The sequence below is a fragment of the Agrobacterium bohemicum genome (assembly GCF_002896715.1).
Classification (GTDB): Bacteria; Pseudomonadota; Alphaproteobacteria; order Rhizobiales; family Rhizobiaceae; genus Agrobacterium; species Agrobacterium bohemicum.
Window position 1 is genome coordinate 1 of sequence record NZ_PGEL01000027.1, and the last position, 57671, is coordinate 57671.

The following is a 57671-nucleotide window of genomic DNA, read 5'->3' on the forward strand; positions in this document are numbered from 1 at the left end:
TTATAAGCAACCCGACCCTACCGGAAAACACCGATGGCTATGAAACCCAGCTACACCACGTCCTGGGACACGATCGTAAGCGCTGAAATTGGGATAGGAAATCTGACCTCCCTCGGATGAAACCTGAATGAATCGGCCTCCCCCTTGACGGCGCAGGTGTGGCAGCGCTGCGCGGATGAGGTGGATGGAGCCGGTGAGATTGGTGGCGATCTGGTGCTCGATCTGCGTGTCCGTCAACTCTTCCGCCGCACCGAAAAGACCGTAACCCGCATTGCTGACGATCACGTCTATCGTTCCAAGCGTCGCGAAGGCTTCGTCCATCGTTGTCTTGATAGCAACGGCATCCGTCAGTTCCAGCTTTTTAACGATAAGTGCGTCGCTGTATTTCCGTTGAAGATCTGCTAGCGCAGCCGTGTTTCGGGCCGTGCCGAGAACACGGTCGCCCCGTGCCAGTAGCCGCGTTGTCATATCCAGACCGAGGCCGGATGATGCGCCAGTGATGAACCAGGTTTTCGTCATGGAAGTGCTCCTTCTGTTGCACGTCCTATCTATTCAGAATTCATAGGTGTTATAAGCTATCCAATGTTGCATACGTCAGTGAAAGTTTTGCACCAATGTACCGGCCAAGCCTGAATGACCTTGCGGCGTTTGCCGCCGTTGCTGAACACCGCAGCTTTCGTAAAGCGGCAGAAAACCTTGGGCTTTCGCGCTCGGCAGTCAGCCACACGCTGATCGCACTCGAACAAAATCTCGGCATTCGTTTGCTGAACAGAACGACACGTAGTGTCTCGCTCACCAGTGCTGGAGCAGATTTGCTCGCCCGGATGAGCCCCGTTCTGGAAAATTTCGATAAGATGCTGGAGTCACTGGCCGAAGCACGCGGCGTACCCAGCGGCGTTTTGAGAATCAACGCCAACAAGGCCGCGGTGAGACTTTTGCTTACCGCCATCATTCCGAAATTTCTGGCTGCCTACCCGGAAATAGAGGTCGATCTCGTGTCCGAAGGGCGGCTTGTGGATATTGTCGAGCAGGGCTTCGATGCAGGTATCCGGCTAGGCGAGGCCGTGCCGCAGGATATGGTCGCCATCAGAATTGGTGGGGACATCCGTTTCGTGGCGGTTGCTTCGCCACACTATCTAAAGGGCCGCCCATCGCTCACCACTCCAGACGATCTTCGTCAGCACATGTGCGTTCGCCAGAGATTGCCCAGCGGAAAACGTTACCGCTGGGAGTTTGCACGCCATGGACAGGAAATTGCGGTCGATGTGCCCGGCATGTTGACGCTGGATGATAGTGATCTCATCGTCGAGGCCGCACTGGATGGTATGGGCATCGCCTATGTCCCGGAAAGTTTCGCNAAAACGTTTCTGGCATCAGGTCGACTTGTCATGGTCCTTGAAGATTGGTGTCCGCCAATCCCAGGATTGATGCTGTACTATCCGCGCAACCGCCATGTTCCAGCCCCCTTGCGCGCATTCATCGATATGCTCAAGACCTTCAATAGACGTCCTTACACGGCATGAGGTTATTCAGGACCGGTCGCGGGTGATGGTGATGAAATCTGTCCCGTCTCCGGTTTCCTGCCCGTGGCTGAGATCAGAAACAGTAATGGAGCTGCCGGTTGTCAGCGCCGCCTCCAATTGCCGTCGCACGTCCGCCGGAATCTCGATACGGTCCAGAACTGCGCTCAATTGGTCGTAGGCACCAGTTGTGTCTTCTGTCTCAATGCCAAGGCGCNTTTTTGCAGACGCCGGCAGATAGTTGTCCAGCGTCAATCCGTTCCACTGCGCCTTGCCATGCTCGCGGTCCATGTCGATAACTTCGAAGAAATGGGTGCCGAGCGCGATTTGCGGCTCCTTGATATGAATCGGCGCTTCAAGCAGCGGTTTGAAGTCCTGCCGCACCATGATCTGCCCGTTCGGTGCGGCGTCTGCGCCTGCTGACGCATAGAGAGCATCGACAAAACTGTCCGTTAGAAGCGGTCCGGTTGTCTTGAGCGATTTCCAGCGCTTGAAACCATTGATGGCGCTGACGGTCATCTCACCGGCATGACCATCCGGCACACCGGCATCGAATCCGATTGCCGTCAACAGACGCTGCACGTCCATGATCNTTTCGCGGTCGCCGCGACGGGTGATAAGGATACGCAGAGGCGATCCCTCCGCTTCGCGCACAACCTTCGGCTTGATGGCACTGGTGGTCTGGTTGACGGCGACTTCCACCAACTTCAACGACGAATCGAAATTGGCGGGGCGGAGCTCGACGTCAGACAGCATCAGGACGTCCTTGGGCTTACCGCTGGGCTGCAGGAGGTTCGGGTGGTTGATGGTCTGTAGGGTCACATCGTCATTGGAAACAATGACATGCACGCCACGCGCCGTCATGCCGTAAAGCGATGTCGCAAATTTCGCGGGCAGGCGAATACAGCCGTGCGACGCTGGATAATTCGGGACGCGCCCCTCGTGCAGTGCGATGCCGGACCATGTCAGCCGCTGCATGAACGGCATGGGCGCGGCGGAATAGATGTTGGATTCGTGATATTTCTTCTTGTCCAGAATGGAGAAAATGCCGCTCGGCGTCTCGTGTCCCGGCTTACCGGTTGAGACTTTGGACGTCGCAATCAATGCGCCATCCTCATAGAGGCTAAGCGTTTGTTCGCTCTTGGAAACGATGATCTGCATGCTGCGCGCATCGCCAGCAAGGGCCGACTGCACCAGAACGGAAGTCGAAAGGAGGCAAGCTCCCACAAACGCGCGCAACATCATGTTCACTCCAACGCAATACAAAACATGCCTCCAGAAGCGGCAGGCACGGGAGCCTTAAGGGCAAGTTTCATGACAATAGCTGGTGGGATTTAAGGAAACTTTTAAATATCGGTCACAACGCTGGTAAGGCGCTTANTTTTTTGTGCCGAATGTGTAGCCGGTTTCCACCGCTCCCTTGCCGAACTTGTCGCGCAGCTTGTCCATCGCGGCTTCCGCGGCGGCGCGGCGGCCTGCGTTTTTGTCGACAAGGTCAGGTGGGTCGGCGAGACCGGGGTCGCACAGATCCGTGACGCCGATACCGATCAGCCGGAACTTCGTGCCATCGGTTTCTTTCTCCAGAAGCGAGATGCCACTTCTGAATATTCTGTCGGCCAACTGGGTCGGGTCTTCCAGACGCTTGTTGCGGGTTCGGGATTTGAAATCGGCAGTTTTTAGCTTCAAAACCACGGTATGACCGGCAACCATGTTCTTCTTCAGCCGCCAGGCTACCTTTTCCGAAAGCGAACGCAGGATCGGCACCAGGTCTTCGTAACGAGATATATCGTTGAAGAAAGTCGTTTCGGAAGACACGCTTTTGGCGGGATCATTTGTGTGGACGTCGCGGTCGTCTATGCCCCGCGACAGCCGAAACAGGCGCTGGCCCATGGAGCCGTAGCGGCGCATCAGGTCGTTTTCCTGCATCTCCTGCAACTGTGAAATCGTGCGAATGCCATCCGCTTCCAGCGTCGCTGCAAAGGCTTTTCCCACGCCCCATATGGTCGTGACAGGGCGGGAGCCGAGAAAGGACATCGCCTCCTTCTCGCCGATGACGGAAAACCCGCGTGGCTTTTGCAGGTCGGAAGCGACCTTTGCCAGAAACTTGCAATAGGAAAGCCCGACCGAAACGGTAATGCCTATTTCCTTTTCTACGCGCCGGGCGAAGCTGGCAAGAACGCGGGCAGGTGGGTCGTGGTGCAGCCGTTCCGTCCCGGACAGGTCGAGAAATGCCTCATCGATCGAAATGGGCTGAACCAGCGGTGTCAAATCCTGCATCATGGTGCGAATTTCACGCCCCACACGAACGTATTTCTCCATGTCCGGCTTTACGACCACCGCCTGCGGACATGCCTCCAAGGCCTTGAACATCGGCATAGCGGAGCGAACGCCATGAATACGGGCGATATAACATGCGGTCGAAACAACACCTCGCTTGCCGCCCCCAATGATCACCGGCTTGTCGGCAAGCGCGGGATTGTCTCGTTTTTCGACTGAAGCATAAAACGCATCGCAATCGATATGGGCAATCGGAAGATCATAGAGTTCGTCATGGTAGACGAGGCGAGGGCTGCCACACTTGCGGCAACGCCTTAAGCCAACCGGCTGGCCAGCCAGACAGTCACGGCAGAAACCGGGATCATAGGTCGAAAGTGAAGGGGCCATGGCTCGGAAACAAAAAGCGAACGTTTCCGACCATAATATGTTATTGAATTACTCTCAATAGATCGAAGGGCAGATCTGGGGTCAATACTCGCCCGAACCTAGCCCTGGTCCGGAGAAGTGGTGCCATGCCGCGGCGACGTCTTCCGGTTTTGTGCCGGTGGCTTCGCAAAATGCCATAAGGTCCGGTTCGTGGCTCATGATGAAATCGGTGAGGCCGGCTAGAAAACCGGGGTCGTTGACGGACTGTCGCAACATGTTGGGCTGAAGACCTGTCAGGGCCAGAAAACGGCTAAGCATATCTGGCTCGCTTGCCAGCCAGCCAAGTATGGCAATTGCCGTTTCATGGCTATCTTTCGGGGTAATCCTGTTGTTTTTCGTATCGTGCAACATTTGTTTACTGAAGTTACCTATTTCTCAACCAAATCTCACTAGCGTACTGTTCTAGGGGATAATGGAATCGGTTCCCGGACACCCTATATGTCCATGAATAGGTTTCAAAGCGAAACGAGGACTGGTCCATGCCCAAACAGGTCATGATAGTTGAAGACAATGAGCTGAATATGAAGCTCTTTCGCGACCTGATCGAGGCGTCTGGCTATACCACTATCCAGACTCGTAATGGCATGGAAGCGCTGGAACTTGCGCGCAAACACCGTCCCGATCTTATCCTCATGGACATCCAGCTCCCGGAAGTGTCCGGCCTTGAAGTGACCAAGTGGCTCAAGGAAGATGACGAGCTTCATGTTATTCCCGTTATCGCGGTCACGGCGTTTGCTATGAAGGGCGATGAGGAGCGGATCCGTCAAGGCGGTTGCGAAGCCTATGTTTCCAAGCCTATTTCGGTCCCGAAATTCATTGAGACGATCAAAACTTATCTTGGCGACATGTGAAGCAGGGTTAGGCGAATGACTGCGAGAATTCTGGTCGTTGATGATATCCCGACGAATGTGAAACTGCTCGAGGCGCGGTTGTCGGCGGAATACTTCGACGTTCTTTGCGCAGACAATGGTGCCAATGCTCTGGCCATTTGCAATAGCGAGCAGGTCGATATCGTCCTGCTAGATATCATGATGCCTGATATGGATGGCTTTGAGGTGTGTGAACGCCTGAAAGCCAATCCCGCGACAGAACACATTCCCGTTGTAATGGTCACGGCGCTCGATCAGCCCGCAGACCGCGTGCGCGGATTGAAGGCTGGCGCTGACGATTTTCTGACCAAGCCCGTCAACGACCTTCAACTCATCTCCCGCGTCAAAAGTCTTGTGCGGCTGAAAACCATGAGCGACGAGTTGCGGACGCGCGCGCAGACCGCGAAAACCATCGGTGTCGGCGATCCCATCTCCGAGGACGTCCAGATCGAGCAGCCGGGTCGTGTGCTGCTGATCGATGGTCGTGCAAGTTCGCAGGAGCGAATCATTAAGGCACTGAAGCCGGTTGCCGAGGTCTTTGCGTTGACGGAGCCTAGTGAGGCCTTGTTCGAAGCCGCTGAAAACGACTATGAGATGGTCATCGTCAACTCCAACTTCGATAATTTCGACCCCCTGCGGCTCTGCTCGCAGCTTCGTTCACTGGAGCGAACGCGTTTTCTGCCTTTGCTGCTGGTCACTGAGCAGGGCGATGAAGCGATGATTGTTCGTGCGTTGGAGCTTGGCGTCAACGATTACATCGTTCGTCCTGTCGACCCGAATGAGCTGGTGGCGCGCACGCTGACGCAGATCAAACGCAAGCGGTTCAACAACAGGCTGCGTGAAAACCTCGATCAGACGATGGAACTGGCCGTCATCGACGCTCTGACCGGCCTCAACAACCGGCGATACCTCGATAATCACCTGAAGATATTGTTCAACCGCGCCGCAACGCGTGAACGGCCCTTGTCCGTCTGCCTCACCGATATAGATCGGTTCAAGCACGTCAACGATACCTACGGCCATGACGCTGGCGATGAGGTCCTGCGCGAGTTTGCGACCCGGCTGCGCTCGACCGTACGTGGTGCAGATCTCGCATGCCGTTACGGTGGTGAAGAGTTCGTCGTCGTCATGCCGGATACCCCGATGGAGATGGCTGCATCCGTCGCAGAGCGCCTGCGCTTTATCATCGAGGACAAGCCGTTCGTTCTGCGCTCCGGCCGGGAACTTCACCTGACGGCGTCTCTCGGCATTGCCACAAACACCAGTTCGATTGAAACGCCGGAGCAGTTGATGCGACAGGCAGACCGGGCGATGTACGAAGCGAAAAGCGCTGGCCGCAACCGCGTCGTCGCTTCAGCGGCATAGGCTTCTGCCGAGACTTATGTTTGCCTGACAGTTATTCACAATAATGGTGTTTATCCATAGCGTTTTGGATGACATGTTTTCGCGTGGATATCGGCAAATGTTATTCCTGAATTTTCATCACTATGTGGCGGCAGTCCTTTCTGAATCATAGAATAAATTTGCATTTTAAATCTTCGTAGGCACCGAAGATGTGCAGAANTTCGNNTTTTTTTTTAGGGTTTATCTGAGTTTTATAAAATGAATTCTTATTCCAATTACTTTTCCCAGTAATTCTACAAGTCTCTATTATGTATCTTTATGATCTGGTTGATGTCTATCTGTGTATCATCGCGGGATATTTAACCATATTTGCAGTTTTGAGACTGATTCGATTAACTGTCTATTGATTTTATTCAGGTGCTGCGCAACACTTCATCAACAAGATAACTTCTGCACTTACAGCGTGCCTTGGCAGTTGCAAGCAAGCGGAAGCGGTGTTCTTCGGGTAATGTCTTTCCGTCTTGGAAAGCAACCTGTTTGAATACCCCATGGTGCTCAGGTCCGCCGCATCTCCTGGGTCTTGGGGCTGGTCGATCGGCGACGCATTGAACGGTTCCTCGTACTGTCAGTGCTGTCCCGGTCGACCCACTTTCTAGTTTCCCGCTCAATTCGTATTGAACATCCCGACCTCGTTCTACAGGAGGCGTTCTTGACGTTGCATTTCCAACGCGCCCCGGCACATGGAATACAAACAAAAAACGCGCCTCGAAGGGCGCGNTTTTTTGCATGCTATGCGAAGGAAATTACTTGATCTTCGTTTCCTTGAATTCAACGTGCTTGCGTACGACTGGATCGTACTTCGTCTTTGTCATCTTGTCCGTGAACGTACGGCTGTTCTTGGTGGTGACGTAGAAAGTGCCGGTGTCGGCTGTCGACAGCAGCTTGATCTTGATTGTTGTAGCTTTCGCCATAGTCGTCCTGCCTTTAACAAATAGTGAGTCCGCGGCCCTGTTGGACCCCGGCTAAATCTGGCGCGAAACTACGGATCGCGCCCGAAAAGTCAAGTCTGTTTTGATCCGAAAACCGAACGGCCTATGGAAAGAACCACGTAAAGAGCGAAAAACGTCGCCAAAGCCCATGCAAAACCATCTGTTCCGGCAACATCCATGGAAATGCCGACAGTTTGCGGGCCCGCTATGGTGCCGATGGCATAGCAGAAGATGAATGCAGCATTGGCCGCCACAAGGTCTGAGCCTGTCAGGCGGGAACCCAGATNGGTCAGGCCCACCGTGTACATTCCAGATACGCAGCCGCCCCACAGCAGCAGCATCGAGGACAGCAGGATCCAGTTATCCACCAGCAAAGGCAGCGCAAGCGTGCCGATGACGCCTGTCAGCGCCATCAGCCCCAAGAGTATGCGCCTGTCCTTGATACGGTCGGAGAGCATGCCGATGGGGATCTGGAACGCCATGTTGCCAATGGCCATCACAGTCAGCAGCAGAGCAGCCTGCGATTCGCTGAAACCTTCCCGTGTTGCATAGACGGGAAACAGTGAAAGCCCGCCAGCCTGAACCGAGCCGTAGACAAAGGCAGCTGCAGACGCCATGGGCACCAGCCAGATGTAGCGAACGAAATGGTGGTTCGGCTTTTCGTCGAGGTCCGGGCTTTCATGGCGCGCCAGATAGATCGGGATTGCGGCCAGCAAGATGATTGCGGAACCGACGAGGAACGGGGTTATTCCATCACTGCCGAGCGCGGAGAACAGCAACGGCCCGCCGGCAAAGCCCACGGCCATGCCGGTGGCATACATGCCCAGCACAAAGCCGCGCCGTTTGGGTGGCGCTGCTGCGTTGATCCAGAACTCCGAGAGGATGAACAGCATCGTCGTTGCGCCATGAAAGACGATTCGCAGCGGAAACCACATCCAGAATGCATCTGCGAAATAAAACCCCAGCGCACTGAAGGCAGATATGACGACAGCCGTCATCATGGTACGGGCCACGCCGAACTCATGCGCGAGCCGACTGGTCACCGGAGCCGCCATCATCGCTGCTACGCCTGCCATGGCGGTGTTGAGACCAATCATCGTGGATGAGATGCCGCGCTTTTCGAGAATGATGCTCAGAAGCGGCAGTCCTAGTCCGATGGCGATGCCAACGGCACTGATGGCGGATATGGCGGCAATAAGCGATGGCCAGTGAATATCGTCGGCGTCGCATTTGGGATGTGACATGGAGACCTTTTATAAAAAGCCACGAATAAATATGCCGCGACGCTCGAAATATTGTCGCACCGGGCTTTCGAATTGTAACGAATGATCACCTATCATGAACTTTGTGACATCTTCGAGAACCATGCGCGTAATCGGCGCCATGTTCAGACTGGTATTGTCATAAATGTCAAGCCATTGCAGGTCCAGCAGCTCTTCCGAATCGCTGATAGCAGAGGGATCGACGCCAACTTCATCGGTAAAGCAACAGAAGAAGCGCGTATCGTAACGTCTTATTCTGCCGGGCGGAGTGATGGCGCGTGCGACGAAACGCAGCCGCGACAGGTCGGGCGACTGCGGCTCGCCTGCTATATTGCCGAAGCGCAGGCCCGTTTCTTCATGCAACTCGCGAATGGAAGCCAGTGCCAGTGCCCGCGCGCCTGACACCGTCAATGGCCGGGAGGCGGCGCGGATCAGCCTTTCGCAGACGGCTGGATGCAGATCGCCGCTATAGGGCAGGGCATAGTCACGGGCATCCCGCCGCCCGCCGGGAAACACGAACACGTCAGGCATGAAGATATGCGCACTACTGCGCTTGCCGACCAGCACGCGTATGCCGTCCTTCGACCTGTCGAGAAGAAGAATGGAGGCTGCATCTTTCGGACGCATATAGGGGCAGGTCTTAGGTAATGGTTCGGGATGCACAGGTGCCGCGCCAGATCAATGTGACGAACCGTCGATCTGCTTTTTCTCCGGCTCATTGCTGAAGCCGTGCANTTTCAAGGCCCATTGAAGGCCGATGACGCCGCCTTTGATCGGCTGGATCGTCAGCAGCGCGACGAGAACCGTGATCGGCACCCAGATGGCGAAGTGGACCCACATCGGCACCAGAAACACCGTATCCGTCATCATGAAGCCGCCGACGGCAACGTGGCCGAGAATCATGATCGAGATATAAGGCGGCAGATCGTCGGATCGCTGATGGTGCATGTCTTCACCGCAGGACGCGCAGTCATCGACAGGCTTCAACCAGGCGCGAAACAGACGACCCTCTCCGCATGCCGGGCAACGGCTCAGCATGCCGCGCATGATGGAGCGGCCCAGCGGACGGTCTTCCGGTGTGCCACCATACTGTACTGTCTGCGTCTCGGTCGTCGTCATGCGCTTGTCCTCTGGACTGGTTATCTGCGTCTGCGTGGTGGCCTCGTGCCGGGTGTCGGGCCGCTGGTGCGGCGCGTCGTCTTGTGGAAGGAACGTGTCGCCGCAGGCAGTTTCTTGCCATCGCTCAACATTTCAAACCGCAAGGCACCGGCAAGCGGCACGGCCTCAGCAAGGCGAACCTGAACCGTATCGCCCAGCTGATAGCCAAGTCCGGTCTTTTCACCCGTCAGAGCCTGATGCGCCTCGTCATAGATGTAATAGTCCGTACCCAGCGTAGATATAGGAACAAAGCCGTCAGCACCAAACTGCGGAAGCGCGACAAATAGTCCCGCCTTGGTGACACCGCCGACCCGACCTTCGAATTCCTCACCCACGCGTTTGGAAAGGTGGTGCGCAATCAGCCGGTTGACCGTGTCGCGCTCGGCCGCCATGGCGCGCCGCTCGAAAGTCGAGATTTCGGCAGCGACATCGGCAAGCGTTGCCTCTTCCTGCGGCGTGATGCCGCCTTCGCCCATGCCTAGCGAACCCACCAGCGCACGGTGCACGATAAGGTCGGCATAACGGCGAATCGGCGAGGTGAAATGCGCATATTTCATCAGGTTCAGGCCGAAATGGCCGATATTGTCGGGGCTGTAGATCGCCTGGCTCTGCGAACGCAGCACCATTTCGTTGACCATGATCTGGTGCGGCGTATCGACTGCACGCGCCAGAATGCCGTTGAAGGAATTGGCGCGAACCTGCCCGCCCTTGACCAGCGAAAAACCGATGGTGGTCAGGAACTCGCGCAGCACTTCCTGCTTGGCAATCGTCGGCGCATCATGAACGCGGTAGACCAGACGCTGCTTTTTCACTTCCAGCGTTTCGGCGGCGCAGACATTGGCCTGGATCATCATCTCTTCGATCAGCTTGTGCGCGTCGAGACGTTCAGGAACATGCACCCGGTCGACGGTGCCATCCGCTTTCAGAATGATCTTGCGCTCCGGCATATCCAGCTCAAGCGGCTGGCGGCGGTCACGACCGATCTTCATCACCTCATAGGCATGCCATAGGGGACGCAGGATGGGCTCCAGCATCGGGCCGGTCTTGTCATCCGGGTTGCCGTCAATCGCGGCCTGGGCCTGCTGGTAGGAGAGCTTGGCCGCGCTCTTCATCATGATGCGGTGGAAGGTGTGGCTGGCCTTGCGGCCTTCCTTGGAAAACACCATGCGCACAGCAAGGGCAGGGCGGTCCACGCCTTCCTTCAGCGAGCAGAGATCGTTCGAGATACGCTCCGGCAGCATCGGTACGACGCGGTCGGGGAAATAGACCGAGTTGCCGCGCTTCAAGGCTTCCCGGTCCAGCGGTGAGCCGGAACGGATGTAATAGGAGACATCGGCAATCGCCACGGTGACGATCACGCCATCCGGGTTGTCGGGCGAGGGGTCCAGCTCCGCATAGACAGCGTCGTCATGGTCCTTAGCATCGGCAGGGTCGATGGTGATGAGCGGCAGTTTGCGCCAGTCTTCACGGTGCGCCATCGTTGCGGGCTTGGCGGCATCAGCAGCAGCCAGTACGTCGGATGGGAAGATATGCGGAATGCCGTGGGCATGAATGGCGATCATCGAGATCGCNTTTTCGGATGCCACGGAACCGACGACGGAGAGAACCTTGGCGCGCGGCAGACCGTAACGGCCGCTGTTGCGCGAGGTTTCCACCTCCACCAGATCGCCGTCCTTGGCATCGCCGACGCCATCGGGATCGATCACCATCTCATCGCCGCGACGCTCGATCGGCATCAGACGGCCACCGCCACCCGGCGTTTCCTTGAACACGCCCAGCGATCCGCCCTGACGTCTGTCGATCAGCTTGATGATCCGCGCGGTATAGGCNGGGCCACCCACTTCCTTGGACGGGAATATCTTTGCCAGAACACGGTCGCCAAGTCCGCCCACCGGGGCTTTGCCCTTCTGGCGGTCGGCAGAAGACTGGCGAATGATGACGGCGGGAGCGGCCCCGTTTTCTTCCGGCCATTCGGCAGGCCGACCAATCAGACCGCCATCCTTGTCACGGGTGGTGATGTCGAGAACCGTCACGGGCGGCAACCCACCTGGCTTCATCAGGGACTTGCGGCTCTTGTGCACCATACCATCGGTCTCAAGCTCCTTCAAAAGAGCTTTGAGCACGATGCGCGTTTCACCCTTCAGCCCGAAGGCCTTGGCGATTTCACGCTTGGAGGCCTGATCTGGATGCTCGGCAATGAATTTCAGCAGCACGTCGCGCGGGGGAACCTCGCCGTGGATGATGCCTGCAGATTCGAGAACTTTTTTCCCGCGACCGGTGCGGCCGAAGCCATCGCCCGCCGAGCCGGATGTCTTACGCGGTGCCTTGCTCAAGATTCTGCCTTCTTCGCTTTTGGTGCTGCCTTTGGTTTGGCCGCTGTTTTGGGCTTTGCAGCCGCTTTTGGTTTCGCTGCCGCCTTGGGCTTGGCCTTGGTCTCGCCATCGGCGCTGGCAGCCTTGGTGGCCTTCTTCGGCGCTGCCGCCTTCTTGGCTTTCACCGGCTTGCCATTGCTGCCCGTGCCGGTCTTGGCAATGCGCTCGGCAATCAGCACCAGCGCTTCGTCCAGCGTCACGGTGTCAGGTGCCTGCGCTTTGGGAATGGTCGCATTGACCTTGCCCCAGTTGACGTAAGGCCCATACTTGCCATCCCGAACGGTAATCGCGCCGCCATCGGGGTGGTCGCCCAGTTCTTTCAGTGCCGCAGGCGTGGACGAACGTCCACGGCCCGGCGACGCCTTCTTTTCGGCGATCACCGTTACGGCGCGGTTGAGGCCGATGGAGAACACGTCCTCGATGCTTTCGAGATTGGCGTAGCCGCCATCATGCAGCAGGAACGGTCCATAACGACCAAGTCCCGCCGAAATCATCTTGCCCGATTCCGGGTGCTTGCCGATATCGCGTGGCAGGTTGATGAGCGCCAGCGCCTTCTCGTGGTCGATGTCGTCAGGTGCCCAGCCCTTCGGCAGCGACGAACGCTTGGCTTCCTTGCCATCGCCACGCTGAATGTAAGGTCCGAAACGACCGGACCGCAGTGTCAGCTCTTCGCCGGTGTGCGGGTCCGCGCCCAGCGCCTTCGGCTCGTTGACGGCGGCAGCATCGGCTTCCGCGCCATCCGAGTTCAACTGGCGGGTGAAATTGCACTCGGGATAGTTCGAGCAGCCGACGAAAGCGCCATATTTGCCGAGCTTCAGCGACAGATTGCCCGTGCCGCAGACCTGGCAAATGCGTGGATCGGAGCCGTCTTCGCGGGTCGGGAACACCAGCGGTGCCAGAACCTCGTTCAGCGCATCCAGCACGTTGGTCACGCGCAGTTCCTTGGTGTCCTCGATCTGGGCGAAGAAGTCCTTCCAGAAATCACGAAGAACCTGCTTCCAATCCAGTTCGCCTGCCGAGATCCGGTCGAGCTTTTCTTCCAGATCGGCAGTGAAGTCGTATTCCACATATTTCGTGNAAAAGCTTTCGAGGAAGGCCGTCACCAGCCGTCCACGCGAATGCGGCACCAGCTTGCGCTTGTCGACGATGATATATTCACGGTCGCTCAGCGTCTTCAGTGTCGCAGCATAGGTGGAGGGGCGGCCGATGCCGAGTTCTTCCATCTTCTTGATCAGCGACGCTTCCGAGTAGCGCGGTGGCGGCTCGGTAAAGTGCTGGCTGGCATTGATCTTCTGCTTGGCGAGGCCTTCGCGCGCATTGATCTGCGGCAGACGACCATCGTCGTCACCGTCGTCGCTTTGCTCGCCGTCTTCCTTCTGGTCGGTATAGGCGGCAATGAAGCCGTCGAACCGGATGACCGAACCCACTGCGCGAAGGCCAGCCGTCTCGCCCTTGTTGTCGGCCAGAATCTCGACCGTGGTCCGCTCTATTTCAGCAGACGCCATCTGGCTGGCGATACCGCGCTTCCAGACCAGTTCGTAAAGACGCAACTGGTCTGCATCGAGGTACTTTTTCACTTGATCGGGCGTGCGGCTGAAGTCGGTCGGGCGAATGGCTTCGTGCGCTTCCTGAGCGTTCTTGGCCTTGGTGGAATAGATACGCGCCTTTTCCGGCACATAACGGGCGCCGAACTGTTCGCCGATTGCGCTGCGTGCGGCATCAATGGCTTCGGGTGCCATCTGCACACCATCGGTACGCATATAGGTGATGAGACCAACGGTTTCGCCGCCGATGTCGATACCTTCATAAAGCCGCTGCGCAACCTGCATGGTGCGCGAGGCGGAAAAGCCCATGCGCGACGATGCGGCCTGCTGGAGCGTCGATGTCGTGAACGGAGGGCCGGGGTTGCGCTTGACGGGTTTGGCCTCGACCGTATCCACGGTGTAGGTCGCACCTTCCAGCAACGTCTTCAGGCGGCTGGCGTCATCGCCTGTCTTGACCGATCTGGCCTGCAGGCGCTTGCCATCGGCAGACACCAGCTTTGCCTCGAAGTCGTCGCCACGCGGCGTCTTCAACAGCGCCGAGATGTTCCAGTATTCCTCGGAAACGAAACGTTCTATTTCCGATTCCCTATCGCAGACAAGGCGTAGCGACACGGACTGAACACGGCCAGCCGAACGCGCACCTGGCAGCTTGCGCCACAGAACCGGAGAGAGATTGAAGCCGACGAGATAATCCAGCGCACGGCGGGCGAGATAGGCATCCACAAGCGGGATATCAATGTCACGCGGATCGGCCATCGCGTCCAGCACGGCCTTCTTGGTGATGGCGTTGAAGACCACGCGCTTGACCGGCTTGTCGCCGATCACCTTCTTCNTTTTCAACAGATCGAGAACGTGCCAGGAAATCGCTTCCCCTTCGCGATCCGGGTCGGTCGCGAGAAACAATCCGTCGGAGGCCTTCACAGCGTCGGCAATTTCCTTCATGCGCTTTTGCGAAGCCGGATCGACCTCCCAGAGCATTTCGAAATCCTGATCGGGAAGCACCGAGCCATCNTTTGCGGGAAGATCGCGAACGTGGCCAAACGATGCGAGCACCTTATAGCCTGGGCCAAGATACTTGTTGATCGTCTTGGCTTTTGCCGGAGATTCTACGACGACGACATTCATATTTTCTTCTTTCGGAACTTGCCCGTTAACATGCCTTGCCGCTTTTGAACCGCAACAACGCTACCTTTATTTCGACATGGACAGGTAATGCGCTTGGGTCAAGAGGCAAGGGGCGTTTTTCTGCCATTACAACACGATGCAACTTTTTGGGGATTTAATTCTCGATTGCAATTAAAGATAAACAAGTTATGGTTGCTCTAGTTGAGTGACGCTCNTTTTCATAACGTCGCTTTCCCCTGGTTTAATCGAGGTCAATATGGTCGTTAGCGCACAAAACAGCAGCCAGAGCAGGCAGGAGCAGACATCGGAAAATCTCGCTTATATAAGGCAGATGCTTGCTGAGCTGCGCGCAGTTGGCGAGCGAGAGGGCGCCGACATGTTATGTTACCTCATAGAAATGGCTTATATTGAGGCGGGAGACATTCAGTCGGGTCGGCGAGAACTTTCAGTCGGCCATGACAAGCGAAACACGACCCGCGGAATGCCGATTTAGCCGCCCGGCGATATCGAGTTCCAGCAACACCAGATAGACGGTGGATGCTGGCAAGCCCGTATGGCGAATAATGTCATCCGTCTCCACGGGTGATGGTCCAAGCGCCGACGCGATGATGCTGCGGTCGTCGTCACCCGGTGGTGATATGTCGATATCCTCGGAGCTTTCATTCGCCACATGCTGAATGGGCAGCATCGGCTCCATCAGAGGCCGCAACGCATCCAGTATGTCGGCAGCTTCCGTCACCAGCATCGCGCCGTCCTTGATCAGCCGGTTCGTGCCATGACAACGAGCATCCAGCGGAGAGCCGGGAACGGCAAAAACCAGACGCCCGAATTCACCCGCAAGCCTTGCGGTAATCAACGAGCCTGATCTGTCAGCGGCTTCCACGATCAGCACACCCATGGAAACGCCCGCAATCAGCCGGTTGCGACGGGGAAAATCCCGCGCACGCGGCTCCCAGCCAAATGGCATTTCACTGATACTGGTGCCGTCATTGCCATAGATTTCATCCAGCAGCCGCAGGTTTTCCGGAGGGTAGGGCTTATCCAACCCCCCTGCCAGCATCGCCACCGTACCCGTGGAAAGGCTCGCGGCGTGAGCGGCGGCGTCGATACCCCGCGCAAGACCGGACGCTATGGTATATCCGGCCTGTCCGCATTGGCGCGCCAGCATGGCCGCAAACTTCGAACCATTGATGGAGGAATTGCGGGAGCCGACGATGCCTATGGATGGCCTAATGGCGGTGCGGCCCGAACCCTTCATGGAAATAATCGGCGGTGCGCCGTCTATTTCACGTAGTGCCGGTGGATAGTCAGGCTCTCCAATACCGACGAAACGGGCGCCGAATTTTTCCGCAGCTTCGATTTCCCGTTCGGCTTCGGATATAGTCGCAATGCGCGGACTGCGTGCCGAACCGCCCCGGCGGGACAGGTCGGGCAGGGCGTCCAGCGCTTTTTCAGCGCTGCCAAAATGATTGATGAGTTCGCGAAAGGTGACGGGGCCGATATTGTCGCTGCGGATCAGCCGCAACCATGCAATGCGTTGCCGGTCGGTCAGCGCAATGCCGCGTTTTGTATCGCCATCGTGCGGCATCTCTCANCCCCATCAGGGCGAGACGTATTGCCTCAGCCCTTTTTACCGATCTTGCTTTCAGTCCCCGCCAGCAACCGCTTGATGTTTTCCCGGTGCATGTACCAGGAGATAACGCTGAGCAGCGTCACCAGCAGAGCCGTCTTCTCCGGTCCTAATATCCACAATGCAACCGGAATGACAAGCATTGCAACCAAGGCGGACAATGAGGAATATTTCGTGATGAAGGCAGTTGCGATCCAGATCACGACAAACGCCAGCATCATGATTGGCGCGACACCCAGCAACACGCCAATGTAGACCGCAACACCCTTGCCACCCTTGAAGCCCAGCCAGACAGGGAAAAGGTGCCCGAGAAACGCAAAGAAACCGGCAACCAACGACGCCTCATAACCCCACAGCGCATTGGCAATCAGCACTGCTGCCGTACCCTTCAGCGCATCCAGCAACAACGTCGCAGCCGCCAGCTTCTTGTTGCCGGTGCGCAAAACATTGGTTGCGCCGATGTTGCCGGAGCCGATATTGCGAACATCCCCCAGCCCAGCTGCCCGGGTCAGGATCAACCCGAACNGGATCGATCCCAGCAAATAGCCAATCACGGCAGCAAGGGCGAGAAGCGCAGGCGCAGTCTGCCAGTCAGTCAATGCGTTCATTCCGATGTCCCCTCGATCTATCCTGTCGTTCTTATTGTATGGAATGAACCAGCTTGCCCGCAACATAGGTCGCAACCGTGCGGCCGGTAAAGCGGGCGTCTTCGAATGGCGTATTCTTGGATCTCGATACCAGATTTTTCTCGGACACCAGCCATGGCTCGTCGAGGTCGATCAGCGTGATATCGGCCTTTGCACCCGGTTTCAGCGTCCCGGCATCCAGTCCGAAGATTTGGGCGGGGCGGGTGGAGAGGGCGTCGATCAGGCGCATCAGCGGCACATGGTCGCTGTGATAAAGACGCAGCGCTGCCGACAGCATGGTCTCAAGCCCGACGGCACCGCTTGCCGCGTCCGAGAACGGCAGACGCTTGGTGTCCACATCCTGCGGGTCATGCGAGGATACGATGATATCGATCGTGCCGTCCTTCAGCGCTTCTACCATNGACATGCGGTCGTCTTCAGATCGCAGCGGGGGCGAAAGCTTGAAGAAGGTGCGGTACTCGCCGATATCGTTTTCGTTCAGCGTCAGATGGTTGATGGAAACGCCGCAGGTTGCTTTCACGCCTCTGTCCTTGGCTGCCTTGATCGCGTCGGCTGATTCCCTAACGGAAATCTTGGCGGCGTGGTAGCTGGCACGGGTCAGGGCAGCGATGCGAAGGTCGCGCTCCAGCGGAATGATTTCGGCTTCTTTTGGAATGCCCGACAGGCCGAGCCAGCTGGCAAGCAGCCCTTCATTCATATCGCCATGGCCGATATACTGGTCGCGGGTTTCCAGCGAAATCACCGCTCCCAGCTCGCGGGCATAGGTCATGGCGCGGCGCAGCACGGCTGTGTCGGACAAGGCTTTGCGACCATTGGTGAAGGCGACGGCGCCTGCTTCTTTCAGCATGCCGAATTCGGTCATCTCGTCGCCGCGCAGACCTTTGGTCAGCGCCGCTGCCGGGTAGACATTGACCAGCGCCTTGTCGCGCGCGGTCTTCTTCACGAATTCTACTAGCGCGATATCATCGATGACNGGGTCGGTATCCGGCATCACGATCATGCTGGTGACCCCGCCGGCGGCAGCCGCGCGTGATGCGGATTCAATTGTTTCGCGGTGTTCGGCACCGGGTTCGCCGACGAAAACGCGGGCGTCGACCAGACCAGGCGTTGCGATCAGCCCCTTGGCATCACGCACGACAGCACCTTCAGGCGCGNCCTGATTCTGCGCATCCTTGCCAGCAGCCAGGATTTTACCATCGGTATCGATGATAACAGTGCCGATCTCATCCAGGTTGCGGGATGGATCGATGATGCGGACATTTTTGAGAACGGTTGCGGTGCTCATACGCGCTCTCCCTGGTTCTGCGAAAGAAGAAGGGTTTCCATAACGGCCATACGCACGGCAACCCCCATTTCCACCTGGCTTTCGATCACGCTCTGCGGACCGTCTGCCACTTCGGAGGCAATTTCGACGCCGCGGTTCATCGGGCCGGGGTGCATGACCATGGCATTTTCCTTGGCGGCCTTCAGCTTTTCAGCGTCGAGACCGTAATAATGGAAATATTCACGCACCGACGGCACGAAGGAGCCGGACATGCGCTCGCGCTGCAAACGCAGCATCATCACCACATCGGCACCTTTCAGACCCTCTTTCATGTCGTGGTACACTTCCACGCTCATATCAGCGATGCCCGCTGGCAGCAGTGTCGGTGGGGCAACGACGCGCACCCGCGCACCCATCTGGTTCAACAGAATGATGTTGGAACGCGCAACACGCGAATGCAGCACGTCACCGCAGATCGCGACGGTAATGCCCGAAAGCCTGCCGATCGTGCGGCGGATCGTCAGTGCGTCGAGCAGCGCCTGTGTCGGGTGCTCGTGTTGTCCATCACCGGCATTGACCACCGAGCAGGCGACCTTTTGTGCCAGAAGGGCAGCGGNCCCTGCCGACGAGTGGCGCACCACCAGCACATCGGGGCGCATGGCGTTCAACGTCATGGCCGTGTCGATCAGCGTCTCGCCNTTTTTGACGGATGAATTGCCGACCGACATATTCATCACGTCGGCACCGAGGCGTTTACCGGCCAGTTCGAACGACGATTGCGTGCGGGTAGAGGCCTCGNAAAAGAGATTGATCTGTGTCAGCCCGCGAAGGGTCGAGGTTTTCTTCTCGCGCTGGCGGCTGATCTGCACCGCCTCATCGGCCTTGTCGAGAAGAGTGGTGATATCCTCGTGGGATAGCCCCTTTATGCCCAGAAGGTGGCGGTGGGGAAAATAGACCATGGGAACTGTCCTCCGGGTCGCAATAGGGCCTGTCGCCGCGCTACGCGCTTTAGTCCACGGGTCTATAAAGACAGGTGGCTTTGTCGGCAAGCATGCGATAAGCCGGGGCCACCTAATACATGCAATAAAATGCGAATCCCGATATAGCCACGCGATGACGAATATGAACCGGACCGAAGAACAGCTTGCCGATTTGAACCAGCCCAACCTCTGGTCCGGCATCAATGCCTATCGCTCAGACCCGTTGATCGTGGATTTGACCTCGGGTCTTTCGCGCACCCTGCGCGACGAATTCGACCAGATCGGACGCTATGTGACCTCTGCGGAAGCGCAGGAACTGGCCCGCATGGCCAATGTCAGCGCGCCGAAGCTGCACACTCACGGCCCTCGCGGCGAGCGGCTGGACCAGGTGGAGTTTCATCCGGCATGGCACGCGCTGATGCGCCGTTCCATGTCTTCGGGCCTGCACAGCAGCGCTTGGGAAAATACACCCGAGACACGCGGCAACGAGCACAAGGCCCGCGCCACGAAATTTTATCTCACCGCGCAGCTCGAGGCAGGCCATCTCTGCCCGCTGACCATGACCCATGCCTCCGTTGCCGCCTTTATGGGCTCGCCGCGTGTGCAGAAGGAGTGGGCGCCGAAAATCCTGTCGCGCAAATATGATTCGTCGCAGAAGCCTGCCATGCAGAAGACGGCCGTCACCATCGGCATGGGCATGACGGAAAAGCAGGGCGGCACGGATGTGCGCGCCAACCGCACGACGGCAGAGCGCGTGGGTGAGGGCATCTATCGCCTGTCCGGCCACAAATGGTTCCTGTCTGCACCCATGAGCGACGGTTTCGTCATGCTGGCGCAGATGGGCGATGGCATGGGCTGCTTCCTCGTGCCGCGTTTTCTGGAAGACGGTTCGGCCAACGGCCTGCATTTCCAGCGACTGAAGGACAAGCTCGGCAATCGCTCCAATGCCTCTGCCGAAGTCGAATTCACCGATGCCTTCGGCTACCTGCTGGGCGAACCCGGTGCCGGTATCCGCACCATTCTCGATATGGTGACATTGACGCGGCTGGATTGCGCGCTTGGCTCTGCGGGCATGATGCGCGCCTCTCTGGCGGAAGCTGTGCATTTCGCCCGTGGCCGCAATGTCTTCGGCAAGCCGCTGGTCAGCCAGCCGGTGATGACGCGGGTGCTTGGCGACATGGCGCTGGATGTGGCGGCGGCAACGGCGCTTTCGTTCAGGTTGGCATCCGCGTTCGACGCAGCGAGAAACAATCCAGCAGAAGCGGCCTATGCCCGCGTCATGACGCCGATTGTCAAATACTGGTGCTGCAAGATCGCGCCTGCCTTGATCTATGAGGCCATGGAAAGCCTTGGTGGTAACGGTTACGTCGAGGACCGCCCCATTGCCCGCCATTACCGTGAAGCCCCGGTCAATGCCATCTGGGAAGGTTCCGGCAACGTCATGGCGCTGGATGTCTTGCGCGTTCTCCAGCGCGGCAGGGATCTGTTCGATCTCGTCTTTGAGACGCTTGAACGCGATCTCGGCCCGTCCGGTAAGAAAACCACCGAGGTCCTGCGTGCCGCGATCGCTCTGTGCGAACGTGACGAAGGTGCTGCCCGCCTGCTGGTAGAACAATTCGCTCTCGCCGCCGCCGCCGCAGAACTCTGCCGCATAGGGGCCGGTCGTATCGCCGATGCCTTCCTCGAGACACGCCTGGCTGGCGGCTGGCGCCACACCTACGGCATGCTGGACAGCCGGTTTGATCCGACGTATATTATTGATCTGTTGTATCCGCCTGCTGCTTAAAAACGATAGCGCTTTACTATGTTCTGCTGACCTTGGCGGAACCGGTCGCCAGAAATGGTGCAAAGGCCAAACGTATTTCCTCGAGAAAGGCTTCGCTAAAACGCCCGATCGTTTCACGTCGCGCATCGAAATGGTAAGACTTTTCGATCACATCGTAATTGCATTCACTGACGGTGATCCAGCCGCGCTTGTAGCGCGTTAGATTTGCCCGACGTAATTCAAGTCCCGGGATCTCAATAGCTTTCTGGTCATGACTGGGTGGCTTGGAAGATATGGGAAGCAGGAGGATGTGCGTTAGGCCTTCCTTATCCTTGATCGCAAGGATCATGCAGACCGGGCGGTCCTTTTCGCCGTGATCGCGATGTGGATGGATGTTATTTTGCCATCGCCACAGATAAGGATAAAGTACAATGTCACCGCGTTGGAACTTGTCACTCATCGCGCGCCGCCTGATACTCTTTCGAGTCACTTTCTAGCTGCTCTCGAAAAAGCGAGACTAAATCTTCAGGCATTTCGTCGGCAGCATATGCCTTGCGTAGATCTTGGTTTCCCGCCAGTTTTTCAAAAAGATCGATGGGGATAACCACCACCGAAGGGCGGCCGTGTTTTGTCAGAGTGATTGGTTCTTTCTGGGCTTCGTCGTGATAACGTCCGAAATGCCGCATGAATTCAGCTGTCGATATCGATTTANGGGACATGATCGCTCTCCTCAGAAANTTTTCTGTATAATACAGNAAATACAGGTTTCTGTAAATTGGCTTTCTTTTGTGTCTCGNCCCCCTTCATCAACAAGAACCTTCACCTCCCCAACCTCCCTCGCATTGTCCTCCAATTAACCCTTAGCTAACTGCGTTGACAAAGTCACCACGCGGAGAGTTGCGGGAATATGCTGACAATTGACGATACTGCTGCTGAGRCTGCCCNNGRAAAGCGCATCAAGGATCGCGCCGCGACGGAGAAGGCTATCTTCAATGCTGCCAAGGCCCTGTTGGCCCAGGAGGGGTTTCAGGGCTTCGGCATCAATGCCGTGGCGCGGCGGGCAGGGTGCGACAAGCAGCTTATCTATCGTTATTTCGGTGGCCTTGAGGGGCTGATCGCGGCGATCGGCGAGGACCTTGGTTCTTGGGTGAAGGATCGTATTCCCGAAGATACAGGCGGCATGTTTATGCTGACCTATGGCGACCTGATGGAGCGGCTTGCGCTATCCTATCTGGATGCGTTGCGCTGCGATCCACTGGTTTGCAAGATCATTGCCTGGGAAGTGTCGGAACACACGCCGCAGGTCAAGCAACTGGCGGACGCGCGGGCAAAAGCGCTGTCCAAATGGCTGGATAAAATGCGTGGTTCCCTTGCAGCACCCAAGGGTGTCGATACCGCTGCCGTCAACGCCGTGCTTTTTGCCGCCATCCAGCATCTGGTCATCAGTGGTGCCACAAACGGCCAGTTCGCCGGTGTCGCGCTCAAAACCGCTCGGGATTGGGACAAGATCGGCACAGCCGTGAAGCGGATCGTTCGCGGCGTTTACGGTTGATAGAGCCAACGACCCGTTCCAAAGCGTCCGGTTGGACCTTAACGCTCGCTCGCGCGTTGTTACTGTGAGGCGGCGACTTTATCCACAGCCCTTCGTCTTCCGTTAACCATAAACAAAACTTTTATTTGCCCGCTCAAGAGGTGAAGATCATTATATTAAGGAATTATTAACCATGCGCCTGTGGGCGTGTGAAAGGAACCGCCGTGCCCCGCTGGATATCCTTGACCGTCATGATGACGTTCTTTGCAATGCTGCCGTTGGACATCGATGCGCCGACTGTCAATCTGTGCCTGATGGCGTGCCTGCGTTGGGCGGTCATCGCGGCCCTACCGGATACCTTTTTTCTGCGAGGGCAAACGGCATGAAGTGGTTTTTGATTCTGTGGGCCGGTCCTGTGGCGTTTCTAGGCGCGTGGTACTTTCTATCCTATTACGACATGAGCTTCGGCTTCTTCATGCTCACGCGGCAAAGCCACGATCTGGTCTTCCAGATTTACGGTAACGTGCTGGGCATTGCGCCGGAAACCATACCGCCGCTTGTCGCACGTGCCATCGCGTTCGATAGCCTAATTGTTTTTAGCATTATCGGTTTTCGCAAGCGCAAGGCCATTGCTGCGTGGTGGCGCAATCGTCAGGCATCGAAAGCCGCAGCGTCCCTGCCAAGAGCCGACAGCCTGTCTAGTGCTCCTTGAAGGATAAAGCTGGCAGCAGCCGAATCGATACGTTGCGCCCGCTTGGCGCGGGATACGTCCATTTCCAGAAGCGCGCGCTCGGCAGCCACAGTGGACAGGCGCTCATCCCAATAGACGAAGGGCAGGTCGGTCTTGTCGCTCATGGCCCGTACGAAGGCGCGCGTTGCCTGAACGCGCGGTCCCGCGGAACCATCCATATTCGTGGGTAGACCGATGATGAAGGCGGCCACTCTTTCCTTGGCGGCAAAATCGAGCAGCACCTGTGCGTCGGCGGTGAANTTTACGCGTTTTAGAACAGGGCGAGGGGTCGCGAACCGGCGTGACAAATCCGACATGGCAAGGCCGATTGTCTTGGTGCCGAGGTCAAGACCTGCAATGGCCTGTCCTGTCTGCAAAAAGCCTGCAAGTTCCTCAATCGTCAGCGTCGCCATGATGATGTCTCAGCGTTTGCGGACGAATTCAGTGCGCAGCACGAGACCCTTGATCGCGTCGTGCCTGCAATCTATTTCTTCAGGATTATCTGTGAGACGGATAGACTTGATGACAGTGCCCTGCTTCAACGTGGTGCCGGCACCCTTGACCTTCAAATCCTTGATCAAAGAAACGGAATCGCCATCAACGAGAATGTTGCCTGCAGCGTCGCGCACTTCGTTGGCCTTCGCCGCCTGTGCTGCGATTTCGGAGGCTGGGCGCCATTCACCGGTCGCCTCGTCATACACATATTCGTCACTATCTGTCGTCATCTTCGCAATCCGNAAAAGGTGGGTCGTCTCATGATATGGNCCGTCCTATGTCACACTCTACCGGCAATACAAAGGAGAACTTCATGAAACTCAACTGGCTCGGCCATTCCGCATTTCGCCTTGAAACCGGCAAAGCAAAAATCCTCATCGACCCGNTTTTCACTGGAAATCCCAGCTTTGCTGATCAGGATGCCAAGGATGTCGCAAGCGGCATTACTCATATTCTGCTGACCCACGGCCACGGTGACCACGTCGGCGATGCCATTCAGCTGGCGAAAGACACCGGCGCGACCGTGCTGGCCAACGCCGACCTTGCCGCATGGTTGAGCTTCCGGGGTGTCCAGAAAATCGAGATGGCCGGTACCGGCGGCACTGTCACCTTCGATGGCTTCTCTGCCACCCTGACCAATGCGTTGCACTCCTCCGCGCAAATCACCGAAGATGGCGTGTCCCATTCCCTCGGTAGCGCCAACGGCCTGATGCTGCATTTCGAGGATGGCCCAACGGTCTATCATATGGGCGATACCGATANTTTCTCGGATATGGCCCTGATCAACGAGTTGCACGAACCCGAGATCGGCCTTGTCCCGATTGGTGATCGCTTCACCATGGGCGGCGCGGTGGCGGCACTTGCCTGCCAGCGCTTCTTCAAGTTCCGCAACGTCATACCCTGCCACTACGGCACCTTCGGCATCATCGATCAGACACCGGAAAAATTCCAGACCGGCATGGACGGCTCACAGACGCGCGTCGATGCGCCAAGCGTTGGTCAGACCCTGACGTTTTAACAAAAAGCCCGACAGGCATCACCTGTCGGGCTTTTTTNNGKTTTGATGGTCTCAAGCGATCTGTGGTTCGGCGCGACCCGTCTGCACCGGCCGGGATGGCGCGGAAGGAATGCCGCTCAGTGCGTTTCTCCACTCGCTCAACGCTGCCACACGCCGCGTGTGGCGCGGGTAGAGCGAGAAGATGTTGAGGAAGAAGCCGGCAATGGACGGAACCATCTTGTCCTGCTCTTCAAAAGCATTCGGGTTCATCTGTGCGTTCAGCTTGGCGCTGCCGCAGGCCAGCATCTGAAGGGCGGTGCGAGAGGACTTCAGGTTGCCGGAAACGACGAGGCCAACACGGTCGCAGGTCAGTTCGCGTGCGCGGGAATAGGCCTGGCCCAGAAACGGAATGATGAGGCCGGGCAGGCGCAGGAAGCTCCATGGCTCGTCCAGATGGCCCGCAACGTGGTGACCCAACTCGTGGCCGATCACGAATCTCACCTGCTCTTCATCGTCGGAATCGATCAGGGCCGATGTCAGCCAGATGTAGCGTGTGCGACCAACCAGCGTCAGCGCCATTGCATTGATCACGCCGCTGGAATTGTAGACGAACGCCCGCGGTGCTTCTCTCAACCCTAGCTTCTGCGCGCCCTCTGCCACCATCTTGTGAAGGTGGGGAAACTGTTGTTCGCTCACCAGAACATAGTGGCCCATCATATAGGCGCGGACCAATGATCTCGCGACGTACGAGNAAAACCAGATGATGAGAATGTAGAACAGGAAAACAAAGAGGATTCCGATGCTCTCCGTTGTCGCAATGTAGAGGATGCCAGCCGCAATCCCCAGCCAAACCAGCGTGCCGATGAGCAGCGTTAGAAAACCGTACGTCTTTTCTTTCGAATGGCGCACTTTGGATATGTCGAAATTCATATTTAACCCCCGTTAAACAGCATGATCGAGAAGCGTTAAGGCTTAAAAAGAAGAGGCCCCACCCGCTTCCTGCTGCAAATGACTTATTCAGNAAAAATGAGGCGATATGCCCCGCGTGNAAACTCGCGTCTAAATAATAAGTTCCCGCATAAAGAGAATATTATTTCCTGCATTGTTTCATGGCCCGATGACGGTTGCGAACTGCGGGCGCGGTCATTATAGCGAATAGGAAAATTCTTGACTGGAGTAGAACCATGTCCGTCGATCTTGCCACCGTGAAGCGCGTTGCGCGCCTAGCCCGTATTGCCGTTAGCGAAGACGAAGCCGAGAAAATGCTTGGCGAGTTGAATGGCATTCTTGGTTTCGTGGAGCAGCTTTCGGAAGTAAATGTCGATGGTGTCGAGCCCATGACGTCAGTGACGCCGGTTGCCATGAAGAAGCGCAGCGACACCGTGACGGATGGCAACAAGGCTGACGATATCGTCGCCAATGCACCCGCCACCGACCGCAATTTCTTCCTCGTTCCGAAGGTGGTTGAATAGGCCGCACCAGCCCGTTCCCATTTGCCCGATCTAAAAGTTTTTGAAAGCCGTTGCCGATATGACCGACCTGACAAGCCTGACCATTGCCGAAGCGCGCGAGAAGCTGAAGGCAAAGGAATTCACCGCCGTCGAACTGACGGATGCCTATCTTTCGGCTGTTAATGCCGCCAATGAAAAGCTGAACACCTACGTTGCCGTTACCCCTGAAAAGGCGCGTGAGATGGCCAAGGCTTCCGACGAGAAGCTTGCCTCTGGCAATGCCGGTGTGCTGGAAGGCATTCCTCTCGGCGTGAAGGACCTGTTCGNCACGCGTGGCATTCACACGCAGGCCTGCTCTCACGTTCTGGATGGTTTCAAGCCGGAATACGAATCCACAGTCACCCAGAACCTGTGGGATGCCGGTGCCGTCATGCTTGGCAAGCTCAACATGGATGAGTTCGCCATGGGCTCGTCCAATGAAAGCTCCTATTACGGCCCGGTCATCAACCCGTGGCGCGCCAATGGTTCCGACAAGAACCTCGTACCCGGCGGCTCCTCGGGTGGTTCCGCTGCCGCCGTCGCCGCGCATCTGTGCGCCGGTGCCACTGCAACAGATACAGGCGGCTCCATCCGCCAGCCCGCAGCCTTCACTGGCACCGTCGGCATCAAGCCAACCTATGGCCGCTGCTCGCGCTGGGGTATCGCTGCTTATGCCTCCTCGCTGGATCAGGCTGGCCCTATCGCCCGCGACGTGCGCGATGCCGCCATTCTCCTGAAGTCCATGGCCAGCGTCGATGCCAAGGACACCACATCCGTCGATCTGCCGGTGCCGGATTATGAAAAGGCCATCGGCCAGTCGCTGAAGGGCCTCAAGATCGGTATTCCCAAGGAATACCGCGTCGAAGGCATGCCGGAAGAGATCGAAAAGCTCTGGGCGCAGGGCATTGCATGGTTGAAGGATGCTGGTGCGGAGATTGTTGATATCTCGCTGCCGCACACCAAATATGCGCTTCCAGCCTATTACATCGTCGCTCCAGCCGAAGCGTCGTCCAACCTTGCCCGTTACGATGGCGTTCGCTACGGCCTGCGCGTTGACGGCAAGGACATTGCCGACATGTACGAGAAGTCCCGCGCAGCCGGTTTCGGCTCGGAAGTCAAACGACGCATCATGGTTGGCACCTACGTGCTATCAGCCGGTTATTACGACGCCTATTACCTGAAGGCCCAGAAGGTCCGCACGCTGATCAAGCGCGATTTTGAGACTGTCTTCCACGACGGCGTTGACGCGGTTCTCGCTCCGATCACGCCATCNTCGGCGTTTGAAATCGGCGACAAGGAACTGGCAGCCGATCCAGTCAAAATGTACCTCCAGGACGTCTTCACCATCACGGTCAACATGGCAGGCCTGCCAGCCATGTCCGTTCCCGCCGGTCTAGACGGCAAAGGCCTGCCTTTGGGCCTCCAGCTTATCGGCAAGCCGTTCGATGAAGAGACGTTGTTCAAGACGGTCTATGCGATTGAACAGGCAGCGGGCAAGTTTACGCCTGCGAAGTGGTGGTAAGCTGTATTCAGCTGCGACGGTTCGGTGTGTTACCTCTCCCACAAGGGGAGAGGTAATCCGTAACGGCACCGCGCTTTATCTCCCCCTCAAANGGGGGAGGTCGTTCGCTGAGAGCTCTCGCCAATTTTGACGGCTGTGGATGGACCAGTGAGCAGGCGTCTAGCCGATCTCCCCACCTGTGGGGGAGATGCCCGGCAGGGCAGAGGGGGGAAACCCCACCCGCAGACCTTCACTCCACCAGAAACAAAACCCNAAAAAAGCAAAAACTTTTTTCTCCACGCTCCCTAAACCCATGCCTAAAATTCACCCGCCTCCTAACCGCACTGTATCGCGAGACAGTGCAGGCAAGGCGCAGGTAGCGTTGGCATCCACCCGGAACGTGCGGGTAGCGGTCAATGCTGCCAAACGGCAGGCCTACGTTGCTGTCCGATTCCCTTCAAGGTTCGGTACAGCAGCGGCAGGACTTGGAGACGAACCATACGGGGCGAAGCCGGGGCCGTTCAAGGCTCGGCTGAACCTCACTTTTCACCAGCGGGTACGCCTGCCTGCCGGTGGAGAGATTTATGATGACACTGAAATGCCAGAGGCCACGCAAATGCGGAGCCAAAGAACGAACCATACCAGAGACATCACCGCATTTGCGTGTGCTCTCCGGATCGAGTGAACATAGCACGGGCGTGAGCGCGCCGCGTGAACGGCAAAGCTTGTCCTTGGTGTCGCCGGGCTATTTGACAATCGAAAGCTTTGCAAAAGCCGGGAATATGATGGTATCCTGATATGAGTTCACCAAAGCGAAGGGAGGCGCAGACGTGAAAGCGACCATATTGTTCAAAGACGACCATTTCGTCCCGCCGGAGACCATTCGAAAGCCGCGCCGGTTGGGTGCAAACGATAATCTCCGCAGCCTTGAATTCGAGATGCAGGATGAGGAGCGCGACTGGCTGGTGCCTTGTCTCTTCGCTGCCGCTTTCTGTGGTTTTGCCGTCTTCATATTCATGCCGCTGTGGTAAGCCGGACATCCGTGCATATTTACCTTGAAAAAGCCGGGCTCGGCCTTTAGCCCGTTACGAAACAACCGGCTGGATGGGTAAGCTGACGTATGGCGATGATTGAGGCGGTCGATACTGTGGCGAGAGCGTTTCTCGGCGTAGATCGGTCTGCAACGGAGCAGAAGTGGATGTCGCGGCTGGATCAGGCCGGGCAGAACCGTGCTCTGGCCATGTCGCAGGTCCATGGCATTCCTGAACTGGTCGCCCGTGTGCTGGCGGGCCGTGGCGTTGGCGTCGATGATGCTCTGGCCTTCCTCGACCCCACCATCCGCTCCCTGATGCCGGACCCGTTGACGCTCACCGATTGCGAAAAGGCAGCAGAGCGCATTGCTGACGCCATCAAGCGCAACGAGAAGGTCGCGATTTTTGGCGACTATGATGTGGATGGCGCGTCGTCTTCGGCGCTGATGTATCGGTTTCTGCACCACTTCGGGCTGGAGCCTGAAATCTATATTCCGGACCGTATCTTTGAAGGCTACGGCCCCAATCCGGCCGCGATGCAACAGCTTGCGGCCAATGGCGCGACGCTGATCATTACCGTCGATTGCGGCTCGACCAGCCACGAATCGCTCGCCGCTGCCCGCGATGCCAAAACGGATGTCGTCGTCATCGACCACCACCAGGTCGGCACAGAACTGCCGCCAACGGTGGCGCTGGTCAATCCCAACCGTGAGGACGATCTGTCGGGGCAGGGGCATCTTTGCGCGGCAGGTGTCGTGTTTCTCGTGCTGGTCGCCACGCTGCGTGTCCTGAAGGACCGGCGTGACAGCCGCGCCTACACGCTCGACCTCCTGTCGCTGCTCGATATCGTCGCCCTTGCGACGGTATGCGATGTCGTACCGCTCAAAGGGCTGAACCGCGCCTACGTGGTAAAGGGTCTCATCGCCGCACGCCATATGAACAATGTCGGGCTTGCCGCGCTGTTCAAGAAGGCCGGTCTTGGCGGCCCTGTGACGCCTTACCANTTCGGATTTTTGGTTGGGCCGCGCATCAATGCAGGCGGTCGCATCGGCGATGCGGCTCTCGGCAGTCGCCTGCTGACGCTTGATGATGCGTCCCAGGCTGAAGTCATTGCCGAGAAACTGGATGAATTGAACCGAGAGCGCCAGGCGATGGAAGCCGCCATGCTGGCGGAAGCCGAAGCCGAGGCGCTGTTTGAATATGGTGACGGCACGGGTGCGGGCGTCATCGTGACGGCGCGGGAAAACTGGCACCCCGGCATTGTCGGTCTTCTCGCCTCGCGCCTGAAGGATCGCTTCCGTCGCCCTGCCTTCGCCATCGCTTTCGACTCGCAAGGCAAGGGAACCGGCTCCGGGCGCTCGATCAATGGNTTCGATATGGGCCGCATGGTGCGAAACGCAGTCGACGCCGGTCTGCTGGTCAAGGGCGGGGGACACGCCATGGCCGCTGGCCTGACGGTGGAGCGCGCCAATCTTGGGCGCTTGCGGACCTTCTTTGAGGAGGCCGCCCATAAAACTGTTTTTCAACTGGTCGAAAACAGCGTGTTGNAAATCGATGGCGCAATTGGTGCATCCGGTGCCACGCTTGCGCTGGTGGAGCAGATGGAACAGGCGGGACCCTATGGCTCTGGCCACTCGCAGCCTATCTTCGCGGTGCCAGCCCACCGCCTGCGCGATGTCCGCGTTGTCGGAACCTCGCATGTGAAGATCACGCTGGAGGCAATGGACGGTTCCCGACTGGATGGCATAGCATTTCGCGCCGCGGACGCGCCTCTGGGCCAGATGCTGATGAATGCGCGGGGCCGCCAGATCCACGTCGCCGGCACGCTNGGGGCTGATCAGTGGCAAGGTCNAAAAAGAGTACAGCTTCGCGTTCTGGACGCTGCCATAGCGCCGTAACGCACTCGTCAGATCACAAAAGTTACGCGCAGGCGTGCTTACAAGCTGGTTTAACCAACGCTCGCATCACCATGATATATTTGGGAGAGTGGTACGCCCTAGGGGAGTCGAACCCCTCTTTACAGAATGAAAATCTGTCGTCCTAACCGATAGACGAAGGGCGCATACCTTGTGTGGCGCCCTTATAGTCAGGCACCGGATTCTCCGCAAGCGCCTATTTCCACNTTTTTTCATTTCCATGACATTTTTATTCAAGCACACATGAGTGCTGTGGAAAAGCGTGACCGCTTAAGCCGAAAGACTAAAAAATTCATGGGGCATAACGGTAGTAGGGAGAGGGGGAAGCGTGGAGTTTAAGACGGGATCAGGGGGCGTCCCGTTGGTCTTAAACCCCACGCTTCATCGGGGGACGCTGAATAAACGGATCACCTTTAAACTGGTTCCCGAGGCTTTTAGAAAAATTACGAAATGCGCTCTCCAAAACAAAACCGCCCGCAGACATGTGTCGCGGGCGGTTTCGAAATCACGATGTCACCGATCGGTGATTACAGGTCGACGTCCAGGATCGCCATGGAGAAATTGTAGGAGCGGTCGCCGTCTTCGTCATCGATGTAAACGACGCCAAGAAATTCTTCGCCAGCGTAGACTTCCGCCGAATCATCCTTGCGGGGGCGAGCCTTGACGGCCAGCGTTTCGTTGAAGGTGCGCTTGAAATAGGCGTCGAGCTTTTTGATTTCCTCGGCTTTCACCAGTCTTCTCCTGTGCGGTTCACGTTGCGCCGCTTTTGGCATGGCTTAAAGGCGAAAGTAAAGTCAAAGAGGTAAATCGTCCGCGTGATCCACACGGACGTCGCCCAAATTAGGTGCCTCAGATATCGGCACCGATGATCTGATCCATGATGCGCGAAGGTTCGTTGCAGCCGCCATCTCCCACCACACGCGCTGGCACACCTGCGACTGTCGCGTTCGGTGGTACAGGCTTCAGAACGACGGAACCTGCGGCTATGCGCGAGCAGCTGCCGATCTCGATATTGCCGAGGATTTTTGCGCCCGCGCCGATCAACACACCGCTGCGAATTTTCGGGTGGCGATCTGCGCCTTCCTTGCCGGTGCCGCCGAGGGTGACGCCGTGCAGAATGGAGACGTTGTCACCGACAACGGCGGTTTCGCCAACGACGAGACCGGTTGCATGGTCGAGGAACAGGCCCTTGCCGAGGCTTGCGGCCGGATTGATGTCCGTCTGGAAAATACTCGATGCGCGGCTTTGCAGGTAGAGCGCGAAATCGCGACGACCCTTGTGCCACAGCCAGTGGGCGAGACGGTGGGTCTGAATGGCCTGGAAACCCTTGAAATACAGCACGGGCTCCATGAAACGAGTGCAGGCCGGATCACGGTCGTAGACGGCCTGAATATCGACGCGCAGAATGGAGCCCCATTCCGGCCAGTCCTCAAGCATTTCCTCGAAGGTCTGGCGCAGCAGAACGGCCTGCATATCCGGGTGGTCGAGAAGTTCGCAGATTCGATAGGCGACGCACGCTTCCAGCGAATGGTGGTTTAAAATCGTGGTGTAGAAAAAGGCCGAAAGCAGCGGGTCCTTCGCCGCCGCTGCGCGTGCCTCGTTCTGAAGACTTCCCCAGATAGGATCAACAACGGAAAGCTGATCCTGCTGGCGAGCATCTGTGCGTGCGACCATGACTGGTCTCCCTCAAATTGGTGCCGTTCATTTATACAGAAAAAAGTCTCGCCTAGAAATGGTGATTTACCAACGCGGTTAAAGACGCGAAAGGATCAGTTTTTCTGACAGCTTTTTGGNAAATAGTTCTTCCAGGTCAGGCGCTGGCGTCTATCTCTCGATNAAACTCCAGCACCGCGGCTTTGAAGACGCGGTCGCCGACGGCCAGCATGTGGTCGCGGCCGGGAATATCGATGGCTTTGGCATGGGGCATGAGCTGCGCCAACTCCTTGCCGGAACCGGCAATATCATCCTTTGTGCCGACAGCGATCAGCGTCGGAATATCGATTTTCGCTGCTTCTTCACGGGTCACGAGAACGCGGGAGGTTTCGATACAGGCGGCAAGAGCGATGCGGTCGCTTTTCGTCTGGTCGGCGAAGGCACGGAACATGCGGCCACGCTCATGGGTGACGACATCGAGCGACGGGGCGCGCAGGGCGTCTGCAATCGGGTCCCAATCACCCACTCCATCCACCATGCCGATGCCAAGGNCGCCGAACACCAGCGAGCGCACCCGCTCGGGGTGGGCCATGGCGACAAAGGCGGAAATGCGCGCGCCCATGGAGTAACCCATGACGTGGGCTTCAGCGATTCCTAGATGGTTCAGCAGTCCAACTGAATCTTCTGCCATGGTTGCGGGGTAATAGGCGTCCGCATCGTGCGGCTTGTCACTTGCGCCATGGCCGCGATTGTCCAGCGCAATCACGCGGTAGCCGGCATCGCCCAGCGTCTTTACCCAGCCGGGATGGACCCAGTTGACCGAGGCACTGGAGGCGAAGCCGTGAATCAGAAGAACCGGAAAGCCAGACGGGTCACCCTCGTCGAAATAAGCCAGTTGCAGGCCATCGCGGGAGTAAGACAGAAACTGCGGGACATTGAGATTCATCACGGACATCCNTTTTGGCGCACCATATGTCAGGAAATCGAAGCGTTGAACATATTGCGCGATGTTTTCTGTGGAGGTGACACGCATTTGAGGTTACATATCCGCAAAAGCTGAGCGCGCGCTCATCCACGAAATTGCATTTGGAGACGATTATGGCCGGGCATACAATTCCCCACTTCCAGAACGATGGCGGACACGCCGTGATCGAAATCGGCGTCAAGGAATTCATGTGCACGGGTGCATCCGTGCCGTTCGACCACCCGCATATCTTCATCGATATGGGTGACGACAACGAGAAGGTCTGCTCCTACTGCTCGACGCTGTATCGCTACAATCCGTCGATAAAGGCCACGCAGACCAACCCTCCCGGCTGCGTCTTCCATGTGAAGGCCGCCTGACCTTATCTCAAGACCGGGGCTTTCCATGCCCGTAAAATCCGTAGCCATTATCGGTGCCGGCATTGCCGGTCTGACCGCCGCTCTTTCNTTTTCCAGACATGGCATCCGCAGCGACATCATCGAGCAGGCGCAACAGTTGGAAGAGGTCGGCGCAGGCCTGCAAATCTCGCCCAATGCCGCGCGTATCCTTGGTGCGCTGGATGTGCTTAAGCAGATCGAAGCGCAATGGCTGGAGCCTGCGACCGTGGATCTGGCATCCGGCCTTTCGTTGAAGAGGCTGGTTTCGCTACCCATGCGGGATGTTGCAAGGCAGCGCTGGGGTGCGCCTTATGGCGTTCTGCATCGCGCAACGCTGCAGGGTGCGCTCATGGCGGCGGTGAAGCAAAACCCGCTTTGCCATCTGTATCTTGGTAAAAGGCTGGATGTTGTCGATAAGGCTACCATCACAGCCATGACGTCGCAGGACCATGATCTGATTGTCGGTGCCGATGGGGTCTGGTCGAGTGCGCGTTACGCGGTACCCGGAAGCCCATCCGCAACGTTTTCAGGCAATATTGCCTGGCGTTTCACCATTCCCCAGAGCACTGTTCCCGACTTTCTGAAACAGCAAAGTGTCACTGCTTTTCTCGGGCCGTCAGCGCATCTGGTGGCTTATCCGTTGGCGGAAACCGGTGGTTTCAACATCGTGGCGATCGCGGCGGGTACGAACCCCGGCGATAGCTGGGAGGCGCAAGCGCAGGGCAGGCAGCATGCGCTGTTGCTGAGCCAGTTCGGCCGCTGGAACCCGGGCATTTCAAAGATGCTGGAAAATGTTGCCAAGCCGACATTCTGGCCGCTGTTTCAGGCCGGTGAGGGCAGGTGGCACAATGGGCGCGATACGGTTCTGATTGGTGATGCCGCGCATGCGATGATGCCGTTTGCAGCGCAAGGTGCGGCGATGGCAATCGAGGATGCATTCGAGCTTGCCACTTTTGTTACTCGCGACCTTTTATTGGGTGATGCGCTGGCTTCGTTTGAAGCGCATCGTACCCCGCGCATAGAAAAGGCGCGCAAGCGGGCAGCGCTGAACAAATTTGCCTATCATGCCCGTGGTCCGTTGCGACTGGGGCGGGACATGCTGTTGTCGCTGAGGCCGCCAGAGGCGTTTCTGGCGGACTTCGACTGGCTGTATGGGTATCGTGCCGAGGGGCTTTGATGCTTTTCGCCGGAGAGGGTTCTTCCTCCCCTCGACGTCATCCTCGGGCTTGACCCGAGGATCTACCCACGTTTGACGTCAGGGTTCGTTAGATCCTCGGGTCAAGCCCGGGGATGACGGAGTATGTTTTGTTCGTCTTTACGCTGCGCCTGCCGCCGCAAACCCAGCTTCCAGATCGCGTTTGAGATCGGCCACGTCTTCAAGGCCGATTTGCAAGCGGATGAGCGGGCCTTCGGTGGGGCCTTCGGCGATCGTGCGGTCACGTAGCGACACGGGAACAGCCAACGATTCGTAGCCGCCCCACGAAAAGCCGAGGCCGAAGATCGACAGGGCGTCGAGGAAGGCATGCGACCTTTCCGTGAAGCGGTTTTCTTCTGCTTTCAAGACAAAGGAGAAAACGCCGCTGGAGCCTTTGAAATCCCGCTTCCAGATATCGTGACCTGGAAAGCTGGGTAGAGCAGGGTGCAGAACCTGCGCGACATCGTCATGGCCTTCCAGCCACTGCGCGATGTCAAGCGCGCTTTTGCGATGGTGCTCCAGCCGCACACCCATGGTGCGCATGCCGCGCAACACCTGATAGGCATCGTCTGACGTCACGCACAGGCCGATATCGCGGTTGGCTTCATCGAGTTTCTTCCAGTGCTTTTCATTGGCAGAAACGAAGCCCATCAGCACGTCCGAATGGCCTGCGGGATATTTCGTCGCTGCGTGAATGGAGACATCGACGCCATGGTCCAGCGGCTTGAAATAGAGCGGGGTGGACCATGTATTATCCATGGTGACGACGCAGTCATGCTCGTGGGCGATGGACGACACCAGCGCCACATCCTGCATGTCGAAGGTGTTGGAACCGGGAGCTTCCAGATGAAGAAGGCGCGTGTTGGGACGCATGAGCGCTTCGATGCCAGCGCCGATGGCCGGGTCGTAATATTCGACCTCGATGCCGTATTGTTTCAGCATTCTGTTGCAGAACCGGCGGGTTGGAAAATAAACCGAATCGACGATCAGTGCGTGGTCGCCTGCTGATAGATAGGCAAGAAACGGCACGGTCACGGCGGCAAGACCCGATGGCAGAAGAATGGTGCCAGCCGAGCCTTCCAGCGTATTGATCATGTCGCGGAGTGCATCGGTCGTCGGCGTGCCGTGGGTGCCGTAGGTGTATTTCTGATCCTCCGAAACCAGCGTCTGCGCATCTGGGAACAGGACGGTCGAACCGCGGGCAATGGGTGGATTGACGAAGCCGTGATAGGCAGCCGGATCGTTGCCGAGATGGGCCAGCCGCGTGTTGATGCCGGCGGCGTTGAGGATGCCGTCTTTGGATTTCATGCTGAAATGTCTCTCACTGATCGATGGATGGAAAATGGTCCTGAAAGCCTGTCGCGGTCAAGACTTCGTTATCGCAACCTTTGTCGGCGGTGAAACGCCTTGGATTCGTGCATGATGTCGCATTGCATCATCGAAAAAACAACGCGCTGGACGTTTTAACACCCGGTTGAGTTGCTTGCGCACGCAAATTCAGTCTACCTGCCTGACAGCCTGAGCAGTTTTTAATCNTTTTTCGCGTATTTATTAGACAATTGCCCATAAAAAGGACGTTTTTTGAAAAATTCCGTTTTTTGGACACAATTCTTGAGGGCGAGACTTGACCGTGACCGCAATTGCGATTGTGATAGATGAGCGCACCGGGAGGTGAAGCGGGGACCTGCTCGTATACGACAAGATATACGGCTTTCTTCTGATGACGAATAAGAAACAAAGGTTGGGNAAAAAATGAAAAAGGCAATTCTGTCGGCCGCCATTGGCGCAGCAATTCTCGGAGCTGCATCGGCTGCATCTGCCGCCACGCTCGCTGACGTGAAGTCCAAGGGTTTTGTAACCTGCGGTGTAAGCTCTGGTATTCCAGGCTTCTCGAACCCGGACGACAAGGGTGAATGGTCTGGTATCGACGTTGACTATTGCCGCGCTATCGCGTCCGCCGTTTTCGGTGATGCAACGAAGGCAAAGTTCGTTCCGCTCACATCCAAGGACCGTTTTCCTGCGCTTCAGTCCGGTGAAGTCGATGTTCTCACACGTAACACCACATGGACAGTCAGCCGCGACTCGTCGCTCGGCTTCAACTTCCGCACCGTAAACTACTATGACGGCCAGGGCTTCGTCGTGAAGAAGGCTCTCAACGTCAAGTCGGCTCTGGAGCTTTCGGGCGCTGCCGTCTGCGTTCAGCAGGGTACGACCACCGAACTCAACCTTGCTGACTATTTCAAGACCAACAACCTTCAGTACAACCCTGTTGTGTTCGAAAAGGAATCCGACGCGACTTCCGCTTACGATAGCNGCCGTTGCGACGTTTACACCACCGACCAGTCCGGCCTCTATGCCATCCGTTTGAAGATGAAGGTTCCTGACGAAAATATCGTTCTGCCTGAAATCATCTCCAAGGAGCCGCTTGGACCTGCCGTTCGTCAGGGCGACGACCAGTGGTTCGACGTTGTAAGCTGGGCGCACTATGCCATGATCAATGCCGAAGAACTCGGTATTACGTCGAAGAACGTTGATGAGCAGAAGTCTGCTGCAAACCCTGACATCAAGCGTCTTCTCGGCAGCGAAGAAGGCACGAAGATCGGCACCGACCTCGGCCTGACCAACGAATGGGCTTACAACATCATCAAGAACGTCGGTAACTACGGCGAAGTCTTTGATCGTAACGTTGGCGCTGGTTCTCCGCTGAAGATCGAGCGCGGCATTAACGCATTGTGGAACAAGGGCGGCCTTCAGTACGCTCCTCCAGTTCGCTAATAGCCGTTGACGACAGCNTTTGCGGGAGGCAGGGCCAACGCTCTGCCTCCCGGAATTATAAATAAGCTCGCAAAGAGCATTTAGAGGGAAAGGGTGCCGATGGCAGGCAACGCGCTCCAATCGCAACCGTCGAGCGCAAAAAGCGCGACGTCCATTATCAATGATCCGCAAATGCGGGCAATTTTTTATCAAGTCATTACAGTCGTTCTTCTCGTGCTGTTTGTCTGGATGATCGCATCCAACACAGTTCAAAATCTTCAGCGGTCCAACATCTCTTCCGGCTTCGGCTTTCTCAATGGCAGAGCAGGCTTCGATATCGGTCAGTCACTGATTGCCTACAGCAACGACAGCACCTTCGGTCGGGCATTGGTTGTCGGTATTCTGAACACGCTTCAGGTGGCGTTTCTTGGCATCATCACGGCGTCCATCATCGGCTTCATCGTCGGCATCGCGCGACTGTCCAACAATTGGCTCGTCTCCAAGCTGGCTCAGGCCTATGTCGAAATCTTCCGTAACATCCCGCCACTGCTGGTTATTTTCTTCTGGTACAAGGGCGTCATCACCATTCTGCCGCAGGCGCGCGATTCGCTTCAGCTGCCACTCGGCACCGTTCTCAACAACCGTGGCTTCTTCTATCCGAAGCAGGTGTGGGGCGAAGGGTCGTGGCTCATTCCGGTGGCGTTCCTCGTCGGCATCGTCATCACCTATTTCGTTTACCGCTGGGCTAAAGCCCGTCAGATGAAAACGGGTCAACCGTTCCGGACCGGCCTCGTCGGCACCGCCATCATCATCGGCCTGCCGCTATTAGCGTTCCTCGTGCTTGGCTCTCCGCTGACCTTCGACTATCCGGTTGCCGGACGCTTCAACCTCAGCGGCGGATCGGTCATCGCGCCCGAGTTCCTGTCGCTCTATCTGTCGCTGTCCTTTTACACCGCATCCTTCATCGCCGAAATCGTTCGCGGTGGTATCAAGGCCGTTGCGAAGGGGCAGACGGAAGCCGCAAGCGCACTCGGTCTGCGTGGCAACAACATCACGCGTCTCATCGTCGTGCCGCAGGCCATGCGCATCATCATCCCGCCGCTGACGAGCCAGTATCTCAACCTCACCAAGAACTCCTCGCTGGCGGTCGCCGTCGGCTTCTCGGATCTTGTGGCGGTCGGCGGTACCATCCTCAACCAGACAGGGCAGGCCGTCGAGGTCGTCGCCATCTGGCTTGTGGTCTACCTTTCATTGTCGCTGACAACCGCGCTGGTCATGAACTGGTTCAACGCGAAAATGGCGCTGGTGGAGAGATAAACAATGACAACCAATCAAATCTCCTATGTTCGCGCCAATCTGGTTCAGCCGGAGCCCGCTCCTTCCAGCCAGGTGGGTCTGACCCACTGGCTGAGAACCAAGCTGTTTGCCACGCCGAAAGACATCGTCTTTACCGTGCTGGCAATCGCATTCCTGGCCTACATCATCCCGCCGCTCGTGCAGTGGCTGTTCATCCATGCGACATGGACGGGCACGGACCGGACGGCCTGCCTGACCGTGGAGCAGGGGGGCGCATTGCCGAACGGACAGTCCGGCGCATGTTGGGCCTTCGTCAATGCGAAGTTCGCGCAGTTCATGTTCGGCCGCTATCCGTCATCGGAATACTGGCGTCCGCTTCTGGTTCTGGCAGCCTTCACCGCGCTGCTCATCCCGATGCTGATTCCGAAGGCTCCGTTCAAGGGTCTGAACGCGCTTCTGCTGTTCATCGTCCTGCCTGTGGTGGCTTTCTTCCTGCTGCTTGGCGGCAATTTCGGTCTGTCACATGTCGAAACGCCACTGTGGGGCGGATTGATGGTGACGCTGATCCTGTCGTTTTGCGGCATCGTCGTCTCCTTGCCGTTCGGCATTCTGCTGGCGCTAGGCCGTCGCTCGAACATGCCTGTCATCAAGATGCTGTGCACGACCTTCATCGAGGTTATCAGAGGCATTCCTCTGATCACCATNCTGTTCTTCGCCAGCATCATGTTGCCGTTGTTCCTGCCTGACGGCTGGACCTTCGACAAGTTCCTGCGCGCGCTCGTCGGCGTCGCCCTGTTTGCCTCTGCCTATATGGCAGAAGTCATTCGCGGCGGGCTGCAGGCCATTCCGAAGGGGCAATATGAGGGCGCAGATTCGCTTGGTCTCAACTACTGGCAGAAGACACGTCTGATCGTTCTGCCGCAGGCGCTGAAGCTCGTCATTCCCGGTATCGTCAACACCTTCATCGGCCTGTTCAAGGATACCTCGCTGGTTTATATCATTGGCATGTTCGATCTCCTCGGTATCGTCAATCTCAACCAGTCGGATGCGAACTGGTCGACACCCGTCACACCTATGACCGGTTACATCTTCGCCGGTTTCATATTCTGGATATTCTGCTTCGGCATGTCGCGTTATTCGCTGTTCATGGAACGGCATCTCGACACCGGACATAAGAAATAAGGGGAAAACAATGGCAGAAACCCAAGTCAAAAAGCTGGATGTCTCCGCGACCGACGTTGCGATTGAAATCACCGGCATGAACAAGTGGTACGGCGATTTTCACGTGCTGCGTGACATCAACCTCAAGGTCATGAAGGGCGAGCGCATCGTCGTTGCCGGTCCTTCGGGATCGGGCAAGTCGACAATGATCCGCTGCATCAACCGTCTGGAAGAGCACCAGTCGGGCAGCATTCAGGTCGATGGCATCGAATTGACCAACGACCTGAAGNAAATCGATGAAGTGCGCCGCGAAGTTGGCATGGTGTTCCAGCACTTCAACCTCTTCCCGCATCTGACGATTCTGGNAAACTGCACGCTGGCTCCGATCTGGGTTCGCAAGACACCCAAGAAGGAAGCTGAAGAGATCGCGATGCACTATCTGAAGCGCGTCAAGATTCCCGAGCAGGCTCACAAATATCCGGGCCAGCTTTCTGGTGGCCAGCAGCAGCGCGTGGCGATTGCCCGCTCGCTGTGCATGAAGCCGAAGATCATGCTGTTCGATGAGCCGACTTCGGCGCTCGACCCTGAAATGGTCAAGGAAGTTCTCGATACGATGGTGGGCCTTGCCGAAGACGGCATGACCATGATCTGCGTAACCCACGAAATGGGCTTTGCGCGCCAGGTCGCCAACCGCGTGATCTTCATGGACCAGGGCCAGATCGTTGAGCAGAATTCTCCAGCCGAGTTCTTCGACAATCCGCAGCACGAGCGTACCAAGCTGTTCCTCAGCCAGATTCTGCATTAATTTGCAGTCATCTGTATGCGGATGCGTACGCATTTGACAGGATTTGACGTTTTAATAGAAAACCCGCTGAGGACATCAGCGGGTTTTTCGTTTCTGGATGGTTTGCATAGACTGTCTTTTTAGACTGTCATCNAATCTGAGATATGCGGATCATCGCTGATGACGGCGTTCGAACGACACAACAAAGCCGCCAGAGCGATCAGGCGGCTTTGTTGTATATGCGCTTGTTACTGCACCAGGGCAGGGTGGGCGCAGCGTGCGTCGGTGACCCTGACGTCGGCCTCGCCGATCTTGATGCCGAGCAACATCAGCGTGTTATAGAGCAGTCCATCGATGGGAACAGTTGCGACCGAGAGCGTTTCGGCCAGCGCCGCCTGAACCAGTGTCGGTGAACCGATGGTGAGGCCGAGGATATTGATATCGACCTGGAGTTGCCCGAGCAGAGATTTGATCAGCGATGTCGTCACGTCCTTGGTCGAGACGTTCTTGACCGTACCCTGAGTGATATCCGACGGTACGAATGTCAGGGTCGATTTCTTGATATTGGCGCTGTCGATGTGGGACATGGCGCTGATTTTCAGCAGCAGGGAGTCGACGATCGCGGCCTTGGTGACACGCNGGTCGCGACCGAAATTGTTGAAACCACTGGTGTCCACGTTACCCAGCGATATCTCGGCAATGCCGGGCACGACATCGACATCGACGGTTCCGGTTCCACCGGCCGTGCATCTGATATCCGCGAGTTTGGCCTCGGCATTGGCCACCTCGACGTAGAGGGGAACGCGGACCGACAGACCGAGTAGCGCTTTCAATCCATCGACTTTGGTCTCGATCATGAGGCGTGTCTGCGCGGTCCTGACGATGGTTCCNGGTGCACCGACAGCGAGCGAAGGCGTTCCTACAGGAGGCTCGCCGATGGCAAGCGTGATGGTGGTGGAGGCTAGGCCGGGGACGGCTAGGCCCGCATTCACCGAAACCTGTCTGCCGGAGTTGGCGACGGTGGCGGCTGAAGTGATGAGTTCGAACACACCGGCGGTCAGGCTGAGATTTTCAGTGGCGCCGATGGGTTTGTCGAGGACAGGTTCGAGTGCGAGAATTTCTTCCAGACGCAGCTTGAGGGTGGTTTTGGCGAGCGTTTTTTCGAGGTTTTTCAGCGCTGCCGTAACCGTAGGTTTGGTGCCGGTGGCTTCGGTCAGTGCGGAAATGAACTTGCCGTAGGTGATTTCGGTTTTCAACACGTCGCGATAGGTGCCAGCAGTCAGGTTGAGGTCCGTGGCGAGTGCATCGATAATCTGCAAGGCGTTTACGTCGGCTGCGACCAGCGCCTGGTAATCAGACAGGTTTAGGGTGACGGTGGTGCCGAGTAGGCCACCCAGCAAACTGTTCAGAAGGCCGCCATTGAGGCTAGCTAAACGAGATCCCACGGAGAAGGCGGCGATGCGTTGTCCGGCTGCCGTGCCGACTGCGGAAATGGTGGGTGCTGTCGTGAAGCTTCCGGCGAAATAGATGTGGCCTTTTTCGAAGATGTTGACCTTCACTGCGTTGGTCGGGGTGGCGTTTGCAACGAAACGCTCGCCAATCGCCACGGTTGCGTCTGGAACATAACGCCCCTTGACGACCTCGGCATATCCATCACGGCTGGAAAAGGCAGTGTTGGGATCAAAAGGGGTCGTGCCTGTTTCGGTCAAGATGCCGGAGGCTGTTTTGACGCCGAGGTTCTTGTTGTTGAGCCGAAAATACTCAAAAACGGCGCGTTCCGTATCCGTCGCCGAGGCGGCGGAGATGGCCGCGAGATCCGCTGTCTGCTGCAACTGTCGCTTCTGCAATGTCAGCGAGCCATAATCGACGCCGAGTGCCAGAACGCCCATCATCAGCGGCGCGGTGATGCCAGCCATGATGGCAACATTGCCTGCGCGGTCACGGTGAAGGCGGTTGAAAACCGAAGTGATTTTGCGCATGTCAGATACCCCCGATCCGGATTGTCGAAAAGCGACGAATGGTCTTGTCTGGAAGCGCGAAGCTGTAGAGACTCCAGATCGGCAGTTCGGTTGCGTCATATTCCACAGTGACGGTGAACTGGTTGATGTTGAGTGGGTCGCTGCCGACGCTGACATTCACGCGANTCTTGTCCAGAAAGGCGTAATTGAGCGCGCTTTTATCAACGAAATTCTTTGCAAGTGTTTCTCGCTCGGNTTTGTTGATACCTGCAACTGCGGTGCGTGCAGCATCGGCTGCGACCTGCTGCACGGCGTAAGCCGCGGTCAGGTAAATGCCGTAGGCGATCATGGTCNAAAGAACGAGGATGAAAATCGGTGCGACGATGGCAAACTCAACAGCGGCTGAGCCTGAACGATTGCGGACTATACCTGCCATATTCATCATGGCGNCCCCTGATCCGAAACTTATTATTTTCGGAAACTCTAATTTAGAGATATTGATTTTTTATTAAGGGGGGAATTTATGGTTGTGCCGTTTTTGGATTCGGCATTTAACGCGCGTATTTATTGTAAAAATACACGGCTTTAATACGTCAGATCAGTCTCAAACCCTTGAAGCTGACATGTCCATCCTTGCCGATGATGATGTGATCATGCACTGCGATGCCGAGTGGCTTGGCGGTATCGATGATCGTCTTGGTCATGTCGATGTCAGCGCGGGAAGGGGTTGGGTCGCCGCTGGGGTGGTTGTGGACGAGGATGATGGCCGTGGAAGACAGTTCCAGCGCGCGGCGTATCACCTCACGCGGGTAGACAGGCGTATGATCAACGGTGCCTTGCCCCTGAACCTCATCGGCAATCAGCACATTGCGCTTGTCGAGAAACAGGATGCGGAACTGTTCGCGGGCTTCATGGGCCATGACAGCGTGGCAATAATCGATGACCGATGACCAGGAGCCGAGCACCTGCTTGTTGCGGATTTCGCTTTTCAGCATGCGCTGGGATACGGATGCAATGAGTTTGAGGTCCAGCGCGACGGCTTCGCCGACGCCTTTGACCTCCTGAAGCAGACCGACAGGAGCGCCCAGCACGCCGCCCAACGTGCCGAACCGGGCGATCAGCGCCTTGGCAATCGGCTTGGTGTCGCGGCGCGGAATGAGCCGGAACATCAAAAGCTCCAGCAATTCATAGTCGGCCAGAGCAGCATCGCCATTGTCGCGATATTTGGCGCGCAGACGCTCACGGTGACCGTGGTAATGCGCTGCATCACCATCCGGTGACGGCGTCGGCTGTGCCTTCAGTTTTTTCGAGGCCTGCATCGGCTCGGCAAAGAAGCCACGCTCGTCCATGGTTTCCGCCATGCCGTCCATCTTGTCGTCAGCACCGTCCTTCGTGCTGAACATCGTCGTTTGGTCGGCAGGGCGTTTGGCCATCGGGCGTCGTCTCTCGATTAGAGCGGTGGCAGGCCGGGGCGGTGGAGGCCACCGGGTGATAGGGTGAAGACTTCGCACCCTGTTGCCGTCACGCCCACGGCGTGTTCGTACTGAGCCGACAGCGAGCGGTCACGCGTCACGGCTGTCCAGCCATCCGAGAGAACCTTCACATTCGCCTTGCCGAGATTGATCATCGGCTCGATGGTGAAGATCATGCCTTCGCGGATTTCCGGGCCGTCCGAAACCTTGCCATAGTGAAGAATGTTCGGCGTATCGTGAAACAGCCGACCGACGCCGTGGCCGCAGAAATCCGTGACGACAGAGCAGCGCTCCGCTTCTGCGTAGGCTTGAATGGCAGCACCAATGGCACCCGTGCGGGCACCGGGCCTGACGGCGGCAATGCCGCGCATCAGGCATTCATAGGTCACTTCAAGCAGGCGCTCTGAGGCGCGCTTGATCTGACCCACGGGATACATGCGGCTGGAATCACCGTACCAGCCGTCCAGCAGATAGGTGACGTCGATGTTGACGATATCACCTTCGCGCAACGGCTTGTCATCGGGAATGCCGTGGCAGACAACGTGGTTGATGGAGGTGCAGACGGACTTGGTATAGCCACGATAATTGAGAGTGGCGGGCAGGGCGTTGTTGTCCATGCCGAACTCGAAGACGAAGCGGTCTATCGTATTGGTCGTGACGCCCGGCTTGACGATGTCTGCGAGCTCATCCAGGCACCGCGCCGTCAACTGGCTGGCCTTGCGCATGCCTTCGAAGTCCTGCGCATTATAGAGGCGAATGACGCCGGTATTTCTCGTGGGTGCCGTTGCCGCGTCGACGTAAGTAACCATAGTATCGCTTTCTGTCCTTTTACGCTTTCGTTCATAAAGCAGCAGGGTGCCAGTCGTCTATTGCAACCATCTCGTTTGCGACGATTTCCCGGGAAGAGACAGTGCATTTTATCGCATATGCCTCCACTCCACGCGTCATGGCGCGTTGAAACGCGGCAAAATAGACCGGATCGAGATCGGCGCAGATGCGAAAGCGGTCACAATCGTCCCGCTGAATGAGGTAAAGCATCACGGCGCGGTACCCGGATTGGGCCGCATCGCCCAGTTCTTCGAGATGTTTGGTACCGCGTTTGGTGGCGGTATCGGGAAATTCCGCAAGACCCTTTTGCCGCATGAAGTGGACGTTCTTGACCTCGACATAGGCATTGGGCCTGCCGGGGGCCGAGAGCAGAAAATCGATGCGGGAATTAATCCCGTATTTCTGCTCACGCGTGATAGTCGTGTAGCCGACTAAGGATGGAATGCGGCCAGCGCGTATCGCTTCTTCCGCCAGCTTGTTCGGCATGCCTGTATTGATGCCGACGACGGTTCCATCCGCCTCTACCAGTTCCAGCATGTGGCGATATTTGCGGGTAGGGGTGTCGTGCTGCGAAAGCCAGATGCGGGAACCCGGCGTGGTCAATCCTCGCATGGAGCCGGTGTTGGGGCAGGAGCCGGTGATTTCAGTGCCGTCTTCCAGCGTGCCATCGAACAGGAAACGCTTGTAGCGGGATATCAGCGTGGCGGGGATGAGGGGCGAATCAAACTGCATGGCGCAGTGTCCTGTTCGCTGTGATGTTATTCAAGCACGTAGGTTCCGGGCGCATCGCAAAGCGGAGTGAGCGCGCCATCACCGGGGATGCGGGCCGCGACCTTGCGCTTGTCGATGCCCTTGATCCANTTTTGCCAGTGCGGCCACCAGGAACCCTTGTGGTCCGTCGCCGCCTTTTGCCATTCCTCGAAGTCACCTTCCGGTGACGCGCCCGTCCAGTACTGGTATTTCTCCATGTCTGGCGGGTTGACGACGCCAGCGATATGGCCGGAAGCGCTGAGCACGAATTCCACCGGGCCGCCGAAACAGGACGCGCCGGTGAAAACCGATTTTGCAGGGGCGATGTGGTCTTCACGGGCAGCGAGGTCGTAGACCGGGATTTGAATGTCCTTCAGGTTCAGCACTTTTCCCGCAACCTTCATGCGACCCTCTGACAGATTGTTCTCCAGATAACAATTGCGCAGATAAAACGAGTGGTTGGCGGCAGCGACCCGTGTCGAATCGGAGTTCCAGTAGAGCAGGTCGAAGGGCGGCGGTTGGGCGCCGCGCAGATAATTATCCACCACGTAAGGCCAGATAAGATCGGATGCGCGCAGCATGTTGAAGACGCTGGCCATGACCGCGCCATCCAGATACCCGACCGCCTTCATATGCCTGTCCAGCGCATCTAGCTGCTGTGCGTCTATGAAGACTTTCAACTCGCCCGCATGGGTGAAATCCGTCTGTGCGGCAAGAAGCGTGGCGGAACGAATGCGGCGGTTTTTTTCCTGCGCGTGCAATGCGAGCGTGGAGGCCAGCAAGGTCCCGCCGATGCAATAACCGATGGCGTTTACATTGGCTTCGCCAGTTGCCTGTTCGATGGCGTCGAGTGCGAAATCGATTCCCTCTCGCGTATAATTTTCCCAGCTTGTGTCGGCATGGCGCGTATCAGGGTTGATCCACGAGATCATGAAGACGCTGTGGCCCTGATCGACACACCANTTGACGAAGGATTTACGGGCATTGAGATCGAGAATGTAAAATCTGTTGATCCAGGGCGGGATGATCNAAAGCGGTCGCTTCAGCACCTTTTCCGTTGAGGGGGCATATTGAATGATCTCGCACAGATCGCTGCGGGCAATGACCTTGCCGGGGGTGACTGCAATATTCTGGCCGATCACGAATGAGCTGTAATCGGTTTGTCGCAGTTTGATATTGCCGTTGCCCGCCGCCATGTCCTCGGCCAGCTGCGCCATGCCTTTCACCAGATTGGCACCGCTGGTGGCGACCGTCTCGCGAAAGACCTGCGGGTTGGTGAAGGCGAAATTCGCGGGCGAAATGGCCTCTGTAACCTGGCGCATATAGAACCGGGCTTTCTGGCGCGTCTTTTCGTCCAGCCCGTCCGCTTCCGTGACCATGCGGTCGGCCCAGCCGGCGGTGGCGAAATAGACCTTTTGCAGAAAATCGAAGAACGGGTTCTCCTGCCAGTCGGCATCGGCAAAGCGCTTGTCCTTGCGCCCTGTGTCGGGTTGTTCCGCTGTCTTTTCAGCCTCGCTGGAATATTGTGCCATCGATTTCTGCCAGATGTCGAAATAGCTGGACAGAAGATGGGTCTGGGCCTCCACGGAGCGTTTCGGCTCCGCCATCCAGTATTCCGCGACATCGGACAAGGTCTGGAACAGGTCGCTCATGGGGCTTGCGCTATTGTGCGGGACTTCGCCTCGTTCCCGTGGGGCGATCCATTCTGACGCAGCCTTGCCGAGGTTTTCCAGCGCCTTCGCAACATTCATGGCAAAGGCTTGCGGATCACGCAGAATGTAGGCGTCGGTTGATTTGGGATCGAAACCATCAGGCTTTTCCTCCTCGTCTTTCACTCCGCCTTGCCTGCCTGCCATCCATTATTCTCCAGCGCATTTTTGGTTTGCACATCCTGCATGAAAACGAATACAAGTTCCAGCAGGGCGAACGCCGCAGATGTGGCGTATGATATTTGATAATACCTTATGGACGGGACATTGAAATGGGCGAGCATATGCAAAGCGTAAGAGCTGCAACTGTCGTGGCGGTTTGCGGCATGCTTTTACCGCTGCTTGCCGCATGCAAGTCTCTCGAGCCGATTGTCGCGCCAGCTTACATGCAGCGCCCGAAAGCACAGGTCGTTGGCCCGCAGCCGGTCGATGATTCTCCGATCTCGCNAAAGCGTGACACGGGGACGTACCCTACCTTCGCCAAACCCATGACGGCTGCCTTGCCGCAGATGGAGAAGGACGAGGCCGGGACCATGGAAGAGAGCATGACGCGACTTGGCAATGCCCGGCGCAGGGGCCAGATTTCCGAAACCGAATACAAGCGCAAGGTCGCCGAGATGCGCGCCCTTTACGATCAGCAGAAGCCCGTCGCGACACCTGCGGCTTCGCAGTAATCTTTCTGGTTAACATAGTGTGAGCTACAGGACTGCGTTTTTACGCATTCCCGAAATCGGTCGATTACCGCGTTCCTTAAGCCCGTATAGGCAGTTTCAGCGCTATAGTCTCAGCCAAGCGACGCCGAAGACGTCGCAGGCCANNGGGCGTAAAATGAAGTGTCTCTTTATCTGTTTGATCGTTGCAGCATCGCTTTTCCAACCCGTGCAGGCCAAGGCACCATCGGTGCTTGGCAACTATACCAGCCACACGCGCTGATCAGTCGTTTCCCGCAGCGTCGTTCAGCGCACGCAGATCACCCACGGTGATGTGGCGGTTGTTTTCGATCTGAATGATGCCGTCCTTGCGCAGCTTGGTCATCTGGCGGCTGACGGTTTCGATGGTCAGGCCTAGGAAATCGGCGATATCGGCGCGCGAGAGCGGCAGATCGAAACAGGACTTGTCATCGNTTTCAGGGTCGATATGCGTGGCGATGAGGTAGAGGAAGCTGGCGACCTTTTCCTGAGCGGACTTGCGCCCAAGCGTCAGCATCCAGTCCCTTGCCTCGTCCAGCTCTTTCAGTGACTGGCTGTGCAGCTTGCGNTCCATGCCGGGCAGATCTCCCGCCATGCGGTCCACGATGCGGCGCGGGAAAAGACAGATTTCCACATCGGTCGCGGCTTCAGCCGTCATGCTGCTTTCCGACACGAAGGGGCGACCGAGAAAGTCCGGCGCAAATTGCAGACCGACGATTTGCTGGCGTCCATCCGACATCATCTTCGACAGTTTGACCACGCCTTTGAGGATGTTGGCATAATACGGCACCTGCTCGCCCTGACCGAGAATTTCGTGGCCGGAGCCGAGTTTCCTGCGGGTCGAGTGACGGCTGAGCTCTGCAAGCTGGTCTGGCTGCAGGACGCCGCAAATGCCGCCATGCCGGGCCTCGCAGGCGCGACAGACCACAGGAATATCCGAATTGTGGATGTTTCGCTGCAACGTATCCATGATGTCTGTCCGATCGCNAAATCAGGGCGAACGCTCACCATGTCGATATGTATGGGCAGCCCCGATAAGCCGTAATCCCCCACGGCNTTTGATATCAAATGTTTACGNCCCGATTTGATCAAAGTCAAAGTTGCAAACTGTCGCAGCCTGTATCTCCTAGTCGCAGAATTGATACATGCTAAGAGGGAATAGGTTGTGACCGAGCATCTCATCCGCAAATACGCCGCCGCCGTGCCGCGTTACACCAGCTATCCGACCGCGCCGCATTTTCACGGGGGTATCGATTCGGATGTTTATCTGTCGTGGCTGCNAAAGCTGGGAGCGGAGAACAGGCTTTCGCTCTACCTGCACATTCCCTATTGCGACCGGCTGTGCTGGTTTTGCGCCTGCCACACCAAGCACACTCTGAAATACGAGCCTGTTAAGGCTTACCTGCACTCCCTGCACCTTGAGATCGAAGAGGTCGGCAGGCATGTCTCCGGGAATGCCCGGGTTACGGCAGTGCATTTTGGCGGCGGTTCCCCGACCATGCTCAAGCCAGAGGATATGATTGCTTTGATGGCTAGGCTGCGGTCCGTCTTCTCGTTTTCGTCTGTGGAGATCAGTGTCGAGATGGACCCGAACGATCTTGACGATGGACGCTATGATGCCCTTGCTGCCATCGGTATGACGCGAGCAAGCCTCGGCGTGCAGGATTTTGACCCGAAAGTGCAGGCGTCGATCAATCGCATCCAGAGTTTCGAGCAGACGAAATCGGTCGTGGACGCTGTCCGGGCGAGGGGCGTGCACTCGGTCAACTGCGATATTCTCTACGGCCTGCCGCACCAGACACTGGAGACGTTGCGCAATACCGTGCAACAGATCATCTCGCTCGACCCCGACAGGATCGCACTGTTCGGTTACGCCCACGTGCCGTGGATGAAGAAACACCAGACACTCATCCCTGAACGTGATTTGCCCGATATTTCAGCGCGCTACCGGCAGATGACCATGGCAGCCGAGATGCTTGCAGCAGCCGGATATGAAGCAATCGGCATCGACCANTTTGCCAAGCCTGCCGATACGCTGTCACGTGCGCTGAAAGACGGGACGTTGAGGCGGAATTTCCAGGGTTATACCGATGACACCGCCGATGCGCTGATCGGGCTTGGTGCATCGGCAATCGGAAAATTGCCGCAGGGCTACGTGCAGAACATGCCTGCGACGGGTGAATATCAGAAAATGGCCGAGGGTCGCGGGCTTTGCGTCACTCGCGGTTTGGAACTCACGGACGAGGACCGCGTGCGGGGTTTCATAATCGAGCGGATCATGTGCGATTTCGTGCTTGATATGGCCGAAGTCGACAGTCTTTTCGGCAGCAAGGCAAAAGGCGCTGTTGCGCAGGCGCGTCAGTTTGCGAGTGATGATCGTGATGGTCTCGTCACTCTCAGAGGCGGGCGATTTTCATTGACGGAGCGTGGAAAACCCTTGGCAAGAAGCATTGCTGCGACCTTCGATACGTATCTCTCGACCGGGCGGGGCAGACATTCGGTTGCTGTTTAGGCAACACTTTGCGCTGAAAATTCCCTGATACTTCACGAAACCATTGGCTTTTTTGCCCAAGTTGCCTATGTGGTGCGTTATACACAGGACACACGAAGGATTATGGGCGTGACAGCTACATTCGACAAGGTTGCAGACATTATCGCTGATACTAGCGAAATCGACCGCGAAACCATTACGCCGGAAAGCCACACGATTGACGATCTGGGCATCGACAGCCTCGACTTCCTCGACATCGTTTTCGCGATCGACAAGGAATTCGGTATCAAGATTCCGCTGGAACAGTGGACCCAGGAAGTCAACGAAGGCAAGGTTTCTACCGAGGAATATTTCGTTCTGAAGAACCTTTGCGCCAAGATTGACGAACTTAAGGCCGCCAAGGGCTGATTTCGATGGCCCGCTCACACGCGGACCGATCAGCTTATGAGGTGCACCAAACCCTCCGTCATGCTCGGGCTTGTCCCGGGCATCTGCAACTGACCGATTGTTGCGACGTGATTGGATCCTCGGGACAAGCCCGAGGATGACGGAGACGGCGTTCTCACCAATCTGCCCCCGCCGATGAGGCGGGTTTCTGCTTTTTGGCGCTGCTGTGAAGCAACCCAACCGAACACATCCGCATCCTCGAACTTCTCACGGACGGAACATGCTTCTAGAATATTTCCAGATGGTGGACCGTATCGAGTCCATCGACAGGTCCGCTCGCATTTTGAAGGCTCGCTCCGTCGTGCCTGACAAAAGCCCGGTGTTCGAAGGGCATTTTCCCGGTATGCCGCTTGTTCCCGGTGTTCTCTTGATCGAGACGATGGCACAGGCGTCGGGTATGCTTGTTCTGGCGATGACCGATTTCGCGGCCATGCCGTTCCTGATGACCGTCGATGGCGCGAAGATGCGCACTTTCGTGGAGCCGAATGCGGTTCTGGATATCGAAGCCTATCTGGAGCATGACGGTTCGGGCTTTGCCGTGACCAAGGCGAAGATCACCTGTGACGGCAAGAAGGTGTGCGATGCGCAACTGAAGCTGCGGACCATGCCGTTTAGCGAAATCCCGCTTGGGCCTATCGTCAAGAAGCGTGCGGAAGAAGTTGGCCTTATGGCGGCCATTGCTGCGGATACATCGGTTTAAAAAGTTGAGAGAGTCATAAGGGCGCGACGGTGGGTGTGGTTTANCCCCCTCTGTCCTGCCGGACATCTCCCCCACAGGTGGGGAGATCGACTCGTTGAGACCTCTCGCGCATCTCTAAGGTTGCGTGTGGAANGGGGGGTAAGCGCCCAGCCAATCTCCCTCCTTGTGGGGGAGATGTCCGGCAGGACAGAGGGGGGTAAGCCACACCCACCGTCGGCTCCCTATACAAAAAGCCCCGTTTTTCCCCATGGACCTCTGAAAATCCATGCATTCCGCAGGCTGTTTGGCCCTTCGCCATTGCAAAGCCGCATCGTGAGCATTATTCCGCATGGCACATACGGTCATTGGACCGCNTTTTGAAAGCTGGCCTGCTTTATCATGGGCAAGCGACGAAGGATGACGGATTATGAAGTCTGACAATGATGTGGTGATTACCGGGGTCGGTATCGTGACCTGTCATGGTGTCGGTATCGACGCCCATATTGCCCTGCTTTCCGCAAGCGCTGCGCCTGACGCCATTGTCGAGACGGAGAAGTTCGCACCCTATCCCATCCATCCGCTGCCGGAGATCGACTGGTCGAACCAGATTGGCCGCAAGGATCAGCGCCAGATGGAAAACTGGCAGCGTCTCGGTGTTTTCGCCGCCGGTCTCGCGCTGGATGACGCCGGTCTGAAGGAAGACGCGGACGCCTGCGGCACCATGGACATGATCGTGGCTGCAGGTGGTGGCGAGCGCGACATCAATGTCGACACGCTGATCGTGGATGAAGGGCTGAAACGCAACGACCGCGAAGTCATGCTCAATGAAAAGCTGACCACGGAGCTTCGCCCCACGCTGTTTCTTGCCCAGCTTTCCAACCTGATGGCCGGCAATATTTCCATCGTTCACAAGGTGACGGGTTCTTCGCGCACCTTCATGGGTGAAGAAGCGGCAGGTATTTCTGCGGTCGAGACGGCGTTTTACCGCATCCGCTCCGGGGAATCGAGCCACGCGCTGGTCGGCGGTGCGTTTGCTGCTGAACGGCCTGATATGACGTTGCTGTTCGAAGCCATTGGCGCACATGCGCAGGGCGAGTGGCAGCCGCTATGGTCACGCGCAGACGGTGAGGGCGGTGGCATGATCACCGGATCGGTCGGCGCATTCCTCGTGCTTGAATCCCGTAAGCGCGCTGAAACGCGTGGCGCAAAGATTTATGCGCGTATCGACGCCATCGAGGGTGATCGCGGCGCACGCGAAGACGGCAAGTTCGAGCAGAGACTGGAGCGACTTCTGGCCCCGGCCAATGATTCTGCTGAAACCGTCATCTTCTCTGGTGCCAGCGGTTATGATGCCGTGACCGGTCGTGAAAAAGACGTGCTTCAAAAGGCGCTGCCCAAGGCCGCTCTTCGCGGCTTTGGCGGTGTAACCGGCCATGGGCTGGAGGCGCAGTTTCCGCTGGGCCTCGCCTTGGCAGCACTTGCGCTGAATGGCAATGCAAAGGTTCCGGCATTCGACAGTTCTGCTGAAACGCCAATGACGTCTGCCGCCGTTCAAGCGGTTGTGACGACGGTTGGCCATGTGCGTGGCGAAGGTGTCGCCGTGCTTTCCAATGACGTTTGAGGAGTAGACACCATGGCATCCAGCAGTTTCAGGGATCACCTCGGTCGNCCCATTGTTGCCGTTACCGGCATGGGCATTCTCACCTCGCTTGGTCAGGGGCTTGAAGACAATTGGGCGGCGCTGACATCCGGCAAGTCGGGCATTCACAAGATCACCCGTTTCCCCACCGACAATCTTTCCACCAGGATTTGCGGCACGGTGGATTTCATCGACATTCCCAAGCCCAACTCTGTCGAGCGTTCCTTTGCCTTTGCCCGCGAAACCACCATTGAGGCATTGGCGCAGGCCGGTATTTCGGGTGATTTCAACGGCCCGCTGTTTTTGGCCGCACCGCCGATAGAGCCGGAATGGAGCGCCCGTTTCGAGCTGGGCGACCGGTCTCCCCCTGCCGCAAAGCCGGGCGATGCCTATGACCGCTTCATGGCGGCGCTGCGTGAGCGGCCAGATCCTGAGTTTCAGGAGGCTGCACTATTCGGTGCGATTTCGGAGCGTCTTGCTGACCGTTTCGGTACGCGGGGTCTGCCTGTTACGCTGTCCACGGCCTGTGCTTCAGGTGCAACGGCTATCCAGCTTGGTGTCGAGGCCATTCGTCAGGGGCGCACAGACCGTGCTTTGACGGTTGCGACGGATGGCTCCGTCAGTGCCGAGGCGCTTATTCGCTTCTCGCTGCTATCGGCGCTTTCGACGCAGAATGAACCACCGGAAAAGGCATCCAAGCCGTTCAGCAAGGATCGCGATGGTTTCGTGATTGCCGAAGGTGCTGCAACGCTGGTGCTGGAATCTCTTGAAAGTGCGGTTGCTCGTGGCGCGAAAATCCTTGGCATCATCAAGGGCGCTGGCGAGAAGGCAGACAGCTTTCACCGCACGCGCTCATCGCCGGACGGCGGTCCAGCGATTGCGACCATTCGTGCAGCCCTTGCCGATGCGGGTGTTGCGGAAGGCGATATCAACTACATCAATGCTCACGGCACATCGACGCCTGAGAACGACAAAATGGAATATGGCTCGATGCTTGCCGTGTTTGGCGAAGGGTTGAAGTCCATTCCTGTATCATCCAACAAGTCGATGATCGGTCACACATTGACGGCAGCCGGTGCGGTGGAAGCGGTGTTTTCGCTACAGACCATGCTGACCGGCACCGTTCCGCCGACCATCAACTACACCAATCCCGACCCGACGATTGCGCTGGACGTGGTGCCGAATGTGAAACGCGATGCGGATGTCACCGCCGTGCTTTCCAACTCCTTCGGCTTTGGCGGACAGAACGCAAGCCTTGTCATGACGCGGGAACCGGCTTAATCGGTTCTCGAAATCGAAAACAAAAATAACGCCTCCGGGCGAAGGACTTCATTATGCGCGCCTTGCAACTCGTAGATGACCGTAAGCTTGAAAGAGTGGAACTGCCTGAACCAGAGGCGCCAGCGCCCGGTGAAGTGACACTTCGGGTCAAGGCCGTGGCGTTGAACCACATCGATGTCTGGGGCTGGCGCGGCATGGCATTTGCCAAACGCAAGATGCCGCTCACCATCGGTGCGGAAGCATCCGGCGTGGTCGAGGCCATCGGCCCCGGTGTCTCGAACGTCTTGCCGGGTCAACTCGTTTCTATCTACGGCGCGCGCACCTGCGGCCGTTGCCACCACTGCGTGGCGGGCCGGGATAACCTGTGCGAAAATGTGGGCGGTGTTCACGGCTTCCATCTGGATGGTTTTGCGCAGGAAAAGATCAATATTCCCGCTCGCCAGCTCGTTCTCGCACCGCCGGGTATCGACGCGGTTGCGGCAGCTCTTGCCCCTGTAACCTTCGGTACCGTGGAGCATATGCTGTTCGACAATGCCAAGCTTCAGCCCGGCGAAACGATCCTCATTCATGCGGGCGGTTCGGGCATTGGTTCTGCCGCCATCCAGCTCGCCAAGAAAATGGGCTGCACGGTCATCACCACAGTTGGTTCCGATGACAAGATCGAGCGAGCCAAGGCGCTGGGCGCCGATCACGTTATCAACTACCGCGTCGACCGCTTCGAAGGCGTCGTTCGCAAGTTGACGAAGAAGAAGGGCGTCGATGTCGTTTTTGAGCATGTCGGCAAGGACACATGGGCGGGGTCGATGTTCTGCCTGAAGCGCGGTGGACGCCTTGTGACCTGCGGTTCCACATCAGGCGTTTCTGCGGAAATCAACCTGATGATGCTGTTCCAGCAGCAGTTGAAGCTGCTGGGCTCCTTCGGTTGCCGTATGGNAAACATGGCAAATGCCATGCAGAAAATGGCGCGAGGCCTTGTGCATCCGGTCATCGATACCGAAGTAACCTTCGACACGATCGAGATGGCGCTGGAGCGGATGGAAAGCCGTCAGGTCTTCGGCAAAATCGTCCTACGGATGGATTGATACTTTTGNAAATGTTTATAACGCGCATTGTCCTGGCGTTCGAAAACTTCCGCCAGTGGCTGAATGCGACGATTGCGTTCAGTGTTCTGAACCTCTTGAAGCTTTTTCCTGCCGACCCGGCCATCCGGTACGCGGACAAGCTTGCCCGCAAGATCGGCCCTAAAACGCCGCGCCACAAGCTGATGCTCTATAATCTCGATCGCGCTTTTCCCGAGAAATCGGAAGCGGAGCGCATGGACATCGCGCTGGACAGCTGGGGCAATATGGGGCGGATGGCTGCGGAATATGTGTTCCTCGATCGCCTGTTCGATTTCGATCCAGCCAACCCCAAGCCGGGGCGAGTCGAAGTCGTCGGCACCGAGACGTTTTTGGAATTGCGCGACAATCCACGGCCCTTCATCGTGTTTACGGCGCATTCGGGTAACTTTGAGCTTCTTCCGGTTGCGGGTTCGGCATTCGGGCTGGATGTGACGGTGTTGTTTCGTCCACCGAACAATCCCTATGTCGCCAAACGCATTTTCGATTTCCGTAAGGAGCGCATGGGTAACCTTGTGCCGTCTCATGCAGGCTCGTCTTTTGCACTGGCGCGGCAATTGGAAAAGGGCGGTGGCATAGGCGTTCTGGTTGACCAGAAGTTCAGAAAAGGCCTGCCGACGAAATTCTTCGGCAACGACGTGTTGACGAACCCGTTGCTGGCAAAGCTGGTCCGCCAGTTCGGCTGCGATGTTTTCCCCGCGCGTTGTATTCGGTTGCCGGATAATCGTTACCGGCTGGAAATCGAGCCCAAGGTCGAGATACCTCTGAACGAAAAAGGCTCTGTCGACGTGCAGAAGACGGCACAACTTTTAAACGACAAAGTTGAAAGCTGGGTGCGGGAATATCCCNGACAATGGTTGTGGTATCACGACCGCTGGCATATTAAACGTCATGTCAAGGACTAGAATAACGTAGTTGTGACAAACAACATCTCACGATTGTGAATGCATATTGTTCTTCACAATTTATGAGATTTGTTAAAGCCGTATTGCGTGTGTTAATTTATCTTGTGTCTGTGATGGCGGTGCTGTTTCTCGTTACGTCANTTTTTACGGTGATACCCTACAACGAGTCTCGTAACGCTTGGCGGAGTGTTTTTGAGAGTGCGATTGGCGCACGATCATCCGGGGAGAGTCGAGTTGAAAGATTTGATTGAACTGTTCTGGCAACGGTATTCGGAGCTTAAGGGCGCCGTTGACCGTAACGACGCCCCGAAAATTGCGATCCTTGATCGTGAGCTCGATGCATTGCTGGAAAGTGTTACCAGCCGTAAGACCAAGACCAAGTCCGAGGTTCTTGAGCAGTTCCGTTTCGCGATCGACCTCCTGAATGAAGAAGCGGAGGACACGGGTTGTGTACAGCGCAATTCAGAACTGCTGCGCAGGCTCGTGGATCGATATATTGGTGCGGGACTGCCCTATGACGGCGTGACACCCGATGGCGAGGCCGCAAGCTGGAGCCCTTATGTCATTCTCGACGAAGACCGGCTGGATGATCTGGACGAGCGCGTCTTCGTTGTGTCTCCAGGATATCGCATCAACT

57 protein-coding genes and 1 tRNA gene (1 of these 58 running past the window's edge) are annotated in these 57671 nt (G+C 57.1%); 26 read left to right on the forward strand and 32 right to left on the reverse strand.

Going from position 1 to position 57671, the window contains the following annotated elements; all coding sequences use genetic code 11:
* On the reverse strand, positions 1 to 519 hold the full coding sequence (locus CUC55_RS15415) for an SDR family NAD(P)-dependent oxidoreductase (RefSeq protein WP_082760096.1): 519 nt from the start codon (positions 517 to 519) through the stop codon (positions 1 to 3).
* Between the two features lie 95 nt (positions 520 to 614).
* Here CUC55_RS15415 and CUC55_RS15420 point away from each other — a divergent pair, with 95 nt between their 5' ends.
* Entirely contained in the window at positions 615 to 1523 is a 909-nt protein-coding gene (locus tag CUC55_RS15420; RefSeq protein ID WP_067642527.1) for a LysR family transcriptional regulator, read from the forward strand.
* Between the two features lie 6 nt (positions 1524 to 1529).
* Here the strand turns inward: CUC55_RS15420 and CUC55_RS15425 are convergent, their stop codons facing one another.
* The 3 genes from CUC55_RS15425 to CUC55_RS15435 all read right to left on the reverse strand — a co-directional run bounded on the left by CUC55_RS15425 (position 1530) and on the right by CUC55_RS15435 (position 4574).
* Entirely contained in the window at positions 1530 to 2765 is a 1236-nt protein-coding gene (locus CUC55_RS15425) for a L,D-transpeptidase family protein (RefSeq protein WP_103088442.1), read from the reverse strand.
* Between the two features lie 132 nt (positions 2766 to 2897).
* Entirely contained in the window at positions 2898 to 4184 is a 1287-nt protein-coding gene (locus CUC55_RS15430; RefSeq protein WP_103088443.1) for a DNA polymerase IV, read from the reverse strand.
* 81 nt (positions 4185 to 4265) lie between these two features.
* The gene (locus tag CUC55_RS15435) at positions 4266 to 4574 is read right to left on the reverse strand and encodes a DUF3572 domain-containing protein (RefSeq protein WP_067642542.1); all 309 of its coding nucleotides are present in this window, start codon (positions 4572 to 4574) and stop codon (positions 4266 to 4268) included.
* A gap of 128 nt (positions 4575 to 4702) precedes the next feature.
* On the opposite strand from CUC55_RS15435, the gene CUC55_RS15440 reads away from it, so the two are divergent.
* Both CUC55_RS15440 and CUC55_RS15445 read left to right on the forward strand, forming a co-directional pair.
* Positions 4703 to 5074, forward strand: coding sequence for a response regulator (locus CUC55_RS15440; RefSeq protein ID WP_067642545.1), 372 nt, complete (start codon positions 4703 to 4705; stop codon positions 5072 to 5074).
* A 15-nt stretch (positions 5075 to 5089) separates the two neighbouring features.
* The gene (locus CUC55_RS15445; protein ID WP_067642548.1) at positions 5090 to 6457 is read left to right on the forward strand and encodes a PleD family two-component system response regulator; all 1368 of its coding nucleotides are present in this window, start codon (positions 5090 to 5092) and stop codon (positions 6455 to 6457) included.
* A 782-nt stretch (positions 6458 to 7239) separates the two neighbouring features.
* Here CUC55_RS15445 and rpmG read toward each other — a convergent pair.
* From rpmG to topA, 6 genes are all read right to left on the reverse strand, one after another.
* The gene (gene rpmG / locus CUC55_RS15450) at positions 7240 to 7407 is read right to left on the reverse strand and encodes a 50S ribosomal protein L33 (RefSeq protein ID WP_003496403.1); all 168 of its coding nucleotides are present in this window, start codon (positions 7405 to 7407) and stop codon (positions 7240 to 7242) included.
* Positions 7408 to 7496: 89 nt separating this feature from the next.
* Positions 7497 to 8669 (reverse strand): MFS transporter, encoded by a 1173-nt coding sequence (locus tag CUC55_RS15455; protein WP_103088444.1) that lies wholly within the window; start codon positions 8667 to 8669, stop codon positions 7497 to 7499.
* 9 nt (positions 8670 to 8678) lie between these two features.
* On the reverse strand, positions 8679 to 9314 hold the full coding sequence (locus CUC55_RS15460) for an NUDIX hydrolase (protein ID WP_067642563.1): 636 nt from the start codon (positions 9312 to 9314) through the stop codon (positions 8679 to 8681).
* Between the two features lie 51 nt (positions 9315 to 9365).
* On the reverse strand, positions 9366 to 9806 hold the full coding sequence (locus CUC55_RS15465; RefSeq protein ID WP_103088445.1) for a DUF983 domain-containing protein: 441 nt from the start codon (positions 9804 to 9806) through the stop codon (positions 9366 to 9368).
* Between the two features lie 20 nt (positions 9807 to 9826).
* Positions 9827 to 12178 carry a ribonuclease R gene (gene rnr / locus CUC55_RS15470; protein ID WP_103088446.1) on the reverse strand — a complete coding sequence of 784 codons (2352 nt, stop codon included), beginning with the start codon at positions 12176 to 12178 and terminating at the stop codon, positions 9827 to 9829.
* Positions 12175 to 14886, reverse strand: coding sequence for a type I DNA topoisomerase (gene topA, locus CUC55_RS15475; protein ID WP_103088447.1), 2712 nt, complete (start codon positions 14884 to 14886; stop codon positions 12175 to 12177). Before topA ends, rnr begins: the two co-directional genes overlap by 4 nt.
* A gap of 256 nt (positions 14887 to 15142) precedes the next feature.
* On the opposite strand from topA, the gene CUC55_RS23240 reads away from it, so the two are divergent.
* Positions 15143 to 15379: a hypothetical protein gene (locus CUC55_RS23240; RefSeq protein WP_082760097.1), complete on the forward strand. Its 237-nt coding sequence runs from the start codon at positions 15143 to 15145 to the stop codon at positions 15377 to 15379.
* Here CUC55_RS23240 and dprA read toward each other — a convergent pair.
* The 4 genes from dprA to CUC55_RS15500 all read right to left on the reverse strand — a co-directional run bounded on the left by dprA (position 15332) and on the right by CUC55_RS15500 (position 19386).
* Entirely contained in the window at positions 15332 to 16474 is a 1143-nt protein-coding gene (gene dprA, locus CUC55_RS15485) for a DNA-processing protein DprA (RefSeq protein WP_067642572.1), read from the reverse strand. The genes CUC55_RS23240 and dprA overlap by 48 nt on opposite strands.
* A 32-nt stretch (positions 16475 to 16506) precedes the next feature.
* Positions 16507 to 17124: a glycerol-3-phosphate 1-O-acyltransferase PlsY gene (gene plsY, locus CUC55_RS15490; protein WP_170063898.1), complete on the reverse strand. Its 618-nt coding sequence runs from the start codon at positions 17122 to 17124 to the stop codon at positions 16507 to 16509.
* A gap of 31 nt (positions 17125 to 17155) precedes the next feature.
* Positions 17156 to 18448, reverse strand: a complete 1293-nt coding sequence (locus CUC55_RS15495; protein ID WP_103088448.1) for a dihydroorotase — start codon at positions 18446 to 18448, stop codon at positions 17156 to 17158.
* Complete coding sequence (locus CUC55_RS15500) at positions 18445 to 19386, reverse strand: aspartate carbamoyltransferase catalytic subunit (protein ID WP_103088449.1); 942 nt, start codon at positions 19384 to 19386, stop codon at positions 18445 to 18447. The genes CUC55_RS15495 and CUC55_RS15500 overlap by 4 nt, the downstream gene beginning before the upstream one ends.
* A gap of 154 nt (positions 19387 to 19540) precedes the next feature.
* Here CUC55_RS15500 and CUC55_RS15505 point away from each other — a divergent pair, with 154 nt between their 5' ends.
* Positions 19541 to 21193 carry an acyl-CoA dehydrogenase family protein gene (locus CUC55_RS15505; protein ID WP_067642585.1) on the forward strand — a complete coding sequence of 551 codons (1653 nt, stop codon included), beginning with the start codon at positions 19541 to 19543 and terminating at the stop codon, positions 21191 to 21193.
* Positions 21194 to 21209: 16 nt separating this feature from the next.
* Here the strand turns inward: CUC55_RS15505 and CUC55_RS15510 are convergent, their stop codons facing one another.
* Both CUC55_RS15510 and CUC55_RS15515 read right to left on the reverse strand, forming a co-directional pair.
* Positions 21210 to 21632 (reverse strand): hypothetical protein, encoded by a 423-nt coding sequence (locus CUC55_RS15510; protein WP_067642587.1) that lies wholly within the window; start codon positions 21630 to 21632, stop codon positions 21210 to 21212.
* Positions 21625 to 21891: a type II toxin-antitoxin system prevent-host-death family antitoxin gene (locus CUC55_RS15515; RefSeq protein ID WP_103088450.1), complete on the reverse strand. Its 267-nt coding sequence runs from the start codon at positions 21889 to 21891 to the stop codon at positions 21625 to 21627. The genes CUC55_RS15510 and CUC55_RS15515 overlap by 8 nt, the downstream gene beginning before the upstream one ends.
* A gap of 188 nt (positions 21892 to 22079) precedes the next feature.
* Between CUC55_RS15515 and CUC55_RS15520 the strand changes: the two genes are divergently transcribed.
* On the forward strand, positions 22080 to 22724 hold the full coding sequence (locus CUC55_RS15520; RefSeq protein WP_103088451.1) for a TetR/AcrR family transcriptional regulator: 645 nt from the start codon (positions 22080 to 22082) through the stop codon (positions 22722 to 22724).
* 166 nt (positions 22725 to 22890) lie between these two features.
* Here CUC55_RS15520 and CUC55_RS22900 read toward each other — a convergent pair whose 3' ends face one another.
* Entirely contained in the window at positions 22891 to 23043 is a 153-nt protein-coding gene (locus tag CUC55_RS22900; protein WP_170063897.1) for a hypothetical protein, read from the reverse strand.
* 42 nt (positions 23044 to 23085) lie between these two features.
* Between CUC55_RS22900 and CUC55_RS15525 the strand changes: the two genes are divergently transcribed.
* Positions 23086 to 23415, forward strand: a complete 330-nt coding sequence (locus CUC55_RS15525) for a DUF6105 family protein (protein ID WP_067642596.1) — start codon at positions 23086 to 23088, stop codon at positions 23413 to 23415.
* On the opposite strand, the gene ruvX is transcribed toward CUC55_RS15525, so the two are convergent.
* Positions 23355 to 23846: a Holliday junction resolvase RuvX gene (gene ruvX / locus CUC55_RS15530; protein WP_103088452.1), complete on the reverse strand. Its 492-nt coding sequence runs from the start codon at positions 23844 to 23846 to the stop codon at positions 23355 to 23357. The genes CUC55_RS15525 and ruvX overlap by 61 nt on opposite strands.
* A gap of 9 nt (positions 23847 to 23855) precedes the next feature.
* On the reverse strand, positions 23856 to 24158 hold the full coding sequence (locus tag CUC55_RS15535; protein WP_067642602.1) for an alkylphosphonate utilization protein: 303 nt from the start codon (positions 24156 to 24158) through the stop codon (positions 23856 to 23858).
* A gap of 83 nt (positions 24159 to 24241) precedes the next feature.
* On the opposite strand from CUC55_RS15535, the gene CUC55_RS15540 reads away from it, so the two are divergent.
* Positions 24242 to 24946, forward strand: a complete 705-nt coding sequence (locus CUC55_RS15540) for a metal-dependent hydrolase (RefSeq protein ID WP_103088453.1) — start codon at positions 24242 to 24244, stop codon at positions 24944 to 24946.
* A 51-nt stretch (positions 24947 to 24997) separates the two neighbouring features.
* On the opposite strand, the gene CUC55_RS15545 is transcribed toward CUC55_RS15540, so the two are convergent.
* Positions 24998 to 25855: a M48 family metallopeptidase gene (locus CUC55_RS15545; protein WP_103088454.1), complete on the reverse strand. Its 858-nt coding sequence runs from the start codon at positions 25853 to 25855 to the stop codon at positions 24998 to 25000.
* Positions 25856 to 26109: 254 nt separating this feature from the next.
* Between CUC55_RS15545 and gatC the strand changes: the two genes are divergently transcribed.
* The 4 genes from gatC (at position 26110) to recJ (ending at position 30845) form a co-directional block, all read left to right on the forward strand.
* Positions 26110 to 26397 carry an Asp-tRNA(Asn)/Glu-tRNA(Gln) amidotransferase subunit GatC gene (gene gatC / locus CUC55_RS15550; protein WP_067642610.1) on the forward strand — a complete coding sequence of 96 codons (288 nt, stop codon included), beginning with the start codon at positions 26110 to 26112 and terminating at the stop codon, positions 26395 to 26397.
* A 58-nt stretch (positions 26398 to 26455) separates the two neighbouring features.
* A complete protein-coding gene (gene gatA / locus CUC55_RS15555; protein ID WP_103088455.1) occupies positions 26456 to 27937 on the forward strand; it encodes an Asp-tRNA(Asn)/Glu-tRNA(Gln) amidotransferase subunit GatA in 1482 nt (493 codons plus the stop codon).
* Positions 27938 to 28746: 809 nt separating this feature from the next.
* On the forward strand, positions 28747 to 28947 hold the full coding sequence (locus tag CUC55_RS15565) for a hypothetical protein (RefSeq protein ID WP_157940967.1): 201 nt from the start codon (positions 28747 to 28749) through the stop codon (positions 28945 to 28947).
* A gap of 95 nt (positions 28948 to 29042) precedes the next feature.
* Positions 29043 to 30845 (forward strand): single-stranded-DNA-specific exonuclease RecJ, encoded by a 1803-nt coding sequence (gene recJ / locus CUC55_RS15570; RefSeq protein WP_170063914.1) that lies wholly within the window; start codon positions 29043 to 29045, stop codon positions 30843 to 30845.
* Between the two features lie 89 nt (positions 30846 to 30934).
* Here recJ and CUC55_RS15575 read toward each other — a convergent pair.
* From CUC55_RS15575 to CUC55_RS15590, 4 genes are all read right to left on the reverse strand, one after another.
* Positions 30935 to 31009, reverse strand: a tRNA-Glu gene (locus CUC55_RS15575).
* Between the two features lie 381 nt (positions 31010 to 31390).
* Entirely contained in the window at positions 31391 to 31594 is a 204-nt protein-coding gene (locus CUC55_RS15580) for a DUF3126 family protein (protein WP_067642622.1), read from the reverse strand.
* A 118-nt stretch (positions 31595 to 31712) separates the two neighbouring features.
* Positions 31713 to 32537, reverse strand: coding sequence for a serine O-acetyltransferase (gene cysE, locus CUC55_RS15585; RefSeq protein ID WP_067642625.1), 825 nt, complete (start codon positions 32535 to 32537; stop codon positions 31713 to 31715).
* A gap of 136 nt (positions 32538 to 32673) precedes the next feature.
* Complete coding sequence (locus CUC55_RS15590) at positions 32674 to 33462, reverse strand: alpha/beta fold hydrolase (RefSeq protein ID WP_103088758.1); 789 nt, start codon at positions 33460 to 33462, stop codon at positions 32674 to 32676.
* Positions 33463 to 33614: 152 nt separating this feature from the next.
* On the opposite strand from CUC55_RS15590, the gene CUC55_RS15595 reads away from it, so the two are divergent.
* Entirely contained in the window at positions 33615 to 33860 is a 246-nt protein-coding gene (locus tag CUC55_RS15595) for a zinc-finger domain-containing protein (RefSeq protein ID WP_067642630.1), read from the forward strand.
* Between the two features lie 25 nt (positions 33861 to 33885).
* Positions 33886 to 35055 (forward strand): FAD-dependent monooxygenase, encoded by a 1170-nt coding sequence (locus tag CUC55_RS15600; protein ID WP_067642633.1) that lies wholly within the window; start codon positions 33886 to 33888, stop codon positions 35053 to 35055.
* Between the two features lie 138 nt (positions 35056 to 35193).
* Here CUC55_RS15600 and CUC55_RS15605 read toward each other — a convergent pair whose 3' ends face one another.
* A complete protein-coding gene (locus tag CUC55_RS15605; RefSeq protein ID WP_067642636.1) occupies positions 35194 to 36381 on the reverse strand; it encodes a cystathionine beta-lyase in 1188 nt (395 codons plus the stop codon).
* 444 nt (positions 36382 to 36825) lie between these two features.
* Between CUC55_RS15605 and CUC55_RS15610 the strand changes: the two genes are divergently transcribed.
* The 4 genes from CUC55_RS15610 (at position 36826) to CUC55_RS15625 (ending at position 41089) form a co-directional block, all read left to right on the forward strand.
* Positions 36826 to 37848, forward strand: coding sequence for an amino acid ABC transporter substrate-binding protein (locus CUC55_RS15610; protein WP_103088458.1), 1023 nt, complete (start codon positions 36826 to 36828; stop codon positions 37846 to 37848).
* Positions 37849 to 37947: 99 nt separating this feature from the next.
* Positions 37948 to 39144, forward strand: coding sequence for an amino acid ABC transporter permease (locus CUC55_RS15615; protein ID WP_067642642.1), 1197 nt, complete (start codon positions 37948 to 37950; stop codon positions 39142 to 39144).
* A 3-nt stretch (positions 39145 to 39147) separates the two neighbouring features.
* The gene (locus tag CUC55_RS15620) at positions 39148 to 40305 is read left to right on the forward strand and encodes an amino acid ABC transporter permease (RefSeq protein WP_103088459.1); all 1158 of its coding nucleotides are present in this window, start codon (positions 39148 to 39150) and stop codon (positions 40303 to 40305) included.
* 10 nt (positions 40306 to 40315) lie between these two features.
* Positions 40316 to 41089: an amino acid ABC transporter ATP-binding protein gene (locus CUC55_RS15625; protein WP_103088460.1), complete on the forward strand. Its 774-nt coding sequence runs from the start codon at positions 40316 to 40318 to the stop codon at positions 41087 to 41089.
* A gap of 227 nt (positions 41090 to 41316) precedes the next feature.
* On the opposite strand, the gene CUC55_RS15630 is transcribed toward CUC55_RS15625, so the two are convergent.
* The 7 genes from CUC55_RS15630 to fnrN form a co-directional block, all read right to left on the reverse strand.
* Positions 41317 to 43146 (reverse strand): pilus assembly protein TadG-related protein, encoded by a 1830-nt coding sequence (locus tag CUC55_RS15630; RefSeq protein WP_425352857.1) that lies wholly within the window; start codon positions 43144 to 43146, stop codon positions 41317 to 41319.
* Entirely contained in the window at positions 43049 to 43471 is a 423-nt protein-coding gene (locus tag CUC55_RS15635) for a TadE family protein (protein WP_103088462.1), read from the reverse strand. Before CUC55_RS15635 ends, CUC55_RS15630 begins: the two co-directional genes overlap by 98 nt.
* A gap of 148 nt (positions 43472 to 43619) precedes the next feature.
* Complete coding sequence (radC, locus tag CUC55_RS15640; RefSeq protein WP_067642658.1) at positions 43620 to 44459, reverse strand: RadC family protein; 840 nt, start codon at positions 44457 to 44459, stop codon at positions 43620 to 43622.
* A 17-nt stretch (positions 44460 to 44476) separates the two neighbouring features.
* A complete protein-coding gene (gene map / locus CUC55_RS15645; protein WP_067642661.1) occupies positions 44477 to 45307 on the reverse strand; it encodes a type I methionyl aminopeptidase in 831 nt (276 codons plus the stop codon).
* A 31-nt stretch (positions 45308 to 45338) separates the two neighbouring features.
* The gene (gene sfsA, locus CUC55_RS15650; protein WP_067642665.1) at positions 45339 to 46058 is read right to left on the reverse strand and encodes a DNA/RNA nuclease SfsA; all 720 of its coding nucleotides are present in this window, start codon (positions 46056 to 46058) and stop codon (positions 45339 to 45341) included.
* A gap of 26 nt (positions 46059 to 46084) precedes the next feature.
* Positions 46085 to 47932 (reverse strand): PHA/PHB synthase family protein, encoded by a 1848-nt coding sequence (locus tag CUC55_RS15655; protein WP_103088463.1) that lies wholly within the window; start codon positions 47930 to 47932, stop codon positions 46085 to 46087.
* A gap of 786 nt (positions 47933 to 48718) precedes the next feature.
* Positions 48719 to 49444, reverse strand: coding sequence for a transcriptional regulator FnrN (fnrN, locus tag CUC55_RS15665; RefSeq protein ID WP_103088464.1), 726 nt, complete (start codon positions 49442 to 49444; stop codon positions 48719 to 48721).
* 195 nt (positions 49445 to 49639) lie between these two features.
* On the opposite strand from fnrN, the gene hemN reads away from it, so the two are divergent.
* The 8 genes from hemN to CUC55_RS15710 form a co-directional block, all read left to right on the forward strand.
* Positions 49640 to 50986: an oxygen-independent coproporphyrinogen III oxidase gene (gene hemN / locus CUC55_RS15670; protein WP_103088465.1), complete on the forward strand. Its 1347-nt coding sequence runs from the start codon at positions 49640 to 49642 to the stop codon at positions 50984 to 50986.
* A gap of 102 nt (positions 50987 to 51088) precedes the next feature.
* Positions 51089 to 51373 carry an acyl carrier protein gene (locus tag CUC55_RS15675; RefSeq protein ID WP_103088466.1) on the forward strand — a complete coding sequence of 95 codons (285 nt, stop codon included), beginning with the start codon at positions 51089 to 51091 and terminating at the stop codon, positions 51371 to 51373.
* Positions 51374 to 51632: 259 nt separating this feature from the next.
* Positions 51633 to 52112, forward strand: a complete 480-nt coding sequence (locus tag CUC55_RS15680; protein WP_067642680.1) for a 3-hydroxyacyl-ACP dehydratase FabZ family protein — start codon at positions 51633 to 51635, stop codon at positions 52110 to 52112.
* A gap of 403 nt (positions 52113 to 52515) precedes the next feature.
* Positions 52516 to 53712, forward strand: a complete 1197-nt coding sequence (locus CUC55_RS15690; RefSeq protein WP_067642683.1) for a beta-ketoacyl-ACP synthase — start codon at positions 52516 to 52518, stop codon at positions 53710 to 53712.
* Between the two features lie 12 nt (positions 53713 to 53724).
* The gene (locus tag CUC55_RS15695) at positions 53725 to 55011 is read left to right on the forward strand and encodes a beta-ketoacyl-ACP synthase (protein WP_067642686.1); all 1287 of its coding nucleotides are present in this window, start codon (positions 53725 to 53727) and stop codon (positions 55009 to 55011) included.
* Positions 55012 to 55064: 53 nt separating this feature from the next.
* Positions 55065 to 56093 (forward strand): zinc-binding dehydrogenase, encoded by a 1029-nt coding sequence (locus CUC55_RS15700; RefSeq protein ID WP_103088468.1) that lies wholly within the window; start codon positions 55065 to 55067, stop codon positions 56091 to 56093.
* Between the two features lie 11 nt (positions 56094 to 56104).
* Entirely contained in the window at positions 56105 to 57034 is a 930-nt protein-coding gene (locus CUC55_RS15705) for a lipid A biosynthesis lauroyl acyltransferase (RefSeq protein WP_170063899.1), read from the forward strand.
* Between the two features lie 234 nt (positions 57035 to 57268).
* Positions 57269 to 57671 carry the 5' portion of a hypothetical protein gene (locus CUC55_RS15710; RefSeq protein WP_067642696.1) on the forward strand. Its footprint extends 290 nt past the window's final position, so 403 of the gene's 693 nt are visible here — the first part of the coding sequence; it begins with the start codon at positions 57269 to 57271; its stop codon lies off the right edge, out of view.

What these genes read in the sequence shown, in the direction of transcription:
- CUC55_RS15415 (WP_082760096.1), bottom strand. Translation starts at nt 519, where the DNA reads ATGACGAAAACCTGGTTCATCACTGGCGCATCATCCGGCCTCGGTCTG.
- CUC55_RS15435 (WP_067642542.1), bottom strand. Translation starts at nt 4,574, where the DNA reads ATGTTGCACGATACGAAAAACAACAGGATTACCCCGAAAGATAGCCAT.
- CUC55_RS15440 (WP_067642545.1), top strand. Translation starts at nt 4,703, where the DNA reads ATGCCCAAACAGGTCATGATAGTTGAAGACAATGAGCTGAATATGAAG.
- CUC55_RS15445 (WP_067642548.1), top strand. Translation starts at nt 5,090, where the DNA reads ATGACTGCGAGAATTCTGGTCGTTGATGATATCCCGACGAATGTGAAA.
- rpmG (WP_003496403.1), bottom strand. Translation starts at nt 7,407, where the DNA reads ATGGCGAAAGCTACAACAATCAAGATCAAGCTGCTGTCGACAGCCGAC.
- CUC55_RS15460 (WP_067642563.1), bottom strand. Translation starts at nt 9,314, where the DNA reads ATGCGTCCGAAAGATGCAGCCTCCATTCTTCTTCTCGACAGGTCGAAG.
- CUC55_RS23240 (WP_082760097.1), top strand. Translation starts at nt 15,143, where the DNA reads ATGGTCGTTAGCGCACAAAACAGCAGCCAGAGCAGGCAGGAGCAGACA.
- dprA (WP_067642572.1), bottom strand. Translation starts at nt 16,474, where the DNA reads ATGCCGCACGATGGCGATACAAAACGCGGCATTGCGCTGACCGACCGG.
- CUC55_RS15505 (WP_067642585.1), top strand. Translation starts at nt 19,541, where the DNA reads ATGACGAATATGAACCGGACCGAAGAACAGCTTGCCGATTTGAACCAG.
- CUC55_RS15510 (WP_067642587.1), bottom strand. Translation starts at nt 21,632, where the DNA reads ATGAGTGACAAGTTCCAACGCGGTGACATTGTACTTTATCCTTATCTG.
- CUC55_RS22900 (WP_170063897.1), bottom strand. Translation starts at nt 23,043, where the DNA reads ATGACCGCCCAACGCAGGCACGCCATCAGGCACAGATTGACAGTCGGC.
- CUC55_RS15525 (WP_067642596.1), top strand. Translation starts at nt 23,086, where the DNA reads ATGAAGTGGTTTTTGATTCTGTGGGCCGGTCCTGTGGCGTTTCTAGGC.
- CUC55_RS15535 (WP_067642602.1), bottom strand. Translation starts at nt 24,158, where the DNA reads ATGACGACAGATAGTGACGAATATGTGTATGACGAGGCGACCGGTGAA.
- gatC (WP_067642610.1), top strand. Translation starts at nt 26,110, where the DNA reads ATGTCCGTCGATCTTGCCACCGTGAAGCGCGTTGCGCGCCTAGCCCGT.
- cysE (WP_067642625.1), bottom strand. Translation starts at nt 32,537, where the DNA reads ATGGTCGCACGCACAGATGCTCGCCAGCAGGATCAGCTTTCCGTTGTT.
- CUC55_RS15595 (WP_067642630.1), top strand. Translation starts at nt 33,615, where the DNA reads ATGGCCGGGCATACAATTCCCCACTTCCAGAACGATGGCGGACACGCC.
- CUC55_RS15605 (WP_067642636.1), bottom strand. Translation starts at nt 36,381, where the DNA reads ATGAAATCCAAAGACGGCATCCTCAACGCCGCCGGCATCAACACGCGG.
- CUC55_RS15615 (WP_067642642.1), top strand. Translation starts at nt 37,948, where the DNA reads ATGGCAGGCAACGCGCTCCAATCGCAACCGTCGAGCGCAAAAAGCGCG.
- radC (WP_067642658.1), bottom strand. Translation starts at nt 44,459, where the DNA reads ATGGCCAAACGCCCTGCCGACCAAACGACGATGTTCAGCACGAAGGAC.
- map (WP_067642661.1), bottom strand. Translation starts at nt 45,307, where the DNA reads ATGGTTACTTACGTCGACGCGGCAACGGCACCCACGAGAAATACCGGC.
- sfsA (WP_067642665.1), bottom strand. Translation starts at nt 46,058, where the DNA reads ATGCAGTTTGATTCGCCCCTCATCCCCGCCACGCTGATATCCCGCTAC.
- CUC55_RS15675 (WP_103088466.1), top strand. Translation starts at nt 51,089, where the DNA reads ATGGGCGTGACAGCTACATTCGACAAGGTTGCAGACATTATCGCTGAT.
- CUC55_RS15680 (WP_067642680.1), top strand. Translation starts at nt 51,633, where the DNA reads ATGCTTCTAGAATATTTCCAGATGGTGGACCGTATCGAGTCCATCGAC.